This is a genomic window from Mesorhizobium sp. B283B1A, assembly GCF_020165735.1.
Taxonomy (GTDB): Bacteria; Pseudomonadota; Alphaproteobacteria; order Rhizobiales; family Rhizobiaceae; genus Mesorhizobium; species Mesorhizobium opportunistum.
On sequence record NZ_JAIUIQ010000006.1, the window covers coordinates 1 to 55,739 of the forward strand.

Annotated in this window: 54 protein-coding genes, 1 tRNA gene and 1 pseudogene (1 of these 56 running past the window's edge); 27 read left to right on the forward strand and 29 right to left on the reverse strand. The window is 64.3% G+C overall.

Annotated features, from left to right (window positions below; genetic code table 11):
- The 5 genes from LB577_RS06300 to LB577_RS06320 all read left to right on the forward strand — a co-directional run.
- The coding region (locus LB577_RS06300) for a cobaltochelatase subunit CobN (protein ID WP_224686026.1) at positions 1–2,996 on the forward strand (2,996 nt) is incomplete at its 5' end.
- Positions 2,993–4,486 (forward strand): precorrin-3B synthase, encoded by a 1,494-nt coding sequence (gene cobG, locus LB577_RS06305; protein ID WP_224686027.1) that lies wholly within the window; start codon positions 2,993–2,995, stop codon positions 4,484–4,486. The genes LB577_RS06300 and cobG, both read left to right, overlap by 4 nt.
- Before the next feature lie 2 nt (positions 4,487–4,488).
- Positions 4,489–5,121, forward strand: a complete 633-nt coding sequence (locus tag LB577_RS06310; protein ID WP_224686028.1) for a precorrin-8X methylmutase — start codon at positions 4,489–4,491, stop codon at positions 5,119–5,121.
- Entirely contained in the window at positions 5,118–5,876 is a 759-nt protein-coding gene (locus LB577_RS06315; RefSeq protein ID WP_224686029.1) for a precorrin-2 C(20)-methyltransferase, read from the forward strand. Before LB577_RS06310 ends, LB577_RS06315 begins: the two co-directional genes overlap by 4 nt.
- Entirely contained in the window at positions 5,873–6,637 is a 765-nt protein-coding gene (locus LB577_RS06320; protein ID WP_224686030.1) for a precorrin-3B C(17)-methyltransferase, read from the forward strand. Before LB577_RS06315 ends, LB577_RS06320 begins: the two co-directional genes overlap by 4 nt.
- On the opposite strand, the gene LB577_RS06325 is transcribed toward LB577_RS06320, so the two are convergent.
- Complete coding sequence (locus LB577_RS06325; protein WP_224686192.1) at positions 6,601–7,380, reverse strand: cobalt-precorrin-6A reductase; 780 nt, start codon at positions 7,378–7,380, stop codon at positions 6,601–6,603. The two genes, LB577_RS06320 and LB577_RS06325, sit on opposite strands and share 37 nt — an antisense overlap.
- 1 nt (position 7,381) lies before the next feature.
- On the opposite strand from LB577_RS06325, the gene cbiE reads away from it, so the two are divergent.
- The 8 genes from cbiE to LB577_RS06365 all read left to right on the forward strand — a co-directional run bounded on the left by cbiE (position 7,382) and on the right by LB577_RS06365 (position 14,083).
- Positions 7,382–8,623, forward strand: a complete 1,242-nt coding sequence (gene cbiE, locus LB577_RS06330; protein WP_224686031.1) for a precorrin-6y C5,15-methyltransferase (decarboxylating) subunit CbiE — start codon at positions 7,382–7,384, stop codon at positions 8,621–8,623.
- Positions 8,620–9,006, forward strand: a complete 387-nt coding sequence (locus LB577_RS06335; RefSeq protein WP_224686193.1) for a cobalamin biosynthesis protein — start codon at positions 8,620–8,622, stop codon at positions 9,004–9,006. The genes cbiE and LB577_RS06335 overlap by 4 nt, the downstream gene beginning before the upstream one ends.
- Positions 9,003–9,767: a precorrin-4 C(11)-methyltransferase gene (gene cobM / locus LB577_RS06340; protein ID WP_224686032.1), complete on the forward strand. Its 765-nt coding sequence runs from the start codon at positions 9,003–9,005 to the stop codon at positions 9,765–9,767. The genes LB577_RS06335 and cobM overlap by 4 nt, the downstream gene beginning before the upstream one ends.
- Complete coding sequence (gene cobA / locus LB577_RS06345; RefSeq protein ID WP_224686033.1) at positions 9,764–10,582, forward strand: uroporphyrinogen-III C-methyltransferase; 819 nt, start codon at positions 9,764–9,766, stop codon at positions 10,580–10,582. Before cobM ends, cobA begins: the two co-directional genes overlap by 4 nt.
- Positions 10,579–11,892 carry a cobyrinate a,c-diamide synthase gene (locus LB577_RS06350; protein ID WP_224686034.1) on the forward strand — a complete coding sequence of 438 codons (1,314 nt, stop codon included), beginning with the start codon at positions 10,579–10,581 and terminating at the stop codon, positions 11,890–11,892. The genes cobA and LB577_RS06350 overlap by 4 nt, the downstream gene beginning before the upstream one ends.
- Before the next feature lie 3 nt (positions 11,893–11,895).
- Entirely contained in the window at positions 11,896–12,675 is a 780-nt protein-coding gene (cobS, locus tag LB577_RS06355) for an adenosylcobinamide-GDP ribazoletransferase (protein WP_224686035.1), read from the forward strand.
- A 39-nt stretch (positions 12,676–12,714) separates the two neighbouring features.
- On the forward strand, positions 12,715–13,725 hold the full coding sequence (cobT, locus tag LB577_RS06360) for a nicotinate-nucleotide--dimethylbenzimidazole phosphoribosyltransferase (RefSeq protein ID WP_224686036.1): 1,011 nt from the start codon (positions 12,715–12,717) through the stop codon (positions 13,723–13,725).
- 88 nt (positions 13,726–13,813) lie between these two features.
- Positions 13,814–14,083: a hypothetical protein gene (locus tag LB577_RS06365; protein WP_224686037.1), complete on the forward strand. Its 270-nt coding sequence runs from the start codon at positions 13,814–13,816 to the stop codon at positions 14,081–14,083.
- Positions 14,084–14,159: 76 nt separating this feature from the next.
- On the opposite strand, the gene LB577_RS06370 is transcribed toward LB577_RS06365, so the two are convergent.
- Together LB577_RS06370 and LB577_RS06375 are read right to left on the reverse strand one after the other, a co-directional pair.
- Positions 14,160–14,235, reverse strand: a tRNA-Lys gene (locus LB577_RS06370).
- A gap of 107 nt (positions 14,236–14,342) precedes the next feature.
- Positions 14,343–15,251, reverse strand: a complete 909-nt coding sequence (locus tag LB577_RS06375; protein WP_224686038.1) for a PhzF family phenazine biosynthesis protein — start codon at positions 15,249–15,251, stop codon at positions 14,343–14,345.
- A 101-nt stretch (positions 15,252–15,352) separates the two neighbouring features.
- On the opposite strand from LB577_RS06375, the gene LB577_RS06380 reads away from it, so the two are divergent.
- The 4 genes from LB577_RS06380 (at position 15,353) to LB577_RS06395 (ending at position 18,943) form a co-directional block, all read left to right on the forward strand.
- A complete protein-coding gene (locus LB577_RS06380; protein ID WP_224686039.1) occupies positions 15,353–16,645 on the forward strand; it encodes an efflux RND transporter periplasmic adaptor subunit in 1,293 nt (430 codons plus the stop codon).
- Positions 16,646–16,649: 4 nt separating this feature from the next.
- Complete coding sequence (locus LB577_RS06385) at positions 16,650–17,357, forward strand: ABC transporter ATP-binding protein (protein ID WP_224686040.1); 708 nt, start codon at positions 16,650–16,652, stop codon at positions 17,355–17,357.
- Positions 17,358–18,575, forward strand: a complete 1,218-nt coding sequence (locus LB577_RS06390) for an ABC transporter permease (RefSeq protein WP_013894788.1) — start codon at positions 17,358–17,360, stop codon at positions 18,573–18,575.
- Positions 18,576–18,700: 125 nt separating this feature from the next.
- Positions 18,701–18,943: a hypothetical protein gene (locus tag LB577_RS06395; protein ID WP_224686041.1), complete on the forward strand. Its 243-nt coding sequence runs from the start codon at positions 18,701–18,703 to the stop codon at positions 18,941–18,943.
- On the opposite strand, the gene LB577_RS06400 is transcribed toward LB577_RS06395, so the two are convergent.
- Both LB577_RS06400 and LB577_RS06405 read right to left on the reverse strand, forming a co-directional pair.
- Positions 18,940–19,656, reverse strand: a complete 717-nt coding sequence (locus LB577_RS06400) for a hypothetical protein (protein ID WP_224686194.1) — start codon at positions 19,654–19,656, stop codon at positions 18,940–18,942. The two genes, LB577_RS06395 and LB577_RS06400, sit on opposite strands and share 4 nt — an antisense overlap.
- A 2-nt stretch (positions 19,657–19,658) precedes the next feature.
- Entirely contained in the window at positions 19,659–20,774 is a 1,116-nt protein-coding gene (locus tag LB577_RS06405; RefSeq protein ID WP_224686042.1) for an endonuclease/exonuclease/phosphatase family protein, read from the reverse strand.
- A 187-nt stretch (positions 20,775–20,961) separates the two neighbouring features.
- On the opposite strand from LB577_RS06405, the gene LB577_RS06410 reads away from it, so the two are divergent.
- Together LB577_RS06410 and LB577_RS06415 are read left to right on the forward strand one after the other, a co-directional pair.
- On the forward strand, positions 20,962–21,534 hold the full coding sequence (locus tag LB577_RS06410; protein WP_224686043.1) for a BA14K family protein: 573 nt from the start codon (positions 20,962–20,964) through the stop codon (positions 21,532–21,534).
- A 179-nt stretch (positions 21,535–21,713) separates the two neighbouring features.
- Entirely contained in the window at positions 21,714–23,003 is a 1,290-nt protein-coding gene (locus tag LB577_RS06415) for an alpha/beta hydrolase (RefSeq protein ID WP_023763287.1), read from the forward strand.
- Positions 23,004–23,180: 177 nt separating this feature from the next.
- On the opposite strand, the gene ilvC is transcribed toward LB577_RS06415, so the two are convergent.
- Together ilvC and LB577_RS06425 are read right to left on the reverse strand one after the other, a co-directional pair.
- Positions 23,181–24,200 carry a ketol-acid reductoisomerase gene (gene ilvC / locus LB577_RS06420; RefSeq protein ID WP_013531065.1) on the reverse strand — a complete coding sequence of 340 codons (1,020 nt, stop codon included), beginning with the start codon at positions 24,198–24,200 and terminating at the stop codon, positions 23,181–23,183.
- A 23-nt stretch (positions 24,201–24,223) separates the two neighbouring features.
- The gene (locus LB577_RS06425) at positions 24,224–24,877 is read right to left on the reverse strand and encodes a TetR/AcrR family transcriptional regulator (protein ID WP_224686044.1); all 654 of its coding nucleotides are present in this window, start codon (positions 24,875–24,877) and stop codon (positions 24,224–24,226) included.
- Between the two features lie 148 nt (positions 24,878–25,025).
- On the opposite strand from LB577_RS06425, the gene LB577_RS06430 reads away from it, so the two are divergent.
- A complete protein-coding gene (locus LB577_RS06430) occupies positions 25,026–25,460 on the forward strand; it encodes a DUF1772 domain-containing protein (protein ID WP_411969211.1) in 435 nt (144 codons plus the stop codon).
- 39 nt (positions 25,461–25,499) lie between these two features.
- Here LB577_RS06430 and LB577_RS06435 read toward each other — a convergent pair whose 3' ends face one another.
- A complete protein-coding gene (locus LB577_RS06435) occupies positions 25,500–25,958 on the reverse strand; it encodes a MarR family winged helix-turn-helix transcriptional regulator (RefSeq protein WP_224686045.1) in 459 nt (152 codons plus the stop codon).
- Between the two features lie 98 nt (positions 25,959–26,056).
- On the opposite strand from LB577_RS06435, the gene LB577_RS06440 reads away from it, so the two are divergent.
- Positions 26,057–26,785 (forward strand): glutathione S-transferase family protein, encoded by a 729-nt coding sequence (locus LB577_RS06440; RefSeq protein WP_224686046.1) that lies wholly within the window; start codon positions 26,057–26,059, stop codon positions 26,783–26,785.
- On the opposite strand, the pseudogene LB577_RS06445 reads toward LB577_RS06440, so the two are convergent.
- Positions 26,748–27,998, reverse strand: a pseudogene (locus LB577_RS06445) (FAD-dependent oxidoreductase); the annotation flags it as partial. The gene LB577_RS06440 and the pseudogene LB577_RS06445 sit on opposite strands and share 38 nt — an antisense overlap.
- 47 nt (positions 27,999–28,045) lie before the next feature.
- Complete coding sequence (locus LB577_RS06450; RefSeq protein ID WP_013894778.1) at positions 28,046–28,456, reverse strand: winged helix-turn-helix transcriptional regulator; 411 nt, start codon at positions 28,454–28,456, stop codon at positions 28,046–28,048.
- A 134-nt stretch (positions 28,457–28,590) separates the two neighbouring features.
- Between LB577_RS06450 and LB577_RS06455 the strand changes: the two genes are divergently transcribed.
- Positions 28,591–29,484, forward strand: coding sequence for an SDR family oxidoreductase (locus tag LB577_RS06455; RefSeq protein WP_224686047.1), 894 nt, complete (start codon positions 28,591–28,593; stop codon positions 29,482–29,484).
- A 34-nt stretch (positions 29,485–29,518) separates the two neighbouring features.
- Here the strand turns inward: LB577_RS06455 and LB577_RS06460 are convergent, their stop codons facing one another.
- From LB577_RS06460 to LB577_RS06475, 4 genes are all read right to left on the reverse strand, one after another.
- Positions 29,519–30,559 carry an SDR family oxidoreductase gene (locus LB577_RS06460; RefSeq protein ID WP_224686048.1) on the reverse strand — a complete coding sequence of 347 codons (1,041 nt, stop codon included), beginning with the start codon at positions 30,557–30,559 and terminating at the stop codon, positions 29,519–29,521.
- Positions 30,560–30,590: 31 nt separating this feature from the next.
- Positions 30,591–32,510, reverse strand: a complete 1,920-nt coding sequence (locus tag LB577_RS06465) for a potassium transporter Kup (RefSeq protein WP_224686049.1) — start codon at positions 32,508–32,510, stop codon at positions 30,591–30,593.
- Between the two features lie 177 nt (positions 32,511–32,687).
- Complete coding sequence (locus LB577_RS06470) at positions 32,688–34,601, reverse strand: potassium transporter Kup (protein ID WP_224686050.1); 1,914 nt, start codon at positions 34,599–34,601, stop codon at positions 32,688–32,690.
- A 100-nt stretch (positions 34,602–34,701) separates the two neighbouring features.
- Positions 34,702–35,442, reverse strand: a complete 741-nt coding sequence (locus tag LB577_RS06475; protein WP_224686051.1) for a pyridoxine 5'-phosphate synthase — start codon at positions 35,440–35,442, stop codon at positions 34,702–34,704.
- A 149-nt stretch (positions 35,443–35,591) separates the two neighbouring features.
- Between LB577_RS06475 and LB577_RS06480 the strand changes: the two genes are divergently transcribed.
- Positions 35,592–36,011 carry an STAS/SEC14 domain-containing protein gene (locus tag LB577_RS06480; RefSeq protein WP_013894772.1) on the forward strand — a complete coding sequence of 140 codons (420 nt, stop codon included), beginning with the start codon at positions 35,592–35,594 and terminating at the stop codon, positions 36,009–36,011.
- 2 nt (positions 36,012–36,013) lie between these two features.
- Here LB577_RS06480 and LB577_RS06485 read toward each other — a convergent pair whose 3' ends face one another.
- Positions 36,014–37,141 carry an ATP-dependent RecD-like DNA helicase gene (locus LB577_RS06485; RefSeq protein ID WP_013894771.1) on the reverse strand — a complete coding sequence of 376 codons (1,128 nt, stop codon included), beginning with the start codon at positions 37,139–37,141 and terminating at the stop codon, positions 36,014–36,016.
- 111 nt (positions 37,142–37,252) lie between these two features.
- On the opposite strand from LB577_RS06485, the gene LB577_RS06490 reads away from it, so the two are divergent.
- A complete protein-coding gene (locus LB577_RS06490) occupies positions 37,253–37,552 on the forward strand; it encodes a DUF1330 domain-containing protein (protein ID WP_023779142.1) in 300 nt (99 codons plus the stop codon).
- Between the two features lie 41 nt (positions 37,553–37,593).
- Here LB577_RS06490 and LB577_RS06495 read toward each other — a convergent pair whose 3' ends face one another.
- The 8 genes from LB577_RS06495 to LB577_RS06530 form a co-directional block, all read right to left on the reverse strand.
- Positions 37,594–37,965: a nitrile hydratase accessory protein gene (locus tag LB577_RS06495; RefSeq protein WP_224686052.1), complete on the reverse strand. Its 372-nt coding sequence runs from the start codon at positions 37,963–37,965 to the stop codon at positions 37,594–37,596.
- On the reverse strand, positions 37,952–38,611 hold the full coding sequence (gene nthB / locus LB577_RS06500) for a nitrile hydratase subunit beta (protein WP_224686053.1): 660 nt from the start codon (positions 38,609–38,611) through the stop codon (positions 37,952–37,954). Before nthB ends, LB577_RS06495 begins: the two co-directional genes overlap by 14 nt.
- The gene (nthA, locus tag LB577_RS06505) at positions 38,608–39,231 is read right to left on the reverse strand and encodes a nitrile hydratase subunit alpha (RefSeq protein ID WP_224686054.1); all 624 of its coding nucleotides are present in this window, start codon (positions 39,229–39,231) and stop codon (positions 38,608–38,610) included. Before nthA ends, nthB begins: the two co-directional genes overlap by 4 nt.
- A 79-nt stretch (positions 39,232–39,310) precedes the next feature.
- Positions 39,311–42,472 carry an efflux RND transporter permease subunit gene (locus LB577_RS06510; protein ID WP_224686055.1) on the reverse strand — a complete coding sequence of 1,054 codons (3,162 nt, stop codon included), beginning with the start codon at positions 42,470–42,472 and terminating at the stop codon, positions 39,311–39,313.
- Positions 42,469–43,764 (reverse strand): efflux RND transporter periplasmic adaptor subunit, encoded by a 1,296-nt coding sequence (locus LB577_RS06515; protein ID WP_224686056.1) that lies wholly within the window; start codon positions 43,762–43,764, stop codon positions 42,469–42,471. The genes LB577_RS06510 and LB577_RS06515 overlap by 4 nt, the downstream gene beginning before the upstream one ends.
- A 214-nt stretch (positions 43,765–43,978) precedes the next feature.
- Positions 43,979–44,575 carry a LysE family translocator gene (locus LB577_RS06520; protein ID WP_224686057.1) on the reverse strand — a complete coding sequence of 199 codons (597 nt, stop codon included), beginning with the start codon at positions 44,573–44,575 and terminating at the stop codon, positions 43,979–43,981.
- A gap of 106 nt (positions 44,576–44,681) precedes the next feature.
- Entirely contained in the window at positions 44,682–45,257 is a 576-nt protein-coding gene (gene ilvN, locus LB577_RS06525) for an acetolactate synthase small subunit (protein ID WP_013894763.1), read from the reverse strand.
- Positions 45,258–45,341: 84 nt separating this feature from the next.
- Positions 45,342–47,093 (reverse strand): acetolactate synthase 3 large subunit, encoded by a 1,752-nt coding sequence (locus tag LB577_RS06530; RefSeq protein WP_013894762.1) that lies wholly within the window; start codon positions 47,091–47,093, stop codon positions 45,342–45,344.
- A gap of 507 nt (positions 47,094–47,600) precedes the next feature.
- Here LB577_RS06530 and LB577_RS06535 point away from each other — a divergent pair.
- The gene (locus LB577_RS06535; RefSeq protein ID WP_224686058.1) at positions 47,601–49,403 is read left to right on the forward strand and encodes an NAD(P)/FAD-dependent oxidoreductase; all 1,803 of its coding nucleotides are present in this window, start codon (positions 47,601–47,603) and stop codon (positions 49,401–49,403) included.
- A 125-nt stretch (positions 49,404–49,528) separates the two neighbouring features.
- On the opposite strand, the gene LB577_RS06540 is transcribed toward LB577_RS06535, so the two are convergent.
- From LB577_RS06540 to LB577_RS06550, 3 genes are all read right to left on the reverse strand, one after another.
- Positions 49,529–49,672, reverse strand: coding sequence for a hypothetical protein (locus tag LB577_RS06540; RefSeq protein WP_224686059.1), 144 nt, complete (start codon positions 49,670–49,672; stop codon positions 49,529–49,531).
- Between the two features lie 82 nt (positions 49,673–49,754).
- Complete coding sequence (locus LB577_RS06545) at positions 49,755–50,339, reverse strand: HD domain-containing protein (protein ID WP_224686060.1); 585 nt, start codon at positions 50,337–50,339, stop codon at positions 49,755–49,757.
- Positions 50,336–51,487, reverse strand: a complete 1,152-nt coding sequence (locus LB577_RS06550) for a gamma-butyrobetaine dioxygenase (RefSeq protein WP_224686061.1) — start codon at positions 51,485–51,487, stop codon at positions 50,336–50,338. Before LB577_RS06550 ends, LB577_RS06545 begins: the two co-directional genes overlap by 4 nt.
- Positions 51,488–51,607: 120 nt before the next feature.
- Here LB577_RS06550 and LB577_RS06555 point away from each other — a divergent pair, with 120 nt between their 5' ends.
- The gene (locus LB577_RS06555; protein ID WP_224686062.1) at positions 51,608–52,495 is read left to right on the forward strand and encodes a LysR family transcriptional regulator; all 888 of its coding nucleotides are present in this window, start codon (positions 51,608–51,610) and stop codon (positions 52,493–52,495) included.
- Here LB577_RS06555 and LB577_RS06560 read toward each other — a convergent pair whose 3' ends face one another.
- From LB577_RS06560 to LB577_RS06570, 3 genes are read right to left on the reverse strand one after another with little or no spacing between them, the layout of a single operon-like run.
- The gene (locus tag LB577_RS06560) at positions 52,496–53,029 is read right to left on the reverse strand and encodes a GNAT family N-acetyltransferase (RefSeq protein WP_224686063.1); all 534 of its coding nucleotides are present in this window, start codon (positions 53,027–53,029) and stop codon (positions 52,496–52,498) included.
- A 52-nt stretch (positions 53,030–53,081) separates the two neighbouring features.
- A complete protein-coding gene (locus tag LB577_RS06565; protein WP_023765049.1) occupies positions 53,082–53,390 on the reverse strand; it encodes a hypothetical protein in 309 nt (102 codons plus the stop codon).
- A 4-nt stretch (positions 53,391–53,394) separates the two neighbouring features.
- Positions 53,395–53,958, reverse strand: a complete 564-nt coding sequence (locus tag LB577_RS06570; protein WP_224686064.1) for an XRE family transcriptional regulator — start codon at positions 53,956–53,958, stop codon at positions 53,395–53,397.
- Between the two features lie 167 nt (positions 53,959–54,125).
- Between LB577_RS06570 and LB577_RS06575 the strand changes: the two genes are divergently transcribed.
- A protein-coding gene (locus tag LB577_RS06575; RefSeq protein ID WP_224686065.1) for an ATP-binding protein crosses the window boundary here: on the forward strand, positions 54,126–55,739 show its 5' portion. Its footprint extends 222 nt past the window's final position; the window shows 1,614 of its 1,836 coding nt (coding positions 1–1,614); it begins with the start codon at positions 54,126–54,128; its stop codon lies beyond the right edge, outside the window.

A 55,739-nucleotide genomic window follows, 5' to 3' on the forward strand; every position in this document is an offset into this window, starting at 1 on the left:
CACCCGGCCCTGCGGGCCACCCTCCCCTCGAGGGGGAGGGAAACGCCACGCCAGTCATCCCGATCCTCTTCTACCGCTCGATGCTGCTAGCCGCCGATGTCGCGCCGATCGATGCCCTTTTCGAAGCACTCACCCAACGCGGCATAACCCCCGTCCCGATCTTCGTCTCCAGCCTCAAGGACCCGGCATCCCTGGCCTTCGTGGAAACCGCGCTCGCCACGCTGAAACCTGCCGCCATCATCGCCGCGACCGCCTTTGCCTCCGGCGCCGAACCCGGCGTCGAGACCCTGTTCGACCGCGCCGGCGTGCCCGTCTTCCAGGTCATCGTCGCCACCACCCGCCGCGACGTGTGGGACAACAACCAGCGCGGCCTGGCGCCCGCCGACCTTGCCATGCATGTCGTGCTGCCCGAACTCGACGGCCGCATCCTGGCCGGCGCCATTTCCTTCAAGGGCGAGAGCGAGACCGATCCGGCACTTGGTCATCGCGCTTTCGCCAATCGGCCGGAACCGGATCGCGTCGCCCAAGTCGCGGACCGCGTTGCGGCTTTCATCAAGCTGCAGGAAACGCCCCGCACGGCGCGCAAGCTGGCCATCCTCATCCCGGACTATCCAAGCGCCCCCGGCCGCACCGGCTACGCTGTTGGCCTCGACGTGCCGTCCAGCGTGCTGGCGATGCTGCACGACCTGAAGGAGCAGGGTTATGGGGTTGAGGGGATTCCTGAGACGCCGCGTGAGTTGCTGGGTTTGCTGGAGCGCAGCGAGCATGGGCTGGGGCTGGAGGAGTATCTGGACTTCTCGAAGAGCCTGCCAACAGCGGCAATTGCCGCGGTAGAGGCTGCATGGGGAAAAGCCGAAGGGAGAGGCTTGCGTGAGGCGCCCCCCTCTGTCCTGCCGGACATCTCCCCCTCTAGGGGGGAGATTGCGCTCCCATCTCCGCCTTCGCCAATCTCCGATCTTGTAAAGGGAGAGCCGGCGACTAAACTGCCAATCTCCCCCCTTGAGGGGGAGATGTCCGGCAGGACAGAGGGGGGCGCCTCGCTCCAATCTTCACAAAAGGCCGCCGCCCACTTCCCCTTCCGCGCTGCCACCTTCGGCAACATCACCGTGGCCCTCGCCCCCGATCGCGGCCGCTCCGCCGACCGCCGCGCCGACTATCACGACCCGATGCTCCCGCCCCGCCATGCGCTCCTCGCCTTTGGCCTCTGGCTGCGCAAGTCGCTCGGCGTCCATGCCCTCATCCATGTCGGCGCCCATGGCACGCTGGAATGGCTGCCGGGCAAAACCGTCGCGCTTTCGCAAAACTGCTTTCCCGAGATCGTCACCGGTCCGCTGCCTGTCATCTATCCCTTCATCGTCTCCAACCCCGGCGAGGCAGCGCAGGCCAAGCGGCGCATCGCCGCCGTCACGCTTGGCCATCTGCCGCCGCCGCTGACCGGTGCCGGGCTCGACGAAAACCAGCACAAGCTTGAACGGCTGGTCGACGAATACGCCCAGGCCGATGGTCTCGACCGCCGCCGCCGCGATCGTCTGGCCAAGCTGATCGTCGAGACCGCGCAGAAAACTGGCCTTGCCTCGGAAGCCGGCGTCGCCAGGACCGACGCACCCGACGAAGCGCTGCGCCGCATCGACGCCTGGCTTTGCGATCTCAAGGATTTTGCCATCAAGGACGGATTGCATGTCTATGGCCGCGTGCCCGAGGACGAGTCCGACGCCATGCGCCGCCAAAGTGCCGAGGCCGAGAAGGCGGCGCTGCTCGCCGCGCTCGATGGCCGCCACGTCAAGGCCGGTCCGGCCGGCGCGCCGGCGCGGGGCCGCTCCGACGTGCTGCCCACCGGCCGCAACCTGTTCACGTCCGACCCGCGCACCATGCCGACGCCGACCGCCTATGATCTGGGCAAGGCGGCGGCGGAAGAAGTGGTGCGCGGCTACATGCAGTCGCATGGCGACTGGCCGAGCTCGCTGGTCATCGACCTCTGGGGCTCGGCCTCGCTGCGCACCGGCGGCGAAGAGATTGCGCAAGGTCTGGCGTTGATGGGCTGCCGCCCGCAATGGGATGCTGCCACCGGCCGCATCACCGGCATCGAAGTGCTGCCGCCGGCCACGCTTGGCAGGCCACGCGTCGACGTCACCTGGCGCATATCGGGCCTGTTCCGCGACATGTTCCCGACCCAGATCGCGCTGATCGACGCCGCCGCCAACGCCGTCGCGGCCCGCGACGAGGAGGATGCGGAAAACCCGCTCGCAGCCAAAACCCGCATTGAGGGCAAGATCAGCCCGCGCATCTTCGGCACCTCGCCCGGCACCTACGGCGCCGGCGTGGAGGATCTGCTGTCGAGCGGCGACTGGGGCGCGCGCGAGGAGATCGGCCGCGCCTATCTCGACGCCACCTCGCATGCCTATGGCGGCGCCGGCGGCGAAGGCATCTCGGCACCCGGCGCTTTCGAGGGCCGTATCGCCGAGGCCGACCTTCTCGTCCACACCGGCGACGACCCCGGCCGCGACATCCTCGAAGGTTCGGCCGACGTCGCCTTCATCGGCGGCTTTTCGGCCGCACTCGCGGCGCTCGGCAGGAATGCCGACGTTATCGTGCTCGACACCACGGATCCGCAAAAGCCGAAGCCACGCTCGGTTGGTGAGGCCGTGTCGCGGGTGGTGCGCGCTCGCGCCGTCAATGCGCGTTTCATCGCCGGCCAGATGCGCCACGGCCCGCGCGGCGCCTCCGAATTCGCCGAAACGGTCGATCGGCTGGTCGGTTTTGCCGAGACCACCCATGCCATATCGGGCGCGCTGATCGAGGCCGTGCACGACGCCTATGTCGGCGACGCCGAAGTTCGCGCCTTCATCCTGCGCGAAAACCCGGCGGCCGCGAAAGTCATTGCCGAGCGTTTTCTCTCGGCACGGCGCCGTGGCCTCTGGCATCCCCTGCGCAATTCCATCGACGACGACCTCGCCGCACTCATTGCCGAGGCGGAAGCGCTCGGGGTGGCGGCATGAACGCTTTCTCGCGCCGTGGCGCCTGTCCGGCTCTGTCGGCGCCGATGCAGACCGGCGACGGGCTATTGGTACGGCTCAACCCGGTTGCCGGAGGCCTGTCGCCGAAGCTTTTGATCGGCCTGGCCGAATCCGCCCTGCGACACGGCAACGGCATCATGGAGGTGACCGCGCGCGGCAGCCTGCAGATACGCGGGCTGACCACGGAAAGCGCTGGGCTGCTGGCGGCAGAGGTCGATGCGCTGGGCATTGCGGTGCGCACAGGCGTGCCGGTCGAGACCGGACCGCTGGCGGGCATCGATCCGCAGGAGATCGCCGATCCGCGGCCTATGGCTGAGCGGATCAGGGTGGCGGTCGATGAGGCTGGGTTGACGCAACGGCTGGGGCCGAAGGTTTCGGTCATCGTGGACGGCGGCGGGCAGCTGTCGATGGATGCAGTGACAGCTGATGTGCGGCTGAAGGCGGTGCGAGCCGACAACGACATCGTTTGGAGCGTTTCGATTGCGGGCGACGGCCGAAACGCGAAGGTATTGGCAAAGGTCGATGCAATTGCTGCGAGAGACATTGCCGTCGCTGCGCTGAGAATGGTCGCCGAGAAAGGCCGTGAGGCTCACACACGGGATTTGTCGAATCGACAGTTGGTGTCTCTGGCAGGTTGGCTATGCTTGACAAGTTTGCGCGAGGCGCCCCCCTCTGTCCTGCCGGACATCTCCCCCACAAGGGGGGAGATTGCTCATTCACGCTCGCCTTCACCAATTTCCACGGCTGCAGAGGGAGAGCCGGCATCCGAACTGCCAATCTCCCCCCTTGAGGGGGAGATGTCCGGCAGGACAGAGGGGGGCGCCTCGCGCAAACCTATCGGCCTTTTCCCTTTGGCCGGCGACATTTTCACCCTCGGCATAGCCCTCCCCTACGGCAGCATGCCGGCGGACAAAATCATCGCCCTCGCCCAAAGCGCCCTCTCCCTCGGCACCACCGAAATCCGCCTCGCCCCAGGCCGCGCTTTGCTCTTCCTCGGCCAGCCACCGGCCGCCAACCAGCCCCTTCAAGACACGGCCGCCACCCTCGGCTTCGTCACCTCCCCCACCGACCCGCGCACACGCATCGCGGCTTGCCCTGGCACCCCGGCCTGCGCTTCCGGCCGCATTGCCGCGCGTGACATAGCCGGGACGATCGCCGCCGAAAACGCCGACATCCTCGACTTCACGCTGCACATTTCCGGCTGCGCCAAGGGCTGTGCGCATCCCGGCCCGGCGGCGCTGACGATCGTCGGCGGCGAAAATGGAGCCGGACTTGTCGTGAACGCGACGGCAAAGGCCCTTCCTGCCGGGTACAGGCCGGGCTATGACGCCGCGCGTGGTTTCAGTCGCGTCGCCGCAGTGATCCGCAGCGCACGATTTCAGGGCGAGACCGCCGCTGCTTGCCTGACAAGGCTCGGGCCGGCGGCAATCGCCGAGGCTTACCGACAGGCCCAAACTAAAAAACGGAAATGAGCATGGCCGCCTACGACTACATCCACGACGGCACGGCGATCTACGAGCGCTCCTTCGCCATCATTCGCGCCGAGGCTGACCTGTCGCGCTTCTCGGAAGCCGAGGCCGATGTCGCCATCCGCATGATCCATGCCTGTGGCCAGGTCGAGGCATCAAGCCATTTCGTTTTCTCCCCCGATTTCGTTGCCGCCGCCCGCACTGCTCTGGCGGCCGGCGCGCCGATCTTCTGCGACGCGCAAATGGTCTCGCATGGTGTAACTCGCGCACGGCTGCCGGCCGGCAACGAGGTGATCTGCACATTGCGCGACCCGCATACGCACGACATCGCCAGGGAAATCGGCAACACCCGCTCGGCCGCGGCAATAGACCTGTGGGGCGAGCGCATGGCGGGCTCCGTCGTCGCCATCGGCAACGCGCCGACCGCACTATTCTATCTCCTGGAGAAACTGCGCGACGGCGCGCCCAAGCCGGCCGCCATCATCGGCATGCCGGTCGGTTTCGTCGGTGCGGCCGAATCCAAGGATGCGCTGGCCGAAAATTCCTATGGCGTGCCCTACGCCATCGTGCGCGGCCGGCTCGGCGGCAGCGCCATGACCGCCGCCGCGCTCAATTCATTGGCGAGGCCCGGCCTGTGAACGCCATTGCAAAAGGCCGTCTCGTCGGCGTCGGCACCGGTCCCGGCGACCCCGAGCTGTTGACGCTGAAGGCCGCGCGGGCCCTGGCCGAGGCCGATGTGGTGGCGTATTTCGCCAAGCGCGGCAACAACAGCAACGCGCGCGCCATCGTTGAAACGCGCTTCCGTCCGGACATGACGGAACTGCCCCTGCTCTATCCCGTGACCACGGAAATCGACAAGGATCACGACGACTACCGGTCGCAGATCACGGCTTTCTACGAGGAGTCCGCCGAGACGGTGGCCGGCCACCTCGAAGCGGGCAAGATGGTCGCCGTGCTGTCCGAAGGCGACCCGCTGTTCTACGGCTCCTACATGCACCTGCATGTGCGCCTCGCCCATCGCTTCCCGACCGAAGTCATTCCCGGCATCACCGCCATGTCCGGCTGCTGGTCGCAGACCGGTGTTCCGATCGTCCAGGGCGATGACGTGCTGACCGTGCTGCCGGGCACGATGAGCGAGTTCGAGCTGAGCCGCCGGCTCGCCGACACCGATGCCGCCGTGATCATGAAGGTCGGCCGCAACCTGCCCAAGATCAGGCGCGCGCTGGAGGCGACCGGCAAGCTGGCGCGCGCCGTCTATGTCGAGCGTGGCACCATGGCCGGCAGCGTTTCGATGAGGCTTGCCGACAAACAGGATGACAAGGCGCCGTATTTCGCCATCGTTCTGGTGGCCGGCTGGTCCGGCCGGCCCGGTGCGCTGGGAGCGCAATCATGAGCGGCCGCCTCACCGTCATCGGCCTCGGCCCCGGCAATGCCGACCAGGTCACGCCGGAAGCCAGCCGTGCTGTGGCGCAAGCGAAATACTTCTATGGCTACAAGCCCTATCTCGACCGGCTGGAGCTTCGCGCCGACCAGACCCGCGTTGCCTCCGACAATCGCGAGGAACTCACCCGCTCCAAGGATGCCCTGATCAAGGCCGCGGAGGGCCATGACGTCGCGGTCGTCTCTGGCGGCGACCCCGGCGTGTTCGCCATGGCGGCCGCCGTCTGCGAGGCGATCGAGGCCGGCCCGGCCGAATGGCGCGCCGTCGATGTCGCGGTCGTTCCCGGCATCACCGCCATGCTGGCGGTCGCCGCCCGCATCGGCGCACCACTTGGCCATGATTTCTGCGCCATCTCGCTGTCCGACAATCTGAAGCCATGGGAATTGATCGAGCTGCGCCTGCTGGCAGCCGCCGGCGCGGGCTTCGTCATCGCGCTCTACAACCCGATCAGCAAGGCGCGCCCCTGGCAGCTTGGCCGCGCCTTCGAGTGCCTGACCGCCATCCTGCCCGGCACCACGCCAGTCATTTTCGGCCGCGCCGCCGGCCGCCCGGACGAGCGCATCGAGGTCTATCTGCTGGCCGATGTCGAGGCTGAGAAGGCCGACATGGCGACCTGCATCATCATCGGCTCTCCGGAAACCCGGATCATCAAGCGCGGCGACAAGCCAGCGCTGGTCTACACACCGCGTTCGGCAGCGGGCCCGACAAAATGATCGATCCCAAATTGATCAACAAGCGCGGCCAGCACTTCGACGGTTTCAGCCGAGGGAACATCATCCGGCAGATCAGGCCTTTGGACCATGACCACCTCGATGCCCAGCACCCGCGCCGCGGCGATCTTGCCGTAGGTGGCCCCGCCGCCACTGTTCTTGGACACGACAAATTCGATACGATGCTTTTCGAGCAGGGCGCGTTCGTCGTCCTCCCGGAACGGCCCGCGCGCCAGCAGATAGGTCGCATCGGGCACAGCCAGCTTCGGTTCGACCGGATCGACGCTGCGAATGAGATAATGGTGCTGAGGCGCGACGTCGAAGGCACCGACCTCTTGCCGGCCCAGCGCCAGGAACACGCGGCGCGGCGCCGCTCCCAGCGCTTGCACGGCATGATCAACCGTATCGACCAGCGTCCAGCGGTCGCCTTCTACCGGTTGCCAGCCCGGGCGGCGCAAGGCGAGGATCGGCACGCCGGCCATGCGCGCGGCCTGCGCGGCGTTAGCGGAGATTCGCGCCGCATAGGGATGCGAGGCGTCGATCAGCAGATCCGTGCCTGTCTCCCCGAGATAAGCGGCCAGCCCGTCGGCGCCGCCAAATCCTCCGCTTCGCACCGGCACCCCTTGCGCCACCGGGCTCTCGGTACGGCCGGCCAGCGACAGCGTGACCGAAGCGCGCGCGGCGAGCTTCCCGGCCAATTGCCGGGCCTCCGTCGTACCGCCAAGGATCAAAATGCGGTGGGTCATCATGCCTGCTGAGGGTCCGCGCAGCGCCAAGCTCAACGCTAGGTGGCTCACCATCGTCGGCATCGGCGAGGACGGTTTAGCCGGTCTCGGCGACGAGGCCAAGCAGCGGATTGCCGAGGCGGGAATCATCTTCGGCGGCAAGCGGCATCTGGCCCTGGTCGCTTCCTTCGCCAGGGGCGATGCGCGGCCCTGGCCGGTTCCTTTCGATCCGGAGATGCGCGATGTGCTGGCGCTTGCCGGCAAGAATGTCTGTGTGCTCGCCTCCGGCGATCCCTTTTTCCATGGGGTTGGCGCCACCCTCGCCCGCAAGGTCAGAGCGCGTGAGATGCATGTCATCCCCGCGCCATCGGCGGTTTCGCTGGCAGCCGCCCGCCTTGGCTGGGCGCTGCAGGAGATCGAAACTGTCTCGCTGCATGGCCATTCGATAGACCTGATCCGCCCGCTGCTGCAGCCCAACGCGCGCATTCTGGCGCTGACATCAGACGCGCAGGCACCGGCCGCCATTGCCCGCCTGCTCACTGAACTCGATTTTGGCGCCTCGCGGCTGACGGTTCTGGAGGCGCTGGGCGGTCCGATGGAGACCACGCGCTCCACGCGAGCCGATGCCTTCGACATCGAAAACATCAATCCGCTCAACGTTTTGGCGATCGAAATTGAATCTAGCCCGCAAGCTCGCGTGCTGCCGCTCACGGTTGGCCTTGCCGATCATCTGTTCGACCATGACGGGCAGATCACCAAGCGCGAAATCCGCGCCATCACCCTGTCCGCGCTGGCGCCAAGGCGCGGCGAACTGCTGTGGGACATCGGCGCCGGCTCCGGTTCCGTCGGCATCGAATGGATGCTCGCCCACCCGCTGATGCGCACGATTGCCATCGAAGCCGACCCGATCCGCGCCGCTCGCATCGCCCACAACGCCGCTGCTTGCGGCGTTCCCGGCCTTGTCGTGGTGGAAGGCAGCGCGCCAAGGGCGCTTACCAAACTGGACACGCCCGACGCTGTCTTCATCGGCGGTGGCGGCAGCGACGCCGGCGTGTTGACCGCCGCCATCAAGGCGCTGCGCCCCGGCGGCCGGCTCGTCGCCAATGCGGTGACATTGGAGATGGAGGCCCTGCTTCTCGCCCAGCACATAAAACTGGGCGGCGATCTCACGCGCATAGGCATCTCCCGAGCCTCGCCGGTCGGCTCGATGCAGGCTTGGCGGCCGGCCATGCCCGTCACCCAATGGAGCTGGGTAAAGCCGTGATCGTCGCGGGCATCGGTAGCCGAAAAGGTGTAAGCATCGAAGACGTGCTTGCGGCGATCGAAACCGCGCTTGAAACGCATGGACTGGCGATGACGGCGCTTTCCGCGCTGGCGACCGCCACGCTCAAGAAAGATGAAGACGCGATCGCCGCCGCCGGCCGCGCGCTGAACCTTCCCGTCATCATCGTCGATGACGCAGCGCTTCAGGCCGTGTCGACGGACACGCTCAGCCATTCCGATCTGTCGCAAGAACTTGCCGGCACGCCCCCGGTTTCCGAAGCATCGGCCCTCGCGGTGGCTGGCAAGGGCGCCAGGCTGCTCGGCCCCCGCACGGTGCTTGGCCCGGTCACCTGCACCATCGCCATCAGCGGAGACGCGCCATGACCGTTCATTTCATCGGTGCGGGTCCTGGCGCCGCCGACCTCATCACGCTGCGCGGCGCCAAACTGCTGGCAAGCTGCCCGGTCTGCTTCCATGCCGGCTCGATCGTCGCGCCCGAATTGCTGCAGCACTGTGCACCGGGAACGAAATTGATCGACACGGCGCCGATGTCGCTCGACGAGATCGAGGCTGCATATCTGGACGCTCACCGAGCCGGCCACGACGTTGCCCGCCTGCATTCCGGCGACCTGTCGGTGTGGAGTGCGGTTGCCGAACAGATCCGCCGGCTGGAAAGGCACGGCATCCCCTACACGCTGACGCCGGGCGTGCCCTCCTTCGCCGCAGCGGCGGCCGCGCTGCGCCGCGAATTGACCATTCCCGAGGTCGCGCAAAGCCTGGTGCTGACCCGAATCTCCGGCCGCGCCTCGAAAATGCCGCCGGGCGAAACGCTGGCCGGCTTCGGCCGCACCGGTGCCACACTGGCCATTCATCTGGCCATCCACGCCATCGACCGCGTGGTCACCGAGCTGACGCCGCACTATGGCGGTGATTGCCCGGTGGCGATCGTCTTCCGCGCCTCATGGCCGGATGAACGCGTGCTGACCGGAACGCTGGAGACGATCGAGGCACAGCTTGCCGCCGATCCGATGGAGCGCACGGCGATCATCTTCGTCAGCCGCTCGCTTGCAGCGGAAGGCTTTGGCGAGAGTTCTCTTTACGACGCCCATTACCAGCGGCGTTTTCGCGGACGGGACGGATTGTGAGCGGCACCAGCAAAAACAAGGGTGGCAACGCCACGCTCGAACAGGCCTTGTCGCGGCTGAACTTCAAGCCGCGCCAGCTCGATCCGGGCCATGTCTGGCTGGCCGGCGCCGGCCCCGGAGATCCCGGCTGCCTGACCTTGGAAGTGCTGGCGGCACTGGCCGAAGCGGATGCGCTGGTCTACGACGCTCTGGTCTCGCCTGATGTCGTCGCGGTTGCCGAAAATGCCGAGCTTTTCTTTGCGGGGAAGCGCGGCGGAAAACCGTCGATGAAGCAGGATGACATCACCGCGCTGCTGGTGCGGCTGGCACGCGAAGGCCGCCGCGTTATCAGGCTGAAGGGCGGCGATCCCTATATTTTCGGCCGCGGCGGTGAAGAGGCGTTGGCGCTGGTGCGCGAAGGCATTCCCTTCCGCGTCCTGCCTGGCCTGACATCGGGCCTCTGCGCACTGACCGCCACCGGCATCCCGGCCACCATGCGCGGCATCAACAAGGCTGTGATCCTGGCGACCGGCCACGCCGCCGGCACCGACGACGACATCGACTGGGCGGCAATCGCCCGCACCGGCCAGCCCGTCGTCGTCTATATGGGCATGGCCAACCTGCCCCTGATCGCAGCCGCACTGCTTGATGGCGGACTGGCGCCGTCGACACCGGCGGCGGTGATCGTGGCCGCCACCACGCCGCAGGAGCGAACCGTCGTCGCTACGCTCGCCACCATCGCCGAGCAAGCGGCCGCCGCCGGGCTCGCCTCGCCGGCTCTGATCGTCGTCGGCGGCATCGTCGCCATGCGCGCGGCACTGGCGGGCGGGGCATGACAGCACGGGCCATCATCATCGGCGCGCCGCGCTCCGGCTCCGGCAAGACCAGCGTCACCATCGGCATCCTGCGCGCGCTCACCCGGCGTGGGCTCAAAGTGCGCGGCGCCAAATCCGGCCCTGACTACATCGACCCCGGCTTTCACACTGCCGCCACCGGCCTGTCCGGCGTCAACCTCGACAGTTGGGCGATGCCGCCATCGCTGCTAAATGCGCTGGCCGCGCAACAGGCAGACGATACAGACTTCGTCATCCTCGAAAGCGCCATGGGCCTGTTCGACGGCATTCCGGCCGCGCCGGGCCGCACCGGCTCGGCGGCGGATCTTGCCCGGCTCTACGGCCTGCCGGTGCTGCTGGTGCTCGACGTGTCCGGTCAATCGACCACGGCGGCGGCCGTCGCCAAGGGGTTCGCCACCTACGATCCAGACGTGCGCATGGCTGGCGTCGTGCTCAACCGGCTGGGCAGCGAGCGCCACCGGCGGCTGTCCGGCGACGCCATCGAGGCGATCGGCCTGCCCGTCGTCGGCGCCATCCTGCGCGATCCCACGCTCAATTTACCAGAACGCCATCTCGGCCTCGTCCAGGCCGGCGAATATGATGATCTGATGGCGCATCTCGACCGGCTGGCCGACATGGCGGAGAAATCGCTCGACCTCGACGCAGTGATGAGGCTGGCAACACCCCTCGCCCCGGCAACCGGCGGCTTTGAAGACGCGCTGCAGCCGCCCGGCCAACGCATCGCGCTGGCGGAAGATGCCGCCTTCACCTTCCTCTATCCGCATGTGGCAGGCTACTGGCGCAAGGCCGGCGCCGAGATCGTCCCGTTCTCGCCGCTCGCCGATGAAGCGCCTGACGACAGCTGCGATGTCTGTTGGCTGCCCGGCGGCTACCCCGAGCTCCATGCAGGTCGCCTTGCAGCAGCGGATACTTTCAAAGCAGGAATGGCACGTTTCGCGGCGACGAAGCCCATCCATGGCGAGTGCGGTGGCTTCATGGTGCTCGGCGAAGCGCTTGAGGATGCTTCGAGCGAGACGCATCGCATGCTCGGCCTGCTCGGTCATTCGACCAGCTTCGCCAAACGCAAGATGAACCTCGGCTATCGCGAGGCGCGGCTGCGTGCGGATTGTCCGTTGGGCCCACAGGGAGCGCTGATCCGCGGCCACGAATTCCACTATGCGCAGATGACTGCCACCGGCAATGACGAGCCGCTGGCCGACCTCGCCGACGGCCAGGGCAATCCGATCGGCGCTTCGGGCTATCGGCGCGGCCATGTCAGCGGCACCTTCTTCCATGCCATTGCGAGGGGCTAGGCCATGAAGAAGCTCCCCAACTTGACCTTCTCACCCCGGCAAATCCTTGATGACATTGCGCTCTGCCTGGTCTTCTTCACCAGGCTGCCGCTGCCCGTGTTTGACTTTCGCGGCCGCGGCCTTGCCGCCGCGATCTGGGCAGCGCCCATCGCCGGCGCCGTCGTCGGCCTGATCGGCGCGATCGTCTTTGCCACGGCGGAACGGTTTGGCCTTGCCATGGGTCCGGCGGCGGCGCTTGCGCTGGTTGCAACGGTGGTCACCACCGGCTGCCTGCATGAGGACGGGCTGTCCGATGTCGCCGACGGCTTTGGCGGCGGCAAATCGCGCGGCCGCAAATTGGAGATCATGCGCGACAGCCGCATTGGCGCTTACGGCGCCATGGCGCTGGCACTGTCGCTCTTGATCCGCTGGAGCGCGCTCTCCGAACTCGTCGACCCGACACAGGCGCTCTTCGCTCTCGTTGCCGCGCACGCGGTCTCGCGCGGCGTGCTCGGCGCCTTCATGCACATCTTGCCCCCGGCCCGCGACGACGGCCTCTCAGTCGGCGCCGGCACCGTCTCGCGGGAAACGGCAATCGCCGGCGCCGTGCTCGGCGCCATCCCGCTCTTCCTGCTCGGGATCGGCGGCGCCATCGCCGCGTTCATCCTGCTTGGCCTTTTGTTTGCCGCCTTCCACGCCCTTTGCCTCAACCAGATCGATGGCCAGACCGGCGACACGATCGGCGCCTTGCAGCAGGTGAGCGAAATCGCGGTGCTGCTCGTCGCTTCCGTCGCCCTCTCTTGATTTCCCTTAGCTTGATTCCCTTTTGGAGATTTTGCCCCCATGTCCTTCAAATCACTTGATCAACTGCGCGCAGCCTGCCTCGACCTGCCCGCCGGCAGCGACACGGCCGCCGATGCGGTCGCCCGCCGCCAGGACACGCTGACCAAGCCGCAAGGCAGCCTCGGCCGGCTCGAAACCATCGCCGCATGGCTGGCGCGCTGGCAGGGCCGCGACATGCCGAAACTCGACCGGGTGAAAGTCTTCGTCTTCGCCGGCAATCATGGCGTCACCGCGCAGGGCGTCTCGGCCTACCCTTCGGAAGTTACCGTGCAGATGGTGGCGAATTTCGCCGGCGGCGGTGCCGCCATCAACCAGCTTGCCCGCATTGCCGGCGCCGAACTCGACGTCATCCCGCTCGACCTCGACCATCCGACCGGCGATTTCACGCAAGTGCCGGCACTGGACAAGGAAGCGTTCCTGGCCGCCGTCTCGGCCGGCCATGACGCGGTGACGAAGGATTTGGACCTGATCTGCTTCGGCGAGATGGGGATCGGCAACACCACACCGGCCGCGGCCATTTCAGCCGCCCTGTTCGGCGGCGGTGCGGAAAAATGGACCGGGCGCGGCACCGGCGTCGACGATGCCGGCCTGAAGCGCAAGGTGGTCGCCATCGAGACCGGCCTGAAGCGTCACGCCGCCGCTCTTGCCGATCCGTTGGGCGTGGCCGCAACGCTCGGCGGGCGCGAACTCGCCGCCATCTTCGGCGCCACGCTGGCCGCCCGCCATCTCGGCATACCCGTGCTGCTCGACGGCTTCGTCTGCACCGCCGCAGCGGCCCCGCTGGCAAAGCTGCATCCGACAGGCCTCGCCCACACGATCGCTGCGCACGTCTCGGCCGAATCAGGCCATCGCGGCCTGCTCGAAGCGCTCGGCCTTCCGCCGCTGCTCGATCTCGGCATGCGGCTCGGCGAAGGCTCCGGCGCCTGCGTCGCCATTAACATCGTGCGCTCGGCGCTGGAGTGCCACGCGCGGATGGCAAGTTTTGCCGAGGCTGGTGTGTCGGAGAAGTAATCAGGGGATTTCCGGTGGGTGCGGCCGACAGGGCTGCCCCACAGGACGGCAGCTTTCGTTCCCGGCGATTTTCCAATAGAGTGTTAGGATGAAAAAGCTACATCCAGTCGCTGCTGCTGCTACCATCGCTGCAATATGTGCTGCTGTGCTTTGGCGCAGCGGATACTCCACCTACGGCCCAATCGACACCGGGATTCTTGTTCTTTTCCTGATTTTTTTCTGGTGGCTCATCAGCGATTTTTCAGGAGGAAAGGTCGGCAGTGACGTCGACGGACATCAAAGCGTGAACAGTGGTATCGCTTTTCGATTCGGCAGGTTTCTGGGCCGCGTTTTTGGGCGTGGCAATAATCGCCTTTGAACGCCGATGGCTCACCTTGGATGAGCCTCATCGGTTTCCCGCTTTCAGGGTCTTTCCACCAAGTCTTCAAGGAATTTGGTGGGTGCGCACAGGATTGAACTGTGGACCCGCTGATTAAGAGTCAGCTGCTCTACCAACTGAGCTACGCACCCACTCGGCCGGCAAAAACCGGCGTTGGCGGGCATATAGCCGCCGATACCGGTCCTGTCCAGCCCTGCTGGAATCATTTCCCGACAAATCGCTCAAGTGCCGCAGATGGTCAGACGAAAAGCTTGCCTTCCGCCACCTTGACCGCGTTGCCGCCAATGCGCGCCGAGGCCAGTTTTCCGCCCTGCACGGTCAGTTCGAGGCGGATGCGCGACGGCCGGCCCATCTCCAGCCCCTGCTCTATCCACAGCTGCGAAACCCCGTCCGTCGGGCCGTCGAAATGCATGATGGCGCCAGCGAAGGCGGCCGCCGCCGAGCCGGTCGCCGGATCTTCGTAGGAAGGCGTGCCGGGCACGATCATGCGCACATGGAACGCGCTTTCATGGTTCACCGTCTCGCGGCAGTAGACATAGGGGCTGGCGAAGGCCCAGTCGCTCTTGCGCGGCGCCAGTTCCGACCACGCCTGGTTGTCCAGCCGGACGCGGCCCGCCGCTTCGAGATTGGCGACCGGAATGGTCACATAGGGTACGCCCGCCGACCAGAACCCAACGCGGTGATTCTCGAAGCCGATCTCATGCGGCGTCAGGCCAAGGGCGGCACCGATCGCCTCCGGATCGGCTTCGAGCTTCAGCGGCTCCGGCAATTTCGCCAGGTCGAACTCGGCGAAAGTCGCGCCATCGTGCCTGCTGACGGCGCAGCGCACCGGGCCGATGTTCTCCTCCAGCACGAAGATGCCGGCCTCGCCCTCGCCGGCAAGCTCGGCCAACGCGATTGCCGACCCCACCGTCGGGTGGCCGGCGAACGGCATTTCATAGTCCGGCGTGAAGATACGGATGCGGTTTTTATGCTTGGGATTGTCCGGCGGCAGCACAAAGACCGATTCGGACAGATTGAACTCGCGCGCGATGGCCTGCATCGCCGCCGTGTCCAGACCTTTGCAATCCAACACCACGGCCAGCGGATTGCCGGCCAGTCGCTCGGTCGTGAACACATCGTAAAGCAAGTAATTCCGGGTTTGCATTCCTGCCTCAATCCAAACATGGGCGAAATTTAATTTGATATTTGAACCATCAAGCCTGATCTGTACGCAGATAGGGACATTGCGCTTCATAGGGGTCCGGCGTGGACCAGATTGTCAATCTGCCAAAGACGGAATCGGATTCCGCCATCGAGACGGCGCTTGGACTCGACCGACAAGGTCTGCGCAAGACGCGCCGGCGTGGCTGGCTCTATGCGTTGCTGACCCTGATCGTGCTTGCCGCCGGTCTCGGCCTCTACCAATGGTATGCTGGCACGCCGGCCAAGATCGATTACACGACCGTACCGGCCGCCAAGGCCGACCTCACCGTCCAGGTGTCCGCCACCGGCACGTTGCAGCCGCTGACCCAGGTCGATATTTCCAGCCAGCTCTCCGGCATCATACGCTCGGTTTCGGTCAACGAGAACCAGCAAGTGAAGAAGGGCGACGTGCTTGCGGCCCTCGATACCGCCAAGCTGCAGGTCCAGATCGAACGGGCTGAAGCGTCCGCCAAGGCGGCGGCGGCCAACGTCGAGGACGCAAAGGTAACGCTTGCCGAGAATGAAAGCGCGCTGGTGCGTGCGGCGGCCTTGACCAAGCGCGGCATGGCGACAGACCAGTCGCTCGAGGCGGCGACCGCGACGCGCGACCGCTCCAAGGCGGCGCTCGACAGCGCCGAGGCCAATCTCGCCATCGCCAATGCCGATCTGAAATCGCAGCAGACCGACCTTGGCAATAGCACCATCTACGCGCCGATCGACGGCATCGTGCTGACGCGTTCGGTCGATCCCGGCCAGACCGTCGCCTCCTCGCTGCAGGCGCCGGTGCTATTCATCATCGCCGCGGATTTGAGGAACATGGAACTGGTGGCGGCGGTCGACGAAGCCGACATCGGCGCCGTCAAGCCGGGCCAGCATGCACGCTTCACGGTCGACGCCTTCCCGGATCGGCCGTTCGATGCCGAAATCCGCGACATCTCCTATGCCTCGGTCACCACCGACGGCGTCGTCACCTACAATGCGAGGCTCGAGGTCGACAATTCCGAACTGCTGCTGCGTCCCGGCATGACCGCCACGGTTTCAGTCGTGACGCGGCAGGCCAAGGATGTGCTCACCGTGCCCGCCGGCGCCTTCCGCTACCGCCCGGCACAGCAGGCCGCGCGACCCTGGAGTTTCAGCGATCTGTTCACCGGCCGCATGGGCCGCCCAGGCGGCAATCGCCAGCGCCAGGCAGCGACGGCCCCCACCGATGGATCGCGCACGCTCTATGTGCTGGAGAACGGCCGGCCGCATCCCGTCAACGTCAAGATCGGCTCGACCGATGGCGAACTGACCGAGATCACCTCCGGCCTGGAGGAAGGCGCGCAGGTCATCACCGCCTCGCAGCAGCGGGGCTGAGGCCGTGGCCGCCGGTGCTGCCCTCATCACCTTCGACAAGGTCTGGAAGAGCTATGGCCAGGGCGAGGCCAAGGTGCATGCGCTGGCCGGCGTCGACCTTGCGATCCGCAGCAGTGAATTCGTCGCCATCATGGGCCCGTCCGGCTCCGGCAAGTCGACGGCGATGAACATCATCGGCTGCCTCGACACGCCGACGGCCGGAACCTATTCCTTCATGGGCATCGACGCCGGCCGCCTCGACCGCAACCGCCGCGCCATGCTACGCAACCTTTATGTCGGCTTCGTCTTCCAGGGCTACAATCTCTTGGCCCGCACCACGGCGGCCGAAAACGTCGAACTGCCGCTGATCTATCGCGGCGTGGCCGCCCGTGAGCGCCGCGACCTTGCCATGCAGGCGCTCGCCGAGGTCGGCCTCGTCGGCCGCGAGCACCACACGCCGGCCGAACTGTCGGGCGGCCAGCAGCAGCGCGTGGCGATTGCGCGCGCCATCGTCACCAGGCCGACCCTGCTTGTCGCCGACGAGCCGACCGGCAATCTCGACACTGCCCGCACGCACGAAATCATGGAGTTGCTGACGCGGCTCAACAAGGAGCTTGGCCTGACCATCGCCATGGTCACCCACGAGGCCGACGTCGCCGAATATGCCGAGCGCACCATCCGCTTCCTCGATGGGCATGTCGCCTCAGACACCATGAATCTGGAGACGGCATAAATGATCTGGGAAACCGTCCGCCTCTCGCTGCGCTCGATCCGCCGCAATGTGCTGCGCTCGTTCCTGACGCTGCTCGGCATCGTCATCGGCGTCGCCGCCGTCATTGCCATGTTGACCATCGGCTCCGGCACCACGCAGAAGGTCAAGGCCGACATCTCCAAGCTCGGCAGCAATTTGCTGGTCGTTCGCGCCGGGCGGCCCGCCGGTCCCGGCGCCCCCGGCGGGCTCGACCAGGCGGTGCGGCCGCTGGCCGAGAAGGACGTGGCGGCGCTGGTCGCGCATCTCAGCGGCGCACGCGCCATCTCGCCGGCCTCGCAGAAACAGGTGCGCGTCATCTTCGGCACCGAGAGCCTGACCTCCGGCGTCACCGGCACCGACAGTGCCTATCTCGACGCGCGCGACTGGAAGCTGGTATCAGGCCGGCCGTTCAGCGATTCCGAAACCCGTTCCGGCACCGGCGTGTGCCTGATCGGCGAGACGGTGCGCCAGCAGTTCTTCGGCGCCGGCGATCCCGAAGGCGAGATCATCCGCGTCAACCGAACCTCCTGCAAGATCATCGGCCTGCTCGAACCCAAGGGCTATACCGGCTTCGGCCAGGACCAGGACAATGTCGTGCTGATGCCGCTGCATGCCTACCAGCGCCGCATCGCCGGCAACCGCGATATCGACAACATCTACATCGCCGCCGACGACCGCACGCCGACCACGGAACTGCAGCCGCGCGTCGAGGACATCTTGCGCGACGCACGCCGCATCACCCCCGACCGCGAGAGCGATTTCGGCATCCGCGACATGACCCAGATCGCCGACGCCATGGCCAGCGCCACCACCACCATGACCGGCATGCTGGGCGCGGTGGCCGGCGTCAGCCTTTTGGTCGGCGGCATCGGCATCATGAACATCATGCTGGTCTCGGTCACCGAACGCACCCGCGAGATCGGCATCAGGCTCGCCATCGGCGCGCATGAAAAGCACATCCTCATCCAGTTCCTGGTCGAGGCGACGGTGCTGTCGCTGCTCGGCGGCATCATCGGCATCCTGATCGGGCTGGCCCTGGCCGGCCTCGCCTCGGCGACGCTGACCATCCCCTTCGCGCCAAGCCCGGCGGTCATCTTGCTCGCCGTCGGCTTTTCGGCGCTGATCGGCATGGTGTTCGGCTTCTTCCCGGCCCTGCGCGGCGCCAGGCTCGACCCGATCGACGCGCTCCGGCACGAATAGGCAATCCCAATCGGAAAGCGTGTCCGGCGCTTCGATCTGGTTTTGCACAACCTTCGACGTTTCCCCCTCTCCCGCCACGCCGCTCGCAATGTTAGGCCAGGGCATCCCTGGTTGTGGAATGACGCATGAGCAAGAAGTCACGATTGATCCTGGTGATGGTCATCATCGAAGCCGCCCTGGCCGGCATCTGGTGGTATCTCGCCCGCTACGGCATGGCCAATCCCGACCGCGTCACCTCGGATTTCCAGGCAATCGTCGGCCAGACCATGGGCATGGCGATGGGCGGCTTGCTGGGTATCGGCTTCATCTTGTTCTTCGTCGCGGCCAAAAACGATCGCAAGGCGGCGCAGGGCAAGACGTGCCCCTAACCCTCGCCGGAAAAATGCCACTCGATCAGCGGCTTCATGTGCGGCGACAGCCCCTCCGGCAGGTCGGCGGCATGGCGGATGATGACCGGCCCCTCGATCTCCGGATCGGTTTCGCTGGCGACGAAGGCTGAGATTCGTCGCGCGATCTCGTCGGCCGGCGCCGTCACGTGATAGCGGCGGAAGATGACTGTCCCGCTTGCCATCGAAAGGGCGTGATAACGCACCCCGCGCCTGGCAGCCGACAGGTCGAGCCCGGTCTCCTCGCGCACCTCGCGCATCATGTTGAAATCGACGTCGACCAGACCTTCGCGAAAGTCGATCGGCTCGAACGATCCGGCGGCAAAATAGACGCGGCCCGCGCTCACGGTATGCGGCCCCATGCGGATCGCCACCAGCGCATTGTCGCCGGCCACCAGCATGGCATGGGCATAAGCATGCTCGGCGCCGGTATTTTCGCGCTGCTGACGCCAAAGCATGAAGGTGGAGTAGTTGATCGCATGACAGCGGCCGACGAGCCGTTTGTCGCGCCAGGCAAGTTGCGACAAAAGCACGACCGTGCCGTCGAACAGCGCCGGATTGGCCGCGATCTCGCGCTGCCAGTTCTCGGCAATCGCGTCAGCGTTTTCCAGCGCGAAAGGGTGCGGGCCGGGATCGAGCCGGACCTCGACGGCATCGACAGGCAGGATGATATTGCGCGGCAGATCGAAACGCATGCTCACCGGACAATATCCAGCGTGATCGCCACCGGGCAGTGGTCCGACGCCTTCGGCCGGTCCCAGCCGGCGCGCGGGAAACGCTCGACTTCCTGGCCCGCGGGAAAGATCGTGCGCCAGGGCTGGCCGTTGCGGATGATGTCGGGAACGGCGGTGGCATTCTTCGCCGCCAGACCCCTGGACAGCAGGATATAGTCGAGTTGGCAGAGATGCCGCTCCTCGGGCCCGCGCGTGTGGTAGAAGGTCCAGCGGTTCATTTCCGGCCGCCGTTCGACGATGTTTTCACTGAAGCCGCCCGCCGTCAGCACGTCGATACAGGACTGGGCCTCGTCGACCACCTCGAAACGGTAGCCGTCGAATTCATCGCCGGCGATCTTCACACGCTGGCGGTAATCGTTCATGTCGCCGCAGATCGCCCAGCGCTTGTCGGCGGCATGATCCGTGCCGAAACGCTGTTCTATGATCCGGCGCACTGCTTGCGCCTCGGCGATACGCACCGGCATCGTCGCCTCGCGCCCGTCGAGGCCGTTGCGCGGCGAGCCCATCGACTTGAAGTGCACAAGATAGAGCGTCAGCGGCACGCCGCCCACGGTGATATCGATTTCCAGGCAGTCACGCCGGAAGACGCGTTCATTGGCCTGGTTGCCGAGGGCCGCCAGTTCCGGCGTATGCAGCCCGAACTGCTCGTAGGTGACATGGGCGTAGCTGGTCATGCGAACGAATTCGATCGGCTGGCCCTGCGCGGTCTCGTTGCGCATCATGATGGCGACATCGATGCCGCGCGAATCATTGCCCGACGTGATGTATTTCTGGCGGTAGCCCTGCCCCACCATCTTGAACAGATAGCCGTATTCGAAGGCCTTCAGCGCCTCGATGTTGTCGACCTCCTGCATGCAGATGACATCGGCACGGGTGGCGGCGATCGCCAGCGCCGTGAGCTGGCGCATGTCGTCGGACTGGGCGATCGCCCGGGCCTGCTCCAGCATCTTGTATTCGGCCTCGCTCTGGATATCGAACAGCGCCAGCGTCCGGTCTTCGTTGAGCTGGTTGCGATAACCGGAAAAATCGAACCTGTTCATCAGGTTCTCGACATTGAAGGTGGCAAGGCGCAGCGACATGCCCCGACCTTTGCCCGCAAGTGCGCCAGAAAACAAGATCGCAGGACCACAAGCGGAGATCGATTGGTCCTGCGGTATTCGCGTCATGGTTGACGGAACCTTTCCGTTCATCCGCCGTTCAGATGCGAACATCCACAGTAGGCCCATTCCAGGGTAGGCGTGGGGCCTGTGTCTCTTGGAGAGTGCAATGAATTCGCTCTTTTCTTTCACGATGAAATCCGGGCTGATAGCGCTCGGAATTGTCTCCGGCATCACGGCGCCGTCCGCTGCCGGTCCGATTCTTCAGCCGAACCTGTCGGTTCCCGCCAGCACGGCAGCACCCGCGGTCACTCCGGTGCGCGACAGCTGGGCAGGCGGCAACGACCGCTCGTTCAACAACGACTGGAGATGGCGCCGGTCGGGCCACTGGAATGGAAACCGGCACTGGAACGGGGGCAATTGGAACGGCGGCGGCAACTGGAACGGCGGCGACAACTGGCGCTGGCGTCACGGCCGCCGCCACTATCACGGCGGCTATTATGATGACGGCGCCGCCGCGGTCCTGGGCCTCGGCTTGGGGCTCGGCCTTGGCAGCATGTACAACAACTACAACAACTACGATTATTATAGGCCTGCGCCGCGCCGTTATTACCGCGCGGGACGGCTTTCGAACGCCCATGTGCAATGGTGCTACAACAGGTACCGGTCGTATCGCGCCTGGGACAACACGTTCCAGCCCTACAACGGCCCGCGCCAGCAATGCTGGTCGCCCTATAGCTGAGCCGGAACGCCTGGGCATGCTCAACGGCGCCGCATCGCGGCGCCGTTTTCATTTGGTGCCGCGGTCGAAAAAGCTCTCCCCATCCTGGAATTCTCATAACAGGCGGCGGACTTAACTTTTCCTCTCGCTGCAACTACTATCACCCCGCAAGACTTTGCGGCTTGAGGGGGTAAGCTGAAATGTCCGAAGCGCCCGTCGTGATCCTGATCCATGGCATCAGGACCGCCGCCTGGTGGCAGAACCGGATCGCCTCTGTCATCGAGAGCGAGACTTCGGCCACCGTTATTCCGATCAAATACGGCTATTTCGACCTGCTGCGGTTCTGGTGCCCGCTTGGCATCTGCCGGGCCGGCCCGATCGAAAAGCTCCGCCAGCAGATCGAAGGGATCGGCAAGCACTATGGCGACAGGCCGCTGATCGTCTTTGCGCACAGCTATGGTACCTATGCGCTGACCCGGGTCATCCTGCAGAACCCCTTTTTCCAATTCGACCGCATCATCCTGTGCGGCTCGGTGGTTCCGGGAGATTTCGACTGGCGCGCGGTGGAAAACCAGATACGCGGCACGGACAAGCGCAATGCCATCATCAATGAATGCGGAACGCGCGACATCTGGCCTGTCATGGCGCAGTCCGGCACCTGGGGTTACGGCGCCACCGGCACTTACGGCTTCGGAATGTTCAATGTCCGGGACCGCTTCCACGACATCACGCATAGCGAGTACTTCACCAACGAATTCGTCAAGGCCAACTGGATCCCCCTGGTTCGCGGCGAGAAGGTGACATTCTCCGATGTGGATACCCAAGGTGGTGGGACGCCGGCATGGTTCAACCTGTTGCGGCTGCCGCTGAAGTGGATTCCGCTGGCCGCGGCCGTCGGGATCGCGGCACTTTTTGTCGTGCACCCTTTCGGGTGGTTTGGCGGCTGCGCCAGTGACCTGAAACCCTACAAAGGACAATGCGTCACGGAAGACTGGCTGGCAGGGCGCAAGGATCTGAAGAAGCAGTTGGGCGATGTCGTTGCCGAGGTCAACATGACGCTCGATCTCAAGGGCGGCCGGCTGTTTCCGATGATGTACCAGTTTGAAGACAATCCGACACCCGAGAGATGGGCTCAGATCGTTCAGGTCGCCGACGTCCTGCTGAAACAGATCGATGAGGGCGTGGCCAAAGCGCGCAATTATGACTCCAGGGTGGTCGACTTGGGCAACAACATCATTCTCATAACCTCCACAGGCAGGCAGACCATCGACAAGAAATACAGCAACGCTTTCCAGGAAGTCGAACGGCAATGGAACGGGCGCCAGTTCGTCGTCAATCAGATCACCAAGGTGAAGGAGATGCCGACAGTCGAACAGGCTCGGCAGTGGCATCAGGCGCTGTCTGAAATGCACGATCAACTGCGCGTGGAAATGCAGAAATTGATCGATTTGCTGGATGACGACGGCGAGCCGGACGGATCGAGCGCCTAAGCAATTCCAGGAAAAGTGTAAAACGGTTTTCCGTCCGGAATTGCGTCAAAACAAAGAGTTAAAGCGGTTCACCGTTTCCGTGAAACGGTGAACCGCTTTAAGCAATTTGGCGATCAGAAATGAAAAGGGCGGCACTCGCCGCCCTTTTGCATGGTAGGGGAAGGTCCGTGGATTCGCTCAGTTCTTGGCCTTGTCGACCAGCTTGTTCTTCGAAATCCACGGCATCATGGCGCGCAGCTTGGCGCCGACTTCCTCGATCTGGTGGCTGTCGTTGTTGCGGCGGATGCCCTTGAAGCGCGACATGCCGGCGCGGTATTCCTGCATCCACTCCGAGGTGAACTTGCCGGTCTGGATGTCCTTCAGCACGCGCTTCATCTCGGCCTTGGTCTCGGCGGTGATGATGCGCGGGCCCGAGACGTACTCGCCCCATTCGGCCGTGTTCGAGATCGAGTAGTTCATGTTGGCGATGCCGCCCTCATAGATCAGGTCGACGATCAGCTTGACCTCGTGCAGGCACTCGAAATAGGCCATTTCGGGCGCATAGCCGGCTTCCACCAGCGTTTCGAAACCGGCACGGATCAGTTCGACCAGGCCGCCGCACAGCACCACCTGCTCGCCGAACAGATCGGTTTCGCATTCCTCGCGGAAATTGGTCTCGATGATGCCCGAACGGCCGCCGCCGACGCCGCAGGCGTAGGAGAGCGCCAGGTCGAGCGCGTTGCCCGAAGCGTCTTGGTTGACGGCGACCAGGCACGGCACGCCGCCGCCCTTCTGGTATTCGCCGCGCACGGTATGGCCGGGGCCCTTCGGCGCGATCATGACCACGTCGACCGTCGACTTCGGCTCGATCAGGCCGAAATGCACGTTGAGGCCGTGCGCGAAGGCAATCGCGGCACCGTCGCGGATGTTCGGCGCGATCTCGTTCTTGTAGATGTCGGCCTGCAATTCGTCGGGCGTCGCCATCATCATCAGGTCGGCCCATTTGGCGGCGTCCGCCACGCTCATCACCTTGAGCCCGTCGGCCTCGACCTTCTTGGCGGTCGCCGAGCCGGCCTTGAGGCCAATGGCGATCTCCTTGGCTCCGGAATCCTTGAGGTTGAGCGCATGCGCCCTGCCCTGGCTGCCATAGCCGATGATGGCAACCTTCTTGCCCTTGATCAGGTTGAGATCGGCATCACGATCGTAATAGACGCGCATTTTGTCTTCCTTCCCGTTTGACATCAGAGGCCTTGCGGCCCGGTTTTTGCTCCGAAAAGAGCGAGAAACTGCTGCGTCGCCCGCGCGGCGTCGCCGCCGATCGCCGCCTCAGTCAATTCCAGCCGGTCGCCGAGCAAGAGACGGATCTGCACGTCGCGGGCGACCAGCCCGAAAAAGGTACGGAACGCCGTCTCGGCATCCGCGAAATCCAGAAGTCTTGCCTCGCGGCCTGCCTCCAGCACCGGCTTCAGCCGCTTGGCCAGCGCGAAGCGGCCATTGTCCAGCACGACGGCGCCAAGGTTGTCCTTGCCCGACCCGGCATGGCCGACAGCGACACGATTGAGCGCTATCGAGGTATCGCTCGAAATCACTTTCAGCCAGTCGGAAGCGAAACGCTCGAGGCTTGCCGCCAGCGAGGCAAGATCGAGCCCCCTGCCATCGACCGGCGCCACCCGCACCTTGGAGGCCTGCCACTGTACCGTCGCCGTCAGCAGCCCGTCGCGGTCGCCAAACCATTTGTAGAGCGTTTCCTTGGAACAGCTTGCGCGCCTGGCCACGGCGGTCATGGTCAGCTGATCGCCCTCCTCGACCAACAGCCGCAATGCCGCATCCAGAACGGCCTTCTGCCGCTCCGTCAGCATCTCGCTGGTGTCGATGTCGGGCACGGTGTGCAACACGCTCTTCCCTCACGGACAGGCTAGCGATCATTCGCGGCAAGCCGTACCGTACGTTACGGTTCGGCGCTTCTATGCCGTATTGCACCAAACCTTGCAAGCCCTATTTCTTTCTGGACGGCTTCACCGACAGCCGCTCGAGGGGAAGAAGATGCTGATCGGATTGCTCGCCTTGACCATATCAGCCATGTTCGCCGGCGCCGCGATCTATGTCAGCGTCGCCGAGCAGCCGGCACGGCTTCGCCTGGATGACAGGGCGCTGCTCAGGCAATGGCAGCCGTCCTACAAGCGCGGCGCCGCCATGCAAGCATCCATTGCCATTGTCGCCTGCGTTCTTGGCCTGATCGCCTGGTGGTCGAGCGGCGGCCTTGCCTTTCTCGTCGGCGCGGTGCTGATCATCCTGCCCTGGCCGTGGACGCTGATCGCAATGATGCCGACCAACAGGCTGCTGGAAGCGATGGATGTCGGCGCCGGCAATCCGCAAGCCAGATCCCTGACCATCAAATGGGGCAATCTGCACCTCGCTCGCGTGGCCCTGGGCGTGCTGGCAACGCTGGCCTTTCTCTGGGGCAGCCATCTGGCCTGATCGGCCCGATCTGCCAATCGGATTTTGGCAGAAGCGCTATCAGTCCGTGGCAGGCGGGTGACGCAGCCGGCCAAGCAGTGCCGACAGCGCGTTCAGCTCATCCGCGCGGAGTTTGGCACCAACCAGTTCCGCGATCGACCGGCCATAGACCGCCCACATCCGCCGCCGCATCTCCAGCCCCTTGGCCGTGATGCGGATCGTCTGGCCGCGACCGTCGTCGGCCACCGGCAGTTTCTCGACCAGCCGGTCCGCTTCGAGCCGCGCCAGCAGCCGCGAGATGTTGTATTGCGCAAAAAGGGTGCGCTCGATCAATTGAAACGGCCGCAAGCCACCCTCACCCGCCTCGGCGAGTTCATGCAGTACATCGTACCAGTCGAGCGATGGCAGGCCGCCTTGCTTCAGCGCGTCTTCGGCACTCTCCACCAGTTGGCGCGAAACGCGCATCAGGTGAGCCCATGCCTTGATGGCGTCCGGCGAAGGCGTGGTGTTCTCGGTCATGGCCCACATTAGACGATAGATGCAGATGCATCAAGCTTGACGATCGATGCACGCGCATCTACATAGATGCAACTGCATCAATGCTGAAAGACAAATCCATGAAGCACGACAAGCTCATTCTCGTCAGCCATCCTCTCTGTCCTTACGTCCAGCGCGCGGCGATCTCGCTGACCGAAAAAGGCGTGCCGTTCGAGCGCATCGACATCGACCTTGCCGACAAGCCGCACTGGTTCAAGGCGATCTCGCCGCTCGGCAAGGTTCCGTTGCTGCGCGTGCCGCGGAACGGCGAGGAAACGGTAATCTTCGAGTCGGCTGTCATTCTCGAATTCCTCGAAGAGACACAGGCCAATCCCCTCCACCCCGCTGATCCCAATGCCCGCGCCCAGCATCGTGCCTGGATCGAATTCGGCTCGGCCATCCTCAACACCATCGGCCGCTTCTATTCGGCCCCCACCGAGGCCGGCTTCCTTGCCGAGACCAGCACGCTGTCGGCCATGTTTGGCCGCCTTGAAGACGAACTGGCGGACGAAGCCCGGCAAGGTGGGCCATGGTTTGCCGGCGACTGTTTCTCGCTCGTCGATGCTGTTTATGGGCCTGTTTTCAGATATCTCGACGCCTTCGACCGGTTCGGCGATTTCGGCATCCTGGACGGCAAGCCGCGTGTCCAGGTCTGGCGAAAAACGTTGAGCGAACGCCCCTCCATCAGGGACGCCGTTGCACCGGATTATCCGCAGCGTCTGGATACTTTCCTGCGGGCGAAGGGCTCATTTCTGTCGAGCCATCGAAACAATCCGCCCATCGCGCTTCGGTCAGCCCGATCCGCTTGAACGGATCAATCACCGTGCCGGCCACCATCGACGCCAGAACTTGCGGCGCAGGCGGGATTTTTGCGATGGTCGCCACCAGCCGGTCACGGATGAAGGGCAGCGCCACGGAATCCGACTGGTAGAACGGCGTGAACGCCAGCGACAGCGCCTGGAAGACACGCACATGCCAGCGCCGCGCCCTGGCATAGGCTTCGAGGGCCGCCTCGACATTGTCGGTCCGTGCCAGCGCATGGCTGAGCGCCGCCGCGTCGAGCAGCGCCATGTTGGCCCCTTGCCCGAGCTGCGGGCTGGTCGAATGCGCGGCATCGCCGATGATCGCCAGCCGCCGGCCAACCGGAAGCTTCATCGTGTGATGGCCGTAGCGGGCCAGCGACAACTGGTCGAAACTGTCGATCTGGCTGGTGTATGCCTGGCTTTGCGGCCACAGCCGGACCACCCTCTCCTTCCAGGCGTCCAGGCCCTGAGCACGCACCGCGTCGGCATCATCAGGCTTCAGGCTCCAGAAGAAGGCCGCCATCTTTTCAGCACCCGGTTCCGGCCGGCCGATCGGCAGCACGCCGATCATCACGCTGGCCCTGTCGTAGCGCTGCGAAAGCGCGTGCTCGTCGAAGCCCTCGCCGCGCCAGCCGAGCGATGCCCAGAACGCGCCATAGGTGAGCGGCCGCGGCGCGCCTCCATTATCAGAGCATTGCCGCAGTTTCGAGCGCGAGCCGCTGGCGTCGACGATCAGATCGAACGGCCCTGCCCTTCGTCCGTTGCCACAGACCAGCGTCGCCCGTTCGCCGGCCTCCACGGCCTCGATCTCGACGCCGGTCTCGATGGCGATGGCCTCGCGCCGGGCGGCGCGGAAAAGCACGCCGAACAGGGCAGCCCGATGCACCGCCAGGCCGAAACGGCGGCCGCGCTGCGCATCGTAGCGGACGTCGAGCACGGTGCGGCCGGTCGAGGCGTCGGCGCCATGCAGCCGGTCGATGCGGGCGCCGAGCGCCAGTATGTCGTCGAGCAGGCCGAGATCGGCCAACACGGTCAACCCGGTCGGCTGCAGGATTAGTCCTGAGCCGACGGGCTTGGGTTCCTCGAAGCGCTCGAAGACGGTGACCCTGTGCCCGGCGCGCTTGAGATAGAGCGCCATCGCGAGCCCCGCCGGGCCGGCGCCTGCAATTGCGATATCGTAGGAAATGCCAGTGCCCCCAAGCCCATCTGGCCGGGACAATCCTTCAGCGGCCCGATGAAATCAAGTCGCGGCGGCTCTTCGGCTGTTCAGCCCTGGGCGGCATCAAAATCAGCACGAGCCTCGCGCACCGCATCATGGTTGCGTTCGGCCCACAGGATCAATTGATGAAAGGCGCCGAACATCGAGCGCCCGAGATCGGTCAGGCTGTATTCGACGCTCGGCGGCTTGGTCGGAAACACCTCGCGATGCACATAGCCATCGCGCTGCAGATCGTACAGCGTCTGGGTCAGCATGCGCTGCGAAATGTCGGGCACAAGGCGCCGCAACTCGCCGAAGCGATAGGGCTGTTCAGCCAGCGCCATCATCAGCAGCGATCTCCATTTGCCGCTGACGCCCTGGATGACATCGCGAACCGGACAATTGGCAATATTGCCGCCGCCGCTGATCGCTTTGTAGATCTCCATCTTCGATTTCAGATTGATGACCTTGCCGTCCATGGCTGGTTCCCTGCGCGTGCCTACCTCCCAAAAAACTGCCTTCTTTACGGCACCGGGTCAATTCCTATTTTAGTGCTGGTCTCTTTCTGAGACCACCACTCGACCGCCGTTGCGGCACAATGTCAGGATCTCCCATGACCGAAACCCTCCTCGTTACAGGCGCCTCCGGCCAGCTTGGCCGCGGCGTCATCAACTTTCTCTTGGACGCGCACAAAGTTCTGCCGGCAAACATCATCGCCACCACACGCAATCCAGAAAGCGTTGCCGATCTGGCGGCGCGCGGTGTCATCGTCAGGGCGGCCGACTTCAACGACGCGGCCTCGCTCGAAACCGCATTCAAGGGCGCCGACAAGGTGCTGATCATTTCGACCGGCGATCTCGATCTCAAAAGCGGCAGGCGCCTGAAGCAGCACGAAAATGCCGTCGCCGCGGCCAAGAGCGCCGGCGTTTCGCATTTGCTCTACACCTCGATGCCCAACCCGGAGCCGGTATCGCCGGTCCTGTTTGCCGATGACCACTACAGCACCGAGCAGGCGATCAAGGCGAGCGGCATTCCCTACACGATCTTCCGCAACGGCTGGTACCAGGAGAACCTGTTCCTGGCATTGCCGCATGCGATCGCCTCGGGACACTGGTATACGTCCGCCGGCGAAGGCCGCATCGCCCACGGCGCACGCGACGACATGGCGGCGGCGATCGCCGCTGGCCTTGTTTCCAGCACGACCGACAGCAAGACCTACACGCTGACCGGTCCGCATGCCTACACCACGGCCGAGATCGCGGCCCTGGTAAGCGAGGTCACCGGCAAGCCGCTGGAAGTCATTCAGGTTCCGGACGCGGCGCTGGCCGAAGGTGTGAAGGCGGCCGGCGTCCCCGAGGATTTCGCTGACGTCGTCGTATCCTTCGACGTCAACACGCGCTCCGGCCGCATCGCCATGGTGACCGACGCGATCGAGACGCTTTCCGGCAGGACGCCGAAGACCTTGAAGCAATTCCTCGAGGCCAACAAAGCCGCGTTGGCTGGCTGAAAGCAGCGCGGCGGCAGGTCTTCCTCCCGCCGCGCTACTTCGACGCCTTGAGCAGGCCGAGCCGGATCAGGCTTTCTCCGGTGGCGGCCAGTGCTTCTTCCCGCGATCGTGGCGCCCAGCCGAGCATGCGAACCGCCTTGGCGCCGGTGGCATTCTTGACCTTACCCAATTCCGCCACCAGCTGCGCCGCTTCCGGGTTGAACAGGCCGACGATCCGCACCAGCCAATCGGGAAGCTGCCGTGTGGAAACGCGCGACGCCGAGCCGCCGAGCCGCGTTTTCAAGGTCTGCGCGATTTCCCGCACGGTCATGAAATCGCCCGATACCGCAAGGAAGCGCTCGCCGCGCGCGGCGGGATCGATCATGGCGCGCACATGCAGGTCCGCCACGTCACGCGCGTCGACGACGCCGAAGGACAGGCGCGGCAGCCCGGGCATCGCACCGTTCATCATGCGCTGGACAAATTCCGTGGAGGTCGAATGGTCGGCCCCGAGCACCGGGCCGAAGATGCCGACCGGATTGACGACCGCCAACTCCAGTCCGCTACCCTCGGCGGCGATAAAATCCCAGGCGGCGCGCTCGGCAAGCGTCTTCGACTTGACATAGGCGCTGACCTTGCCGGTCGGATCGGTCCAGCTCTCCTCCGTGAACGGCCGCCCGTCGGGTGGCAACTTGCCATAGCCGATGGCGGCGAAGGACGAGGTCAGCACGACGCGTTTCACACCAGCGTCCCGTGCCGCCCGCAACACGCGCAGCGCGCCTTCACGAGCCGGAACGATCAGGTCATCCTCGTGCTTCGGCACGCCGGGCGGGAATGGCGAGGCGACATGAAGAACATAGTCGCAGCCGGCGACCGCTTGCGGCCAGCCCGCATCGATCATGAGGTCGGCGATGGCAAAGGAGAGGCTGCCGCCCGGCTCGGCGCCACCGGCCTTGAGCATGGCCAGAACGTCGGCCTGCCGCTTGGCGGAGCGCACGGTCGTGCGCACGCGGTAGCCCGCCTTCAAGAGTGCGAGGATACAGTGGGCGCCGAGGAAGCCAGACCCGCCGGTGACAAGCACCAATTCGCCGCTCATGCCCGCCTCCCAACGTCGTCAGGTCAGGCCTTCAGATCGCCACCTGCGTGCCGATTTCTACCACACGTCCGGTCGGGATCTGGAAATATTCGGTCGCATCGGCCGCCGTGCGTGCCAGGCCGATGAACAGCCGGTCCTGCCACACCGGCATGCCGGAATTGGGCGAGGCCTTGAGCGAACGGCGCGACAGGAAGAACGACGTCGTCATGATATCGAACTTCCAGCCCTGCTTGCGGCAGATCGCCAGGGCGCGCGGGATGTTGGGCTGCTCCATGTAGCCGAAGGTCAGCGTCACCCGCATGAACAGCTCGTTGACCGTCTCCATCTTGACGCGGTCGCTGTCTGGCACCACCGGCTGCGGCGCCGTCACCACCGAAAGGATGACATTCTGCTCATGCAGCACCTTGTAGTGCTTCAGGCTGTGCATCAGCGCGGTCGGCGCGCTCAATGGATCGCTGGTCAGGAACACCGCGGTGCCGGACACCAGTTGCGGCTTCTTCTTCAACAGATTGCCGGCGAGGAAATCGAGCGGGATCTCGTTGCGGCGGGTCTTGTCGAACAGATAGCGGCTGCCGCGCACCCATGTCCACATGCCCAGCACGATGGTGAAGGCAACCGCCAGCGAAGCCCAGCCGCCCTCGAACACCTTGACGATGTTGGAGGCGAAGAAACCGATGTCGATGAAGGCAAACAGGGCCGTCAGGCTGATCGCAACCCAGAGCTGCCATTTCCAGATGCGGGTCATGACGACATAGAGCAGCACCGTCGTCACCAGCATGTTGCCGGTCACCGAGATGCCATAGGCCGAGGCGAGCTTGCTGGACTCGCCGAAGCCGACCACCAGCATCATCACCACCAGCGCCAGCAACAGGTTGACGCGCGGCATGTAGATCTGGCCGGACTGTTTTTCCGACGTATGCAGGATTTCGAGCCGCGGCAGCATGTTGAGCTGCACCGCCTGCCGGGTCAGCGAGAAGGCACCCGAAATCACCGCCTGGCTGGCGATGACCGTCGCCGCCGTCGCCAGCACGACCATGGGAATCAGAGCCCAACCCTCGTTCATCTCGAAGAACGGATGGCCGACGACGCCGTTCTTGGCTAGCACGAAGGCGCCCTGCCCGGCATAATTGAGCAGCAGGCAGGGAAACACGATCGCCAGCCAGGCGAGCACGATCGGCTTGCGGCCGAAATGGCCGAGATCGGCATAGAGCGCTTCCGCGCCGGTCACGGCGAGGAAGACAGCGCCGACCGTGACGAAGGCCACGTCGGGCGAATGGATCAGGAAGGCGACGATATAGTGCGGGCTGATCGCCAGCAGGATTTCCGGGTCACTGACGATATGATTCAGGCCAGAAAGGCCGATGGCCAGGAACCATACCGCGGTGACAGGGCCGAATACCAATCCCACCCCGCCCGTGCCAAAGCGCTGCACCGCGAACACCATGGCGAGGATGACCAGCGTAAGCGGTACGACATAAGGCTGGAAAGCAGGCGTAACGACGTTCATGCCCTCGACCGCCGACAGCACCGAAATCGCCGGTGTGATGACCGCATCGCCGAAGAACAGCGAGGCGCCGACGATACCGATGCCCAGGATGACCGCCGAGCGCCTGGGGAAACTGCCGCGTGCCAGCGCCATCAGCGACAGCACGCCGCCTTCGCCGCGGTTGTCGGCGCGCAGCACGAACATGATGTATTTTATCGTAACCGTGATCGTCAGCGACCAGATGATCAACGACAGCACGCCGAGGATATCGCCGCGATCCGCGACGGTGCCGTGGGACGACGCCACCAGCGCTTCGCGAAAGGCATAGATCGGGCTGGTTCCGATATCCCCATAGACCACACCAAGAGCACCCAGCATCAGCACCTTGGTGCTATGCTGTTCGATCTCCGGATGGCTCGACTGTTCGACGGGTTCTGCCTCACTACCAGCATTGGTAAGGGCCATGGGACGACACTCCGATAAGCGCGCGGTGCTCTACGCTTGCTGCAATGCAATATCAAGTGCCGTCGCGTAATGGCTCCCATGCTGGCAGCGCCAGGCTCCTTGCGAGACGGCCTGAAATCCAATGGTCGCGGGCTGAATTCGCGGCTCGGGGCAGCAGGTTTTATGGGCGTATCAGCCTTAGATAGCGACTTGCGTGCCGATTTCCACGACGCGTCCGGTCGGGATCTGGAAATATTCGGTCGCATCGGCCGCTGTGCGCGCCAGGCCGATGAACAGCCGGTCCTGCCACACCGGCATGCCGGAATTGGGCGAGGCCTTGAGCGAGCGCCGCGACAGGAAGAACGACGTCGTCATGATGTCGAACTTCCAACCCTGCTTGCGGCAGATCGCCAGGGCACGCGGGATGTTGGGCTGCTCCATGTAGCCGAAGGTCAGCGTCACCCGCATGAACAGCTCGTTGACCGTCTCCATCTTGACGCGGTCACTGTCTGGCACCACCGGCTGCGGCGCGGTCACCACCGACAGGATGACGTTCTGCTCATGCAGCACCTTATAGTGCTTCAGGCTGTGCATCAGCGCGGTCGGCGCGCTCGATGGATCGCTGGTCAGGAAGACCGCGGTGCCGGACACCAGCTGCGGCTTCTTCTTCAGAAGGTTGCCGGCGAGGAAATCGAGCGGGATCTCGTTGCGGCGGGTCTTGTCGAACAGGTAGCGGGTGCCGCGTATCCAGGTCCACATGATCAGCCCCATCAGGCAGGCAACCGTGATCGATACCCAGCCGCCTTCGAATATCTTCACGATGTTTGCCAGGAAGAAGCCGCTGTCGATGACACCGAACAGCACGGTCAAGGCCAGGGCAAGCGCCAGCTTCCACTTCCACAGCTTGCGCATCACCACGAACAGCAGGATGGTCGTCATCAGCATTTCGCCGGTGACCGAGATGCCATAGGCGGAAGCCAGCGAGCTCGAGCTGCCGAAACCGACGACCAGCAGCATCACCCCCAGCGCGATGAGCAGGTTGACGCGCGGCATGTAGATCTGGCCGAGTTGCATTTCGGACGTATGCTGCACCTCGATGCGTGGCAGAAGGTTGAGCTGCACCGCCTGGCGGGTCAGCGAAAAGGCACCCGAGATGACTGCCTGGCTGGCGATGACGGTCGCGGCCGTCGCCAGTCCCACCATCGGCATCAGAGCCCAGTCGGGCAGCATCTGGAAGAATGGATCGGTCGGCCTCCCGCCATTGGCCAGCACAAAGGCACCCTGCCCGAAATAGTTGAGCAGCAGGCAGGGGAAGACCACGGAAAACCACGCCAGCACGATGGGCTTGCGCCCAAAATGACCGAGATCGACATAGAGCGCCTCGGCCCCGGTGACCGCCAGGAACACAGCGCCGACGGTGACGAAGGCGGCCGTGGGTGTGCTGGCGAGATAGACGACCGCGTAATAGAGATTGATGGCCAGCAGGATCGATGGATCGTCCGTCAGATGATAGAGCCCCGCAACGCCGATGGCCAGGAACCACAGCGCGGTCACCGGCCCGAACACCGCCGCCACCTTCCCCGTGCCGAAGCGTTGCACCGAGAACAGCACGGCCAGGATGATCAGCGTGATCGGCACGACGTAAGCGTCCAGTGTCGGGGTCACCACCCTGAGCCCTTCGACCGCCGACAGCACGGAGATGGCCGGCGTTATGATCGAATCGCCGAAAAACAACGCCGCGCCGCAAAGGCCGATCGCCAGGATGAGCCTCGCTCCCTTGGGATAGGCGCTGCGCGCCAGCGACATCAGCGACAGCGTGCCGCCCTCGCCCTTGTTGTCGGCACGAAGCACGAAGGCGACATATTTTATGGTCACGATGATCGTTAGCGCCCAGACGATCAGCGACAGCACGCCAAGCACGTGAACGCGCGTATCGATACCGGGCGAAGCGTGAAGCGCCTCACGGAAGGCGTAGATCGGGCTGGTGCCGATATCACCATAGACGACGCCGAGCGCCCCCAGCATCAGAACTTTGGTGCTTTGCTTTTCGGCCCCCGAATGGCTCGATTGCTCGACGGTTTCGGCCTCGCTAACGCGACTGGCAAGGTCCATGGACCACTCCCCGACAAGCGCGTGGTGCTTCATGCATGCTGCGATGCGATGTCAATTGCACGCTATGGCTGCCATACCTGCAAAGCGACGCTCTCTACCCCTACCAGCCGCAAGCCTTTAGAAACCGACCCACCGTGCCGGCCATGCCATACTCCAACGCGTCGGCTGTCAACCCGTGTCCGATCGACACTTCGGCCAATGCCGGAATACGCCTTGCCAACGCAGGCAGATTGTCCACTGTCAGATCGTGCCCGGCATTGACCTGAAGGCCGGCGGCGATTGCCGCATCGGCGGTTTTTCCCAATCTTTCCAGCTCTTTGGCGGCCTTTTCGGAATCCGAATGGTAGCTGCCGTAAGGGCCGGTATAGAGTTCGATCCGGTCAGCGCCAGTGTCGCGCGCGGCCGCCATGCCGACAGGATCGGCATCCGAAAACAACGACACCCTGAAACCGCTCTTCTTCAGACGCCTGACGACCGGTGTCAGGAATGCCGAGTCGGCGGCAAAGTTCCAGCCATGATCGGAAGTTGCCTGTGCCGGGTCATCGGGAACCAGCGTCACCTGTTCGGGCTGATGTTTTTCCACAAGCGCCAGGAAATCCTCGCTCGGGTAGCCCTCTATGTTGAACTCGGCTTGTGGAAACTCATCGTCGATCAGCGCCCTGATCTCGGGCAGGTCGGAATGCCTCGTGTGACGTTCGTCGGGACGTGGGTGGACCGTCAGCCCATGTGCCCCGGCGGCAAGGGCAAGGCGGCCGACGCCGATCACGCTTGGCCATGGCAGGTCGCGCCGGTTGCGCAGCATGGCGATGGCGTTGAGGTTGACGGAAAGCTTTGCGGGCATGGGCTGCGTCCGTGAAATCAGGCGGTTGGCGCGCGCCGTTCAGCCGTGGCGCGCTTGAGACCGGGCATCTATAGCGCCTTTGACGGGAACAGATAGGGGGTTTCCGGTGTTCCAGAAGACCGCTATTTCCGCCAAAGGAGGCTCCGCCCGTGAATTTCCTGCAATCCGTGCCGGCGATCCGTCGCATCGACACCGATCGCGACGACCTGTTCGCAATCGATGTGGTCGGGCATGTCGCAGCGGCCGATGCGGAAAACCTGTTCGGCCTGCTGGAGGCGGCGTACGCGCTCCATCAGCGAATCGACGTGGCCGTGCGCATGGTCGATCACGACGGCGTCGATTGGACCGACATCTCCGACGAAACGCTCAAGCAAGGCGCCGTCCACGCACTGGAGCACATAGGCAGGTGCGCGGCAATCGGCACGCCCGACTGGACGGCGGACGCGCGACACGCCTTGCCCGCGTCGTCACCCATCGAATTCAGGCATTTCAAGGCCGAGGACGAAGCCGACGCCTGGGAATGGCTCGGGGTCCAGCGGGTCGGTGCGCGAGAAAAGCCATCGTCGTAACGCTACCTGACGATGGTCAGCCGCTCGGCGGCCCGGGTAATCGCGGTATAAAGCCAGCGCTGGCGCGTTTCCTTGAAGGCCCAGCTTTCATCGAACAGCACGATCTCGTTCCACTGCGAGCCCTGCGCCTTGTGCACGGTCAGCGCGTAGCCGTAGTCGAAATCGTCGAAGCGCTTCTTCTGCTGCCAGGGGATCTCGGCGTCCGGATCCTCGAATGCCGCCTTGAGCAGCTTGATCTTGGCGACGCCGCGGTCCGGATCGTCCTCTTCGGGCGAAACCAGAAGGTTGATGCCGGGCTTCACAGTCTCGCGCGACGAGGTCATCACCTTCCACAGCGAACCGTTGAGCAGCCCCTTGGCGGGATCGTTGCGCAGGCAGACCAGCTTGTCACCCGCCTGCGGATAGTCGGCATTGAAGCCCTTGAGCTCGCGCAGGCGCTGGTTGTAACGGCGGCGCGTCCGGTTGGTGCCGACCAGCACCTGGTCCGCCCTGAGCACCAGCTCCTGGTTGACGTCTTCTTTGCCGATCACCTGCGCCGTGCCGTAGTCGCCGCGCATGAATTCTCGGCCCTCGCGCACGTCGAGCGCCAGCCGCAGGATCGGATTGTCGCGCGCCTGCCGGTGGATTTCGGTGAGCAGGAAATCCGGCTCATGGTCGGTGAAGAAGCCGCCGCCCGAGATCGGCGGCAACTGGCCGGGATCGCCCAGCACCAGGATCGGCGTGCCGAAACTCATCAGGTCGCGGCCGAGCTGCTCGTCGACCATCGAGCATTCGTCGATGACGACCAGCTTGGCCCGCGAGATCGGGCTCTGCCGGTTGAGCGAAAAGGTCGGCGACATCGAGGTCTTGCCGGTCACCTCGTCCTCAACCGATTCCTCGCCCTTGGGCCGATAGATCAGCGAATGGATGGTGCGGGCATTGACTGCCCCTTTGGAGCGCAGCACCTGCGCCGCCTTGCCGGTGAAGGCGGCGAACTGCACCTGGCCGTCGACATGCTCGGCGAAATAGCGCGCCAGCGTCGTCTTGCCGGTCCCGGCATAACCGAACAGCCGGAACAGCTGCGGCCGGCCCTCTTTGAGCCAGCGGGCAACCGCTTGCAGCGCCTCGTCCTGTTGGGGTGAAAATTCCATTAGCGTGAGAGACCGGATTCGCAAGACAAAGACAAGATAGCCGTCACCGTGCTTAGTTGCGGGATAGCTAATGAACGTGTTTCAATGCCTCCTTTCGCGGAGGAAAGGGCAATGGCAGCATATCTTATCGCTGACGTAGACATAACAGACGCCGCCGTTTTCGAAGAATACCGCCGGGATGTCCCAGCAACAGAAGCGCGCTACGGGGGAAGGTACATTGCCCGCGGCGGAGCCACCAAGGTGTTGGAAGGTGATTGGGAACCTCATCGCCTGGTGATTGTCGAGTTCCCAAACATGGCTTCCCTCATGGAATGGTATGATTCTCCAGAATACGGACGGCTCAAAGCCATCCGCGAACGCTCCGCCAGGACGAGGATCATTGCTCTCGAAGGCATGATCCCCACCGATTAAAGATCGGCCAAGACGAGAACAAGGACGTACCGAGAAGGCAGTTATCTGCTCGCTTGATCCTGACCGGTCGGATCGTTCTCCAGCAGGATCGGCTTGCCGTGTGGGGTGGCATGGGCGGCGCGTTCCCAGGCCTGCGCCATCGCGTCGACATCCGCCCTGGCGGCCAACCCCTTCGACGCAAGGAGGCTTTCCAGTGCTGCCAGCCAATGTTCGTAATAATCGTGGCCGTCAGCTGCGGCGTTCGGCTTCTTCACCTGCGCCGACAGAGCATCCGCCCACTCGTTCCACGAGAACAGCCTCTTGTCGTGCAGGGCCACCGTCAAGGCGAAGGCCTCGGCCTGCCATGGCTCGGCAAACACCGGGGCATCGACCCCCGGCGGCAAATCGGCCGCGGTCCCTTCAGGCCGGCTCAAGATAGCTCTCCCAGGCATCGATCGACACGGTCAGCGTCGGGTCGGCGCCCTCGCCCCAGATCTCCGTCCCATCGAAAGCCACCGTATAGACCCATTGCGGGTTCTCGCCTTGGCCGTGCGCGTTGGTGTCGGGAAAGACAAAGCCGTCGCGCACCGCCTCGATCGTGCCCTGTCTGCCGCGCGCATAGCGCGGTAGCCTGGTGTGGCCGGTCGGGTTGAAATTCTTCGTCCGCACGTCGTCGCCTGCCTTGAAGCGCGGCGCCGTCTCGACCGGCCGGTTGCAGGGGCCGCCCTTGGCGAGCACGGCCGGAACGTTTTCCGCCTTCAGCACCCTTTTGGGCGTCGCAGCCGGATCGACCGCCCTGCCCTCCGTCAGATCGAGCTGGCTGATGAAGCCGTGGCGCGTCAGCAGCACCTCCAGCGCCTTGATCCATATCTGGTAGTAGCTCGACGAATAGTAGACCGCCGGATGCAGCGATTCCCGCGCGTGCCGGCTCTCGTCGATGTTCCAGGCGCCCATGGCGCCGGCCGTCAACGTCACGCCGAGCGCCCGCCGCTCCCAATCCGCATGGAAATAGGGTTCATCTTTTTCAGGGGATACAGGCCCGAACCCCATCTGTCCGCCGAGATCCTGGGGGCCGTTCATGCCGGCTCCCCCGTTTGTTCGGCTTCTTTGGCGAGCGCGGTGCCGATCATGGCGTCGCGGCTTACCAGTTCGGCCAGTTGCTCCTCGCTCCAGCCTTCGGTGCCCTGTGGCCGCTGCGGCACGACGAGGTAGCGCAGTTCCGCGGTCGAATCCCAGACACGGATCTTCTTGTCAGCAGGCAGCGTCAGCCCGAATTCCTCGAGCACGCCGCGTGGGTCGATGACCGCGCGTGAACGATATGGCGGCGCCTTGTACCAGACGGGCGGCAGCCCGAGCACCGACCACGGATAGCAGGAGCACAGCGTGCAGACGACGAGGTTGTGCGTCTCATCGGTGTTGAACACCGCCTGCATGTGCTCGCCCTGCCGGCCGGTGTAGCTGAGCGATTCGATGGCCGCCGTCGCGTCGCGCCTCAGCCAGTCGGCATAGGCAGGATCGCTCCAGGCTTTCGCCACCACCCTGGCGCCGTTGCGCGGACCGATCTTGGTCTCGTAGGTATCGACGATGACGTCGATCGCCGCCGGATCGATCAGCCCCTTGCGGGTCAGGATGGTCTCCAGCGCCCGCACGCGGGCGGCAAACGGATCGAGTTCGTTGTCGTGATCATGATCGTGGGACATGGCCACAAACTATGGCTCCGATCCGCCGGCCGCAAGCATGACGGCTTGGGCCAGCTTTTATCCGGACCGCATCAAGCCGTTACTCGGCGGCGGTTTTCTGCGGCTCGCCCTGGATATCGTCGTTGGTGCCGAACAAGGACGGCTGATCGCCCACGTCGACAACGTGCAACTCCGCCTTGCGCTTCGGCATCAGCCCGACCAGCCAACCCGAGAAATTCTCCATGTAGACATAGATCACCGGCGTCACGAACAGGGTCAGCGCCTGCGAGGCGAGCAGGCCGCCGACGACCGCGACACCCAGCGGCTGGCGGAGTTCCGCGCTGGCGCCGGTGCCGAGCGCGATCGGGAAAGTGCCCATAAGTGCTGCCAGCGTCGTCATCATGATCGGCCTGAAACGCATCAGGCACGCCTTGTGGATGGACTCCTTGGCGGACATGCCGTCTCGTCGCAATTCGAGCGCGACATCGACCATCATGATGCCGTTCTTCTTGACGATGCCGATCAGCATCAGGATGCCGATCACCGCGATGACGGAGAGATCCATGCCGGCGAAGCGCAAGGCAACGACGGCGCCGAGCACCGCCGACGGCAGGCCGGTCAAGATGGTGAGCGGGTGGATGAAGCTCTCATAGAGGATGCCGAGCACGATGTAGATGGTCAGGATGGCGCCGCCGATCAGCAGGCCCTGGTTGGCAAGCGAATCCTGGAAGGTCTTGGCCGTGCCGGCAAAGGACGTCGAGATCGCCGTCGGCATGCCGATCTGCTCCTTCAGCGCGCTGATGCGGGCCGTACTGTCGCCGAGCGCCACGCCTTGCGGCAAATTGTAGGAGATGGTCACCGCCGGAAGCTGGCCGAGCTGGTTGACCGTCAAGGCGCCGGCCGTGCGGTCGACGCGGGCGAAGGCGCCAAGCGGAACCAGGCTGCCGCTCGCCGTCCGCATCTGGATGGCGAGCATCCGCTCGGGCGACCAATCGATCTTGGGATCGAGCTCGGTGATGACCTCATAACTGTCGGCCGAGCCGAAGATCGTCGAAACCTGGTCGGTGCCGAACCCGCCATAGAGAGCGGTGCGCAGCGTGTCGGTGTCGATGCCGAGCTGGGCGGCCTTGTCGCGATCCACCACCAGCGATGCCTGCAGCGCATTGTTCTGCAAATCGCTGGTGACGTCGGTGAAGGTCGCATGATCGGCCGCCATCGCCTCATTGAGTTTCTGTGCCCAGATATCGGTCTGGCCGGTGTCCAGCCCCTGAACCACGAGCTGGTAGGCACTGGCCGACGAGCGCGAACCCAGTCTCAGGTTCTGCACCGGCTGCATGTAGGTCTCGATGCCCGCCACGCCGGCCAGTTGCTTGCGCAGATCCGAAAGCACCTTCTCGATATCGGGACGCTGGTCCTTGCCCTTGAGCTGGACGAAAAGCTGCCCTTGGTTGAGCGCGTTGTTGCCGCTGCCCGCCGACCACGCGACATGGTCGACATAGGGCGAATGCGAGAAGACGCTGGCCACCTGCCCCTGCAGCTTGGCCATGGCGTCGAACGAGATGTCCTGGCGCGCGATGGTGGTCACCGAGATCTGGCCGATGTCCTCCTGCGGGAAGAAGCCCTTCGGCGATACCTGGATCAGCCACACCGACGCCGCCGCGGTGCCGATGAACACGAGGAATACCAGGAAGGTGTGCCGCAGGCAGAAGCTCAGGACGCGGTCGTAGCCGCGCGTGATGAGATCGCGCTTATGGCCGTCGCCGTGTGCTTCGCGGTCGGCCTTCGTCACCGACAGCAGCCGCGAACACAGCATCGGCGTCAGCGTCAGCGACACGAACATCGACGCCAGGATGGCGACCGTCACCACGACCGCGAACTCGTTGAAGATGCGCCCGATCACGCCGCCCATCAGAAGCACCGGGATGAACACGGCGACCAGCGAGATCGAGATCGAGATGATGGTGAAGCCGATTTCGCGCGCGCCCTTCAGCGACGCGTCGAAGGCCGACAACCCATCCTCCTCCATGTGGCGGAAGATGTTTTCGAGCATCACGATGGCATCGTCGACGACAAGGCCGACCGCGAGCGTCAGGCCCATCAGCGAGATGTTGTCGATGGAAAAGCCGAACAGGAACATGGCGCCGAGCGTGGCGATCAGCGAGATCGGCACCGCCACGGCCGGGATGATGGTCGCCGTCACCCGGCGCAGGAACACGAAGATCACCATCACCACCAGCGCGATGGTCAAAAGCAGCGTGAACTGCACGTCGTCGACGGCCTGGCGGATCGAGGTCGAGCGGTCGTTGAGCAGCTTGATCTGGGCCGCGGCCGGCATCTGGTCCTGGAAGGACGGCAGCATCGCCTTGACCTTGTCGACGACGTCGACCGTGTTGGCGTCGGGCTGGCGCTGGACGGCCATGATGATCGCGCGGGTACCGTCATACCAACTTGCGGTGGTCGTGGTCTGCACGGAATTGACGACCCGGGTCACTTCGCCCAGCCGCACCGGGTGGCCGTTCTTGGTGGCGATGATGAGGTTGGAGAAGCCGGCGGCGTCGGTCAGCTGGGTGTTGGCGGTGATCGTAAGCTGCTGCTTGTTGTTCTGCAGCACGCCGAGCGGCGTGTTGCTGTTGGCGGACGCGACGGCCGCCTGCAGCTGATCGATCGAGATGCCGCGGGCGGCAAGCGCGGTTGGGTCGATCTGGATGCGCACCGCGTATTTCTGCTGGCCGAAGATCGAGACCTGCGCCACCCCGTCAATGGTCGACAGCGACGGCGAGATGACGTTTTCGGCGAAAGCATCGAGGTCGGTCAACGGAACCGTGTCGCTGACCAGCGACATCAAAAGGATCGGCGCGTCGGCCGGATTGACCTTGCGATAGCTCGGCGGCGACGTCATCTGCGGCGGCAATGATTTCTGCGTGCGCGCGATCGCCGCCTGCACGTCGGCCGCCGCCGCGTCGATATCGCGGTTGAGCACGAACTGGATGGCGATCGAGGTCTGGCCGAGCGAGTTCGTGGTCGAAATCGAATCGATGCCGGCGATGGTCGCGAACTGCTTGATCAGCGGTGTCGCCACCGATGTCGCCATGGTTTCCGGCGAGGCGCCGGGCAGCGAGGCCGAGACATTGACCACCGGGAATTCGGCGCTGGGCAGTGCGGCCACCGGCAGGAATTTGTAGGCGAACAGCCCGCCCAGCACGAGAGCGAACGACATCAGGAGCGTGGCGACGGGCCTGCGAATACAGAATTCGGAGATCATTGGGCCGCCCCGCCGGCACTGCTCGCCTCGGCCACCTTGGGCGCTGCAGTAGTGGCGCCCTCATGCACGGCGGCGCCGTTCTTCAGCCTGGTCTGGCCTTCGGTGACCACCTTCTCGCCGGCCTTCACTCCCTGGCTGATGGCGCTGTTCTCGCCTTCGGTCAGCGCCACCTGCACCGGCCGCATCTCGACAGTGTTGTCGGGTTTGACCACATAGACGAACGGCCCCTTCTGGCTCGGCTGCACCGCGACCGTGGGAACCGAGGTCATCCGCGGCATGATGCCGGCGTCGAGGACGACATTCACATATTGGCCCGGCCACAGCGAGAGATCGGCGTTCGGTATGCTGGCTCTCGTGGCGATGGTGCCGGAAGCCGTGTCGACGCTGGAATCGACAAAATCGAGCGTACCCTTGCCGATCGGCGTCGGGTCGCCGTCCTGGGTCAGCGTCACCGCCCCTTGCTGTGGATTGGCCAGCGCCTTGTGCAGCAGCGCAAGGTTGCTTTCCGGCAGATTGAAGTTCACCTGCAGCGGGTCCATCTGGGTGATGGTCACCAACGGCGTCGCCGTGCTGCTGTTGCCATTGCTGACGGTGACAAGATCGCCGACGGCGACATTGACGGCACCCAGCCTGCCGGCGATCGGCGCCGTGATAGTGGCAAAGCCAAGCTGGACGTTGTCGGCATCGATCGTCGCCTTGTCGGCATCGACGGTCGCCGCCGCGGCCTTCTGCGCGGCAACCGCCTGGTCATAGGTTTGCTGCGTGCCGGCCTGCTTGGCGACGAGGTCCTTGGCGCGCTGAAGATCGGAATTCGAGCTGGCGAGCAGGGCCTGGTCCTTGGCGAGTGTCGCCTGGTCCTTGGCGAGCTGCGCCTTCAGCGCACGGTCATCGAGCGATAACAGGAGATCGCCGGCCTTCACCATCTGCCCGTCCTTGACGTCGATGGAGACGATCTGGCTGGACACCCGCGCGTTGATATTGACCACCGCCGGAGAGGAGACGAAGCCGATGGCATAGCGCCGGATCGGGAAGTCGGCCGTCGTCGCCGTCGCCGAGACGATCGAGGCCGAACGCGCGCCATTGCCGCCAGCCGCCGGCTTGCCGCCTGCCTGTTTGTCCCCAGCCTGAGTGTCCTGGGCCTGCCTGTTCGGAGCCTGCTTGTCCGATGCAGCCGCGATCTGCTTTGCGCCGATCAACTGTTGAGCCCGGCTCAGCGCATCGGGAGACAGATAGAGCCAGGCAGCACCCGCGCAGGCGACCGCCAGCAAAGAAAGAATGACTTTTCCACGCATCGACAAAAGGCCCTCTCTGTCCGACACGCCATAGCCAGGTGGTCGTATTCTAGCGCAACTCACGGCTCCCTGCCGCGATTTCGCCGAATAGATAGGACACGCCTTTGTCGGAAAAGGGCCAAAACACGGCATTACGAAGATTTAATGTGCACTGCACAATGGATGTGCACCCGGCATGGCCGCTGGCCGAAGCTACGACGAGCCCGAGGAAAACCTATCTCAACATCGGCCAAAGCGTCGCCGCCAGCAGCACGCCCATGGCGATGTTGAACCATTTCAGCCGCACCGGATCCGACAGGAAACCGCGCAGCGCCGTGCCGAATCCCGCCCAAACCGAGACGCTCGGCAGGTTGACGATGGTGAAGGCCACCGAGATCAGCGCCACCGACAGGAAAGGGTGCTCCGGATTGCTGTAGACGGCCATGGCGGTGATCGCCATCACCCAGGCCTTGGGATTGACCCACTGGAACGCCGCCGCATCGATGAAGCGCATCGGCCGCCCGCTTGCCTCGCCCTTGCCTGCGAACGAGCGCGACATGGCGATCTTCCAGGCGAGGTAGAGCAGATAGGCGGCGCCGGCGATCTTCAACGCCGTATGCAGCGCCGGAAACGCCGTCAGCACGGCGCCAAGGCCAAGGCCGACGGCAAGCAGCAGCACCAGGAAACCGATGCTGATGCCAAGCATGTGCGGCACGCTCCTGACCAGGCCGAAATTCACACCTGAAGCCAGCAGCATCAGATTGTTCGGCCCCGGCGTGATCGAGGTGACGAAAGCGTAGACCAAAAGGGCAAGGAAGGCGTCGAGGGTCATGATATCCTCCCAGATACGTCAGTATTATTGTCTCTTTCCGGCTAGCGCAAAGGCCAGAACCGGCCGGTGGCCGAGCCAGAACTGACGGTGGGGAACCCGGCCGGCGCTACATCCCCTGCGGGCCGCGGTTCATCGCCGCCACGCCGGTGCGGCAGATCTCGACCAGGCCGAGCGGCTTCATGATGGCGATGAACTGGTCGAGCTTGGAGCCCTTGCCGGTGATCTCGAAGATGAAATGTTCGGTGTTGGCGTCGATGACCGAGGCGCGGAAAGCGTCGGCCAGCCGTAGCGCCTCGACGCGGGCCTCGCCGGTGCCGGCGACCTTGACCAGCGCCAGTTCCCGCTCCAGCGGCCGCTCCTGGCCGAACTCGTGCGAACGCACGGTAAGGTCGACCACGCGGTGCACCGGCACGATGCGCTCGAGCTGATGCTTGATCTGCTCCAGCACGTGCGGCGTGCCGCGGGTCACGATGGTGATCCGCGACAGGTGCTTTTCATGTTCGGTCTCGGAAACGGTCAGGCTCTCGATGTTGTAGCCGCGCCCGGAAAACAGACCGATGACCCGGGCAAGCACGCCCGGCTCGTTGTCGACCAGCACGGAAAGCGTGTGGTTTTCCGGCCGCTCCGTCTCCTTGGCGATGAAGTAGGCGGAGCCGGTGGGTTGAAGGTGCTGTGCGTTCATGACATGAATCTCGATTTCAAATTCTTGATCTAACTATCTGTTTCCGCACGGCTTCTCGCGACAGCCCTGCCTTGGCTTCGCGGTTTAGACCAGTTCCCTGCCCTTGGCGTCGATGGCGTTGGCCACGGCCTCGTCCGTCGCCTCGTCCGGCAGCAGCATCTCGTTATGTGCCTTGCCCGACGGGATCATCGGGAAGCAGTTGGCGAGCGTCGCCACCCGGCAGTCGAACAGCACCGGCTTCCTGACCGAGATCATCTCCTTGATCGCGTCGTCCAGCTCGTCGGGCTTTTCGCAGCGGATGCCGTGGCCGCCATAGGCTTCGGCCAGCTTGACGAAGTCCGGCATCGCCTCGGTGTAGGAATGCGACAGCCGGTTGCCGTGCAGCAGCTGCTGCCACTGGCGCACCATGCCCATGTACTGGTTGTTGAGGATGAAGATCTTGATCGGCGCATCGTGCTGCACCGCCGCGCTCATCTCCTGCATCGTCATCTGCACCGAGGCGTCGCCGGCGATGTCGACGACCAGCGCATCGGGATGCGCGATCTGCACGCCGAGAGCCGCTGGCAGGCCGTAGCCCATCGTGCCCAGCCCACCTGACGTCATCCAGCGGTTCGGCTTCTCGAAATGATAATGCTGCGCTGCCCACATCTGGTGCTGGCCGACCTCGGTGGTGATGTAGGTGTCCATGTCCTTGGTCAGTTCGTAGAGCCGCTGGATGGCGTATTGCGGCATGATGACCTCATGGTTCATCTTGTAGGCGAGTGAATCGCGACCGCGCCATTTGGCGATCTGCTCCCACCAGGGATAGAGCGCCTTCTTGTCGGCCTTGGCGGTCGCCCGCCACAGCCGCACCATGTCCTCCAGCACCCGGCCGACATCGCCGATGATAGGCACTTCGGTGTGCACGTTCTTGTTGATCGAGGATGGATCGATGTCGATGTGGATCTTGCGCGAGTTCGGCGAGAACGCCGTCAGCCGGCCGGTGATGCGGTCGTCGAAGCGCGCGCCGATGCAGATCATCACGTCGCAGTCATGCATGGCCATGTTGGCTTCGTAGGTGCCGTGCATGCCGAGCATCCCCAGCCAGTTCTTGCCCGATGCCGGATAGGCGCCGAGCCCCATCAGCGTCGAGGTGATCGGGAAACCGGTGAGATCGACCAGTTCGCGCAAGAGATGGCTCGCCTCCGGGCCGGAATTGATGACGCCGCCGCCCGAGTAGATGATCGGCTTCTTCGCGGTCGCCATCAGCTCGACCGCCGCCTTGATCTTCTCCAGATCGCCCTGGACCTTGGGCTGGTAGCTGGTGCGCGGCGCGATCTGCGGCGGGACATAAAATCCCTTGGCGAACTGCACGTCCTTCGGAATGTCGACCACCACCGGACCGGGACGGCCGGTCGTGGCGACATGGAAGGCCTCGTGGATCGTCGCCGCGAGTTCGTTGACGTCCTTCACCAGCCAGTTGTGCTTGGTGCAGGGGCGCGTGATGCCGACCGTGTCGCATTCCTGGAACGCGTCGGAGCCAATGAGCGAGGTCGGCACCTGCCCGGTCAGGCAGACCAGCGGGATCGAATCCATCAAAGCGTCCTGCAGCGGCGTCACCGCATTGGTGGCGCCGGGGCCGGAGGTCACCAGCATGACGCCGGCCTTGCCGGTCGAGCGCGCATAGCCTTCGGCCGCGTGGCCCGCACCCTGCTCGTGCCGCACCAGAATGTGCTCGACCTCGTCCTGCTGGAAGATCTCGTCGTAGATCGGGAGAACCGCGCCGCCGGGATAGCCGAAGACATGCTTGACGCCATTGTCCTTCAGCGCCTGCACCACCATTTCGGCGCCCGTCATTTCGCCTCTTGGCATTTCGCGCCGTTCACTTTGTCCGTTGCTCATCGGTTTGGTCCCGTACTGTCGCCCTTTGGGCGTTGCCATTTGGCTGCTGCTGGTCGTTTAGTCGTGTTTTAGGCAATAAAAAAGGCCCCCGAGGGAGCCTGTGTGTTGCGCATGGGAGGTTTTCGCCCGGCGGTTACACCGCCTTGCCCACGCGCCTTCCTACGAGAATGAGTGCCTTTTTCATGATGGCGGACACTAAGGGCGGGCAAGGCAGGCTGTCAACGGCAAAAATCGCGGCGTCCGATGAAGCCGCTTCCCAATTTGAAAAATACCCCGTCACGATTTCGCGACGGACACTGCGTCAAACCGGCTTGGCAGCATATTTTCCGGATAAGTCATTGAAGCCACGCGAAACTATGGTGGGGCGTGACGAAGGCTATTCTCATTGCCAATACTTGATTGTCCGGCTTTGCAAGTCGGGAGGAGCAACCATGACGGCCTGGATTTCACGGAGGAAAACTTATGCTCGACAAGGCCCCAAACAAGAAACTGTCCGACCTGCTCGATCAATTCGGCGCCGCCCTCGCCGCCAATGACATCGAGAAGGCGGTCGGCTGCTTTCAGGAGGACTGCTACTGGCGCGACCTCGTCACCTTCACCTGGAACATCAAGACCATGGAAGGCAAAGACCAGGTCCGCGACATGCTGAAGAGCCAGTTGTCGAAGACCAAGCCGTCACACTTTGCCATCGCCAGGGGCGAGGACGCGACCGAGAGCGACGGGCTGATCGAAGGCTGGATCAGTTTCGAGACCGAAGCGGCGCGCGGATTTGGCCATGTCAGGCTGAAGGACGGCAAGATCTGGACGCTGCTGACCACCATGGTCGAACTGAAGGGCCACGAGGAACCGGCGGGCTTCGCGCGGCCCATGGGCGCCAGGCATGGCTCGGGCAAGAACCGCCCGACATGGAAGGAAGAACGCGAGAAAGAGGCGGCCGAACTCGGCTTCAAGACGCAGCCCTACACGGTCATCATCGGTGGTGGCCAAGGAGGCATCGCGCTCGGCGCACGGCTACGGCAGCTCGGCGTGCCGACCATCATCATCGAGAAGAACGAGCGCGCCGGCGACAGCTGGCGCAAGCGCTACAAGTCGCTCTGCCTGCACGATCCGGTCTGGTACGACCATCTGCCCTATATCGATTTCCCGAAGAACTGGCCGGTCTTCTCGCCCAAGGACAAGATCGGCGACTGGCTGGAAATGTACACCAAGGTGATGGAGCTGAACTACTGGTCCTCGACCGAGGCCAAGAGCGCCTCCTATGACGACGAGAAAAAGGAATGGACGGTCGTGGTTCATCGCGACGGCAAGGACATCACCCTGAAACCCAAGCAGCTGGTGCTGGCCACCGGACAGTCCGGCAAGGCCAATCTGCCGAAATTCAAGGGCATGGAGAATTTCAAGGGCGACCAGCATCACTCCTCGAAGCATCCTGGCCCCGATGCCTATGCCGGCAAGAAGGCCGTTGTCATCGGCTCCAACAATTCCGCCCACGATATCGCCGCCGCGCTTTGGGAAGCCGGCGCCGACGTCACCATGGTGCAGCGATCGAGCACCCATATCTCGAGATCCGACACGCTGATGGAAATCGGCCTGGGCTCCCTCTACTCGGAACAGGCGGTTCAGAACGGCATCACCACAGCCAAGGCCGATCTCATCTTTGCGTCCCTGCCCTACAAGATCCTGCATGAGTTCCAGATCCCGGCCTATGCCGAGATGAAGAAACGCGACGCGGCGTTCTACAGGGGGCTGGAAAAGGCCGGCTTCATGCTCGACTGGGGCGACGACGAGTCCGGCCTGTTCATGAAGTACCTCAGGCGAGGCTCCGGCTACTATATCGACGTCGGCGCTTCCCAGCTGGTCATCGACGGTTCGATCAGGCTGAAGAGCGGCGTCGACGTCGAAGAGATCAAGCAGCATTCGGTTCTGCTCAGCGACGGGTCGGAACTGCCTGCCGACCTTATCGTCTACGCCACCGGCTACGGCTCGATGAACGGCTGGGCCGCCGACCTGATATCGCGCGAAACCGCCGACAAGGTCGGCAAGTGCTGGGGCCTCGGCTCGAACACCACCAAGGATCCCGGCCCTTGGGAAGGCGAGTTGCGCAACATGTGGAAGCCGACGCAACAGGAAGCGCTGTGGTTCCACGGCGGCAATCTGCACCAGTCGCGCCACTATTCGCAGTTCCTGTCGCTGCAGTTGAAGGCCAGGCATGCCGGGCTGCCGACGCCGGTCTACGGACTTCAGCAGGTGCACCACCAGGGCTAAGCAATTCCAGGAAAAGTGTGAAACGGTTTTCCGTCCGGAATTGCGTCAAAACAAAGAGGTAGCGCCTCGCACTTTCCGCCTCTTTTTGAACCCCGCGCGGCAGATCCGCCGCGCGGGCCTTCGTTTCAGCCGCGCAACGTCACGCCGCTCGCCTCGGCCCAGCGCTCGATGAGCTTGCGCTCGTCGGGCAAGGCAGGGCGAGCCGGCCGGGCCGCCCCGCGATCGATCGGCGATGCGGTGGGGCCGCGCCAGTCAGGCGATCGCGGCAATTCTCCGGCCGGTGTGCGGCGACCGTATTGTCGCCGTCGAAGCAGAAACACATGGGCGGTCGCCTCCCGGTGACTGGTTGCGTCAGGCGCGGTTGGCGAAGTCGCGAACGACCCGCTGCAGCAACGGCACATAGTCGCGAAACGCCCGCGTCTTCATGTCGGCGACCTTGCCGCCCTCGTCCCACATGCGAACCCGAACCGCTTCCTCATGGAACGGGTTCTTGCGGAACTCGGCCACCTCGTCGGCGTTCATCGGTCCGCCCTGCAGCGACAGCGTATGAACCGAAGCCGGCGACAGCTTGGAGAAATAGGTCGGGTCGGTGGCGCAGAGATAGCGCTTGGCCGCCACATGCAGCCTGACGCATTCGACGATGACAGGCGGAAAGAACGGCGCCAGCACCTCGCCGCCGGCTTCGTCATGGTGCTTGTCCTCGACGTCCTCGGGCGAGTAGGTGCCGAACTCGCTGGTGTAGTGGCCGATGTCGTGCAGCAGCGCGGCCGCCACCAGCACCTCGGGCGCACCGTCCTGCTCCGCCAGCCAGGCCCCCTGCAGCATATGCTCGGACATCGTCACCGGCTCGCCCAGATAGGATTCCGCACCCCGGCGCTCGAAAATGTCGGCGATGAATTCGACGATGTTGTCCGCGTTCAAATCCTGGCCGCTCATTCCGCGGCCTCCTTGAAACCTTGCTCGATCGCGGCGAGCGTCGACAACAGGCCGTCCTTGTCGGCGTAGCATCCTTGCAGCCAGCGCTTGCCGGTGCCCGAAAACGCCTTGCGGGCATGCATGACCCGCGTGTTGTCGACGATGAAGGCCTGGCCGGGTTCGAGCTTGAAGGTGACTTCGAAGGACGGATCCTCGATCAGCTCGGCGAACCGGCGATAGGCGGCGTAGTAGGCCTCCATGTCGGCGAAGGGGACGTCGACGGTCGGCGCCAGCGAGCGGTTGTTGAAGCGGATGCAGATCAGTTCGCCATCGGGGCCGAGCTCGATCATCGGACGCTTGGCCTGTAGCCGCACGGCCGACGAGCCGGCATATTCGAAACGCGCCGGGCATGAACTCAACAGGCGGAAGCCTTCCGGGGTCTCGGCCTGCAAGGCAGCCGCGACGGCAAAACCGTCGACAACGCTCGATTCGCCGCCCTCCACCGTATTCTCGATGCAGGACAGGATCTGCAGCGTCGGCACCGGATCGCGATAGGGGTTGTCGGTGTGTGCCTGGAGGCCGAGATTGGTGTAGGCAAGATTGTTCGGATTGACCTCGGCGCGCACCTCGAACCAGCGGCCGTAATTGGTTTCCCTGATGTAGCCGAACAGGTCGGAGACCTTGCAAAGCGCTCCGGATTCGGCCGGCAGGCCGTCCATCACCGCAAAGCCATAGGTCCTCACCGCCGAAAGCCACTCGCGCAGGACGCTGCGGCCATGGCTGGCAGCCGCGTAGCTGGCGCGCGGCACCGAATTCTGCATCGTCGCTTTGGTCCAGCGCTGGATGATATCGCCCGTCCAGCCGGGCTGGCGGAGCTCATCGCGGTCATAGGCGTTGGCGCTCAGCCATTGCGCGGGAAAGCTGGCCGTTTTTCCTTCCGGCACGAAGCTGACCTCCAGCATGCCGGCCTTGATCGCCGCCGCGCCAATTCTCGTCTCGGCCGGAATGTCGAGGATAGTGATGAGGCGCTGGCCGTTGCCGGCGCTGCGAGTCTTGTCGTCGAGCGCGTTGTCACGCAGCCAGATGGCGTGAAAGCGGGTGCGTCTCCCGTCCTTCCAGCCAAGTTCGATGGTTCTGCCTTCGTCGCCGACCAGCGCGTGGGTGAGCATGGAAATCCGTCCCTGTCCGCTACACCCCACGGTCCGATCCGCAGGGTTTCGATTGCATGTTCGCCCCACGGCAGGCATAACTCAAATTATCATTTTTTGGCCAAAGACCGTAGATAGCTAATGGCTCGAAAAACCATTCCCGCCTTGCCGCCGCTCGACTGGCTGCGCAGTTTCGAGGCCGCCGCGCGGCTGTCGAATTTCACGGCGGCGGCCGCCGAACTCGGCCTCACCCAGGCGGCCGTCAGCCAGCATATCCGGTTTCTGGAGGAGCGGCTGAAGACCCGGCTGTTCTCGCGGCTGGCGCGAGGCGTCGCACTGTCGCCGGAAGGTGCCGCCTACCTGCCTCACATCCAGTCGGCCTTCGCCACCATCTCCAGCAGCACGACCGAACTGTTCGAGCCGCGCGCCGTCCAGACCGTCTCGATCCGGGTGCCGATCTCCTTCGCCTTGCTGGTGCTGGTTCCGGCACTTCCCGATCTCGCCGGGGCACTGCCGCGCATCCAGCTCGATCTTGTGACGATCCATCGCCCGACCGACTACGATCTGCCGGGGTCGGCACTCGACATCCGCTTCGGCAACGGCGCCTTTCCCGGGCGCGAGGCCGACAGGCTGACCGCCGAGCGGCTGGTGCCGGTGGCGGCTCCAGCCTTGGCCGCCGACGCCGATTGGACATCCCTGCCGCTGCTTCTGGTCGCCGGCGCACGCGAAATGTGGGCGGAATGGTTCGCTGCGGCCGGATTGGCCGGCCACCTCCAGCGATCGCACCGCTTCGACAGTTTCGTCGCCGCCATGGAAGCGGCGAGCGCCGGTGCCGGCGTGCTTTTGGGGTCGCGCCCTCTGATCGATGCGGCGCTCGACAGCGGAACGCTGGCCAGGCTCTCGGACTTCGAGCTTTCCAGCACCTCGGGGCATTTCCTGACAAAGGCATCGACCGCGCGGCTCACCAGCGCCGAGCAGGATTTCCGCACCTGGCTGCTGGGGCGCCTCTCCGGTGTGGCCTCGGCCTGACTAGACCCCTACCCGTGTGCCGATACGCTTCCAGTAGATCAGCGTGCCGGTCAGGCCGCCATGCGGTTTCAGCGCATAGTCCGGGATTTCGCCGGCCAGGGTGAAACCAAGCTTCTCGTAGAGGCCCGAAGCGCCCTCCTCCGTCGCCGTATCCAGAACCAGCAGCGTGCGCCCCTTCTCTACGGCGACACGCTCCGCAGCCCGCATCAGGCGCGTCCCGATACCCCTGCCCCGGTGTTCGACTGAGGTCATCAGCTTGGCGATCTCGGCCCGGTGCGGCTGGTTGGGTGGGCAGTCGAGCAGCAGGGTGACGGTGCCGACCAGGGCCTTGCCGTCCCAGGCGCCAAGCACCGCCCTTTCCGCTTTTGCCGCCGCTGCCAACGATCTTTCCCAGAATGCGGTCGCCGCTTCCGGCGCCAGCGGATGCATGAAGCTGACCGATCCGCCGGCGGCAACCGTTTCGACCAGCAGGTCAGTCAGCATCGACAGCGTGTCCGGACGTGCGCCGAGGGCTTCGATTTCGATGGAATTCATGCCTTCGATATCCTTTGGAAGCAGTGAAATGAGTGAAGCAAGCTTGCCCCGGTCAGCCCAGTTGGCGCACGCGGCGCCGTTTGCGCGCGGCCTTGATGGCGCTGATGCGGTCGGTGTCTTCTTGCCCGAGATGCCGTCCGCGCTCCAGGATCTCGAGCGTGTATTCCTCATAGGTCAGGCCCAGCCTCTCGGCCTTGTCCATGCGCATCAGCATGACATCGCGGCTCGGCGCCTTCCATGCCTTGGCATGGGCCGCCTGCCAGGCGAGGAAGATGTAGGGATCGCCCTTGCCCCATGGCGGTCCTTTGTACTCATCGAGAGGCGGCCCCCCATTGTGGGAGCGCTTTGGCCGTCTTGCCATGATCTCAGCCCCTGACCAGCGCGACGAGATAGTCGGCACCCGGCTCCAGCGCATGGAAGATGCAGTCCGACGGCGCTCCGAGCGCCAGGCAGTCGCCGGGCTCGAGCCTGTGCGCCACATCGCCCTCGATGAATTCCAGCCGCCCGGAAATCAGCCATATCTGCTGTTTGATGAAGGCGTAGGACGCGGCCGGAAAACTGACCTTGGCGCCCGCCGGCAGATGCACCTTGATCAGTTCGAGCGGCATGTCGCAAGCCGGTGAAAGATGCCGCCTGACATAGCCGGTATCGGGATCGCGCCACATGGGCTGGTCGCCCTCGCGCAGCAGCCCACCACCCTGCAATTCCGCCCGTGCGATCAAGGTCGACAGCGTCATGCTGAAAGCGGCGGCGATCCGCACCAGAAGAGCCGCGGTCGGGCTGGTCTTGCCGCGCTCGATCGTGCTCAACATCGCCTTGGAAACCCCCGATCGCTCGGCAAGCTCCGCCAGCGACCAGTCGCGCATGACCCTCTCGGCGTGTATGCGCCTGCCGATAGTGGAGGAAATTTCGTTCGCTATATCATCCATTCGTCCAGTATAGCGAAATTCCAAGATTGGAGACAAGATGGGAGAAGAGCCATACCGCGACAATTTTAGCCGGGTCTTTAATCCTCTCTACACCATCCGACCTCACCCGACCTTAACCCCGTTCCCTGTAGGGTCGATGCTCAAGGGAAATGGGGATTGTCCTGTCCATGTTTGTCGAACGCGAAGCTTCCGTCGGAGAACCGACATCGCAGGAGCGCCGCCACGCAGAGCAGAACGACAGGCGCATCCTTGGCAATGTCGTGCAATGCGACGGCGCCCGCGCCACCATCAGCGCCTTTGCCGACGAAGTCGACGGCGCGGTCACCGGCCTGTGGACGGTCGGCAAGATGATCTCGATCAATCTGGGCACGACGCGCACCGTTGGTCTCGTCTATGCGATCGGCAAGTCGGACCGCGCCTGGAACAATGAAGGCCAGAACGCCATCGAGGTCAGCATCGAGTTGATCGGCGAAGTGCGTGACGGCGCCGAGCCCGGCGCCAAGCCGATCTTCGACCGCGGCATCACCACCTATCCGCATATCGGCGCCGTCGCGCACCGCATCCGCAGCCGGGATCTGCAGGCGGTCTACGATCTGGCCGGGCGCCATTCCATCACCATCGGTTCGCTGTCGCAGGACGAGACGATCGCCGCCAACATCGCTATCGACGACACGCTGGCGCGGCACTTCGCCATCGTCGGCACCACCGGCGTCGGCAAGTCCACCGCAGTCTCGCTCCTGCTGCGCAAATCGATCGCGGCGCGGCCGGATCTGCGCATCCTGATCCTCGACCCGCACAACGAGTTCGCGGCATCGCTGCCCGAATATTGCGTCAGGGTCGATTCCAAGACGCTCGACCTGCCGTTCTGGATGTTCAAGCTTGAGGAGTTCGCCGAGGTGCTGTTTCGCGGGCGCGAGACGGTGCCGGAGGAGATCGACGCGCTGCGCGACCTCATTCCGCTCGCCAAGAACCTCTACCGCAATCCGAATTCGGGCGCCTACCTCAGGCGCGGCAACGATGCGCTGACCGCCGATACGCCGGTACCCTACCGCATCGCCGACCTGCTCAAACAGATCGACGAGCGCACGGGCATGCTCGAAAGCAAGAACGAGCGCCCGACGCTCAAATCATTGAAGACGCGCATCGAATCGGCGGCCGCCGATCCGCGCTACCGCTTCATGTTCAGTTCGCGCCTGATCGAGGACACCATCCACGAGACGATCGGCAACATCTTCCGCGTACCGCATCACGGCCGCCCGGTGACCTGCTTCGAGATGGCCGGCATGCCCTCCGAAGTGGTCAATTCCGTCTGTTCGGTGCTGGCGCGCCTGGCCTTCGACCTTGCTCTGTGGAGCGAAGGCAAGCTGCAGCTCCTGTTGCTGTGCGAAGAGGCGCATCGCTACATGCCGGCCGATGCCCGCCTCGGCTTCGCGCCGACCAGGCACGCGCTGTCGCGCATCGCCAAGGAGGGCCGCAAATACGGCTGCTATCTCGGTGTCGTCACCCAGCGTCCGGGCGAACTCGACCCGACCATCCTGTCGCAATGCTCGACCTTCTTCGCGATGCGCCTCGCCAACGAGCAGGACCAGGCGATCATCCGTTCGGCAATCGCCGACTCGTCCGCCTCCACACTCGCCTTCCTGTCGTCCATGGGCCAGCGCGAAGCCATCGCCTTCGGCGAAGGCGTGGCGACAACCATGCGGCTGAAGTTCGAAAGACTGCCCGCCGAGTTGCTTCCAGGTGCTGCGAAGCGAGAGCAGCAGGAGGCAGCGAAATTAAAC

Coding starts and splice junctions, on each gene's coding strand:
- cobG (WP_224686027.1), top strand. CDS start 2,993: ATGAACGCTTTCTCGCGCCGTGGCGCCTGTCCGGCTCTGTCGGCGCCG.
- LB577_RS06310 (WP_224686028.1), top strand. CDS start 4,489: ATGGCCGCCTACGACTACATCCACGACGGCACGGCGATCTACGAGCGC.
- LB577_RS06320 (WP_224686030.1), top strand. CDS start 5,873: ATGAGCGGCCGCCTCACCGTCATCGGCCTCGGCCCCGGCAATGCCGAC.
- LB577_RS06325 (WP_224686192.1), bottom strand. CDS start 7,380: ATGACCCACCGCATTTTGATCCTTGGCGGTACGACGGAGGCCCGGCAA.
- cbiE (WP_224686031.1), top strand. CDS start 7,382: ATGCCTGCTGAGGGTCCGCGCAGCGCCAAGCTCAACGCTAGGTGGCTC.
- cobM (WP_224686032.1), top strand. CDS start 9,003: ATGACCGTTCATTTCATCGGTGCGGGTCCTGGCGCCGCCGACCTCATC.
- LB577_RS06350 (WP_224686034.1), top strand. CDS start 10,579: ATGACAGCACGGGCCATCATCATCGGCGCGCCGCGCTCCGGCTCCGGC.
- cobS (WP_224686035.1), top strand. CDS start 11,896: ATGAAGAAGCTCCCCAACTTGACCTTCTCACCCCGGCAAATCCTTGAT.
- cobT (WP_224686036.1), top strand. CDS start 12,715: ATGTCCTTCAAATCACTTGATCAACTGCGCGCAGCCTGCCTCGACCTG.
- LB577_RS06365 (WP_224686037.1), top strand. CDS start 13,814: ATGAAAAAGCTACATCCAGTCGCTGCTGCTGCTACCATCGCTGCAATA.
- LB577_RS06375 (WP_224686038.1), bottom strand. CDS start 15,251: ATGCAAACCCGGAATTACTTGCTTTACGATGTGTTCACGACCGAGCGA.
- LB577_RS06390 (WP_013894788.1), top strand. CDS start 17,358: ATGATCTGGGAAACCGTCCGCCTCTCGCTGCGCTCGATCCGCCGCAAT.
- LB577_RS06395 (WP_224686041.1), top strand. CDS start 18,701: ATGAGCAAGAAGTCACGATTGATCCTGGTGATGGTCATCATCGAAGCC.
- LB577_RS06400 (WP_224686194.1), bottom strand. CDS start 19,656: ATGCGTTTCGATCTGCCGCGCAATATCATCCTGCCTGTCGATGCCGTC.
- LB577_RS06405 (WP_224686042.1), bottom strand. CDS start 20,774: ATGTCGCTGCGCCTTGCCACCTTCAATGTCGAGAACCTGATGAACAGG.
- LB577_RS06410 (WP_224686043.1), top strand. CDS start 20,962: ATGAATTCGCTCTTTTCTTTCACGATGAAATCCGGGCTGATAGCGCTC.
- LB577_RS06415 (WP_023763287.1), top strand. CDS start 21,714: ATGTCCGAAGCGCCCGTCGTGATCCTGATCCATGGCATCAGGACCGCC.
- ilvC (WP_013531065.1), bottom strand. CDS start 24,200: ATGCGCGTCTATTACGATCGTGATGCCGATCTCAACCTGATCAAGGGC.
- LB577_RS06430 (WP_411969211.1), top strand. CDS start 25,026: ATGCTGATCGGATTGCTCGCCTTGACCATATCAGCCATGTTCGCCGGC.
- LB577_RS06435 (WP_224686045.1), bottom strand. CDS start 25,958: ATGACCGAGAACACCACGCCTTCGCCGGACGCCATCAAGGCATGGGCT.
- LB577_RS06440 (WP_224686046.1), top strand. CDS start 26,057: ATGAAGCACGACAAGCTCATTCTCGTCAGCCATCCTCTCTGTCCTTAC.
- LB577_RS06450 (WP_013894778.1), bottom strand. CDS start 28,456: ATGGACGGCAAGGTCATCAATCTGAAATCGAAGATGGAGATCTACAAA.
- LB577_RS06455 (WP_224686047.1), top strand. CDS start 28,591: ATGACCGAAACCCTCCTCGTTACAGGCGCCTCCGGCCAGCTTGGCCGC.
- LB577_RS06460 (WP_224686048.1), bottom strand. CDS start 30,559: ATGAGCGGCGAATTGGTGCTTGTCACCGGCGGGTCTGGCTTCCTCGGC.
- LB577_RS06465 (WP_224686049.1), bottom strand. CDS start 32,510: ATGGCCCTTACCAATGCTGGTAGTGAGGCAGAACCCGTCGAACAGTCG.
- LB577_RS06470 (WP_224686050.1), bottom strand. CDS start 34,601: ATGGACCTTGCCAGTCGCGTTAGCGAGGCCGAAACCGTCGAGCAATCG.
- LB577_RS06475 (WP_224686051.1), bottom strand. CDS start 35,442: ATGCCCGCAAAGCTTTCCGTCAACCTCAACGCCATCGCCATGCTGCGC.
- LB577_RS06485 (WP_013894771.1), bottom strand. CDS start 37,141: ATGGAATTTTCACCCCAACAGGACGAGGCGCTGCAAGCGGTTGCCCGC.
- LB577_RS06490 (WP_023779142.1), top strand. CDS start 37,253: ATGGCAGCATATCTTATCGCTGACGTAGACATAACAGACGCCGCCGTT.
- nthB (WP_224686053.1), bottom strand. CDS start 38,611: ATGAACGGCCCCCAGGATCTCGGCGGACAGATGGGGTTCGGGCCTGTA.
- nthA (WP_224686054.1), bottom strand. CDS start 39,231: ATGTCCCACGATCATGATCACGACAACGAACTCGATCCGTTTGCCGCC.
- LB577_RS06510 (WP_224686055.1), bottom strand. CDS start 42,472: ATGATCTCCGAATTCTGTATTCGCAGGCCCGTCGCCACGCTCCTGATG.
- LB577_RS06515 (WP_224686056.1), bottom strand. CDS start 43,764: ATGCGTGGAAAAGTCATTCTTTCTTTGCTGGCGGTCGCCTGCGCGGGT.
- LB577_RS06520 (WP_224686057.1), bottom strand. CDS start 44,575: ATGACCCTCGACGCCTTCCTTGCCCTTTTGGTCTACGCTTTCGTCACC.
- ilvN (WP_013894763.1), bottom strand. CDS start 45,257: ATGAACGCACAGCACCTTCAACCCACCGGCTCCGCCTACTTCATCGCC.
- LB577_RS06530 (WP_013894762.1), bottom strand. CDS start 47,093: ATGACGGGCGCCGAAATGGTGGTGCAGGCGCTGAAGGACAATGGCGTC.
- LB577_RS06535 (WP_224686058.1), top strand. CDS start 47,601: ATGCTCGACAAGGCCCCAAACAAGAAACTGTCCGACCTGCTCGATCAA.
- LB577_RS06545 (WP_224686060.1), bottom strand. CDS start 50,339: ATGAGCGGCCAGGATTTGAACGCGGACAACATCGTCGAATTCATCGCC.
- LB577_RS06550 (WP_224686061.1), bottom strand. CDS start 51,487: ATGCTCACCCACGCGCTGGTCGGCGACGAAGGCAGAACCATCGAACTT.
- LB577_RS06555 (WP_224686062.1), top strand. CDS start 51,608: ATGGCTCGAAAAACCATTCCCGCCTTGCCGCCGCTCGACTGGCTGCGC.
- LB577_RS06560 (WP_224686063.1), bottom strand. CDS start 53,029: ATGAATTCCATCGAAATCGAAGCCCTCGGCGCACGTCCGGACACGCTG.
- LB577_RS06565 (WP_023765049.1), bottom strand. CDS start 53,390: ATGGCAAGACGGCCAAAGCGCTCCCACAATGGGGGGCCGCCTCTCGAT.
- LB577_RS06570 (WP_224686064.1), bottom strand. CDS start 53,958: ATGGATGATATAGCGAACGAAATTTCCTCCACTATCGGCAGGCGCATA.